The organism is Rhizobium sp. CF142, assembly GCF_000281145.1.
Taxonomy (GTDB): Bacteria; Pseudomonadota; Alphaproteobacteria; order Rhizobiales; family Rhizobiaceae; genus Rhizobium.
The window spans coordinates 1-48060 of record NZ_AJWE01000052.1 but is presented as its reverse complement, the minus strand read 5'-3'; the positions used below and the strand labels follow the sequence as shown (position 1 = coordinate 48060).

General features: G+C 61.1%; 53 protein-coding genes, 1 pseudogene and 1 riboswitch. Of the genes and pseudogenes, 25 read left to right on the top strand and 29 right to left on the bottom strand.

What is annotated here, in order from left to right; all coding sequences use genetic code 11:
- The 6 genes from PMI11_RS36450 to PMI11_RS13540 all read left to right on the top strand — a co-directional run.
- Window positions 1–132: thymidylate synthase (locus PMI11_RS36450; protein ID WP_007817827.1), on the top strand; the 132-nt coding region annotated here is incomplete at its 5' end.
- Between the two features lie 112 nt (window positions 133–244).
- On the top strand, window positions 245–766 hold the full coding sequence (locus tag PMI11_RS13560) for a dihydrofolate reductase (protein WP_007817825.1): 522 nt from the start codon (window positions 245–247) through the stop codon (window positions 764–766).
- Between the two features lie 146 nt (window positions 767–912).
- Complete coding sequence (gene hflK / locus PMI11_RS13555; RefSeq protein ID WP_007817823.1) at window positions 913–2016, top strand: FtsH protease activity modulator HflK; 1104 nt, start codon at window positions 913–915, stop codon at window positions 2014–2016.
- 3 nt (window positions 2017–2019) lie between these two features.
- Window positions 2020–2985: a protease modulator HflC gene (locus PMI11_RS13550; RefSeq protein ID WP_007817821.1), complete on the top strand. Its 966-nt coding sequence runs from the start codon at window positions 2020–2022 to the stop codon at window positions 2983–2985.
- A gap of 11 nt (window positions 2986–2996) precedes the next feature.
- Window positions 2997–3182, top strand: coding sequence for a DUF2065 domain-containing protein (locus tag PMI11_RS13545; protein WP_007817819.1), 186 nt, complete (start codon window positions 2997–2999; stop codon window positions 3180–3182).
- A gap of 103 nt (window positions 3183–3285) precedes the next feature.
- Window positions 3286–5031 (top strand): Do family serine endopeptidase, encoded by a 1746-nt coding sequence (locus PMI11_RS13540; protein ID WP_007817817.1) that lies wholly within the window; start codon window positions 3286–3288, stop codon window positions 5029–5031.
- Window positions 5032–5344: 313 nt separating this feature from the next.
- On the opposite strand, the gene serB is transcribed toward PMI11_RS13540, so the two are convergent.
- Window positions 5345–6235, bottom strand: coding sequence for a phosphoserine phosphatase SerB (serB, locus tag PMI11_RS13535; RefSeq protein WP_007817815.1), 891 nt, complete (start codon window positions 6233–6235; stop codon window positions 5345–5347).
- On the opposite strand from serB, the gene miaA reads away from it, so the two are divergent.
- Window positions 6234–7130 carry a tRNA (adenosine(37)-N6)-dimethylallyltransferase MiaA gene (gene miaA / locus PMI11_RS13530; protein ID WP_037071284.1) on the top strand — a complete coding sequence of 299 codons (897 nt, stop codon included), beginning with the start codon at window positions 6234–6236 and terminating at the stop codon, window positions 7128–7130. The genes serB and miaA overlap by 2 nt on opposite strands.
- An 81-nt stretch (window positions 7131–7211) precedes the next feature.
- Entirely contained in the window at window positions 7212–7469 is a 258-nt protein-coding gene (locus PMI11_RS13525; RefSeq protein WP_007817811.1) for a hypothetical protein, read from the top strand.
- Between the two features lie 7 nt (window positions 7470–7476).
- Here the strand turns inward: PMI11_RS13525 and PMI11_RS13520 are convergent, their stop codons facing one another.
- Window positions 7477–9507: an ATP-binding protein gene (locus PMI11_RS13520; protein WP_007817809.1), complete on the bottom strand. Its 2031-nt coding sequence runs from the start codon at window positions 9505–9507 to the stop codon at window positions 7477–7479.
- A gap of 341 nt (window positions 9508–9848) precedes the next feature.
- Between PMI11_RS13520 and PMI11_RS13515 the strand changes: the two genes are divergently transcribed.
- Complete coding sequence (locus PMI11_RS13515; RefSeq protein WP_007817808.1) at window positions 9849–11642, top strand: acetolactate synthase 3 large subunit; 1794 nt, start codon at window positions 9849–9851, stop codon at window positions 11640–11642.
- A 24-nt stretch (window positions 11643–11666) separates the two neighbouring features.
- Window positions 11667–12239, top strand: a complete 573-nt coding sequence (gene ilvN, locus PMI11_RS13510) for an acetolactate synthase small subunit (protein WP_007817806.1) — start codon at window positions 11667–11669, stop codon at window positions 12237–12239.
- 81 nt (window positions 12240–12320) lie between these two features.
- Here the strand turns inward: ilvN and PMI11_RS13505 are convergent, their stop codons facing one another.
- Both PMI11_RS13505 and PMI11_RS13500 read right to left on the bottom strand, forming a co-directional pair.
- Window positions 12321–13415, bottom strand: a complete 1095-nt coding sequence (locus PMI11_RS13505; protein ID WP_244430569.1) for a class I SAM-dependent methyltransferase — start codon at window positions 13413–13415, stop codon at window positions 12321–12323.
- A gap of 53 nt (window positions 13416–13468) precedes the next feature.
- Complete coding sequence (locus PMI11_RS13500) at window positions 13469–14314, bottom strand: aldo/keto reductase (protein WP_007817802.1); 846 nt, start codon at window positions 14312–14314, stop codon at window positions 13469–13471.
- Between the two features lie 152 nt (window positions 14315–14466).
- Here PMI11_RS13500 and PMI11_RS13495 point away from each other — a divergent pair, with 152 nt between their 5' ends.
- On the top strand, window positions 14467–15060 hold the full coding sequence (locus PMI11_RS13495) for a LysE family translocator (RefSeq protein WP_007817800.1): 594 nt from the start codon (window positions 14467–14469) through the stop codon (window positions 15058–15060).
- Here PMI11_RS13495 and PMI11_RS13490 read toward each other — a convergent pair.
- From PMI11_RS13490 to PMI11_RS13480, 3 genes are all read right to left on the bottom strand, one after another.
- Complete coding sequence (locus PMI11_RS13490; protein ID WP_007817798.1) at window positions 15052–15522, bottom strand: DUF2269 family protein; 471 nt, start codon at window positions 15520–15522, stop codon at window positions 15052–15054. The genes PMI11_RS13495 and PMI11_RS13490 overlap by 9 nt on opposite strands.
- The gene (locus PMI11_RS13485) at window positions 15522–16805 is read right to left on the bottom strand and encodes an SDR family oxidoreductase (protein WP_007817795.1); all 1284 of its coding nucleotides are present in this window, start codon (window positions 16803–16805) and stop codon (window positions 15522–15524) included. The genes PMI11_RS13490 and PMI11_RS13485 overlap by 1 nt, the downstream gene beginning before the upstream one ends.
- A gap of 100 nt (window positions 16806–16905) precedes the next feature.
- Complete coding sequence (locus PMI11_RS13480; protein WP_037071282.1) at window positions 16906–17598, bottom strand: hypothetical protein; 693 nt, start codon at window positions 17596–17598, stop codon at window positions 16906–16908.
- 255 nt (window positions 17599–17853) lie between these two features.
- Here PMI11_RS13480 and nthA point away from each other — a divergent pair, with 255 nt between their 5' ends.
- From nthA to PMI11_RS13460, 4 genes are all read left to right on the top strand, one after another.
- Window positions 17854–18528, top strand: coding sequence for a nitrile hydratase subunit alpha (nthA, locus tag PMI11_RS13475; protein WP_007817791.1), 675 nt, complete (start codon window positions 17854–17856; stop codon window positions 18526–18528).
- Window positions 18525–19184, top strand: coding sequence for a nitrile hydratase subunit beta (gene nthB / locus PMI11_RS13470; RefSeq protein WP_007817789.1), 660 nt, complete (start codon window positions 18525–18527; stop codon window positions 19182–19184). The genes nthA and nthB overlap by 4 nt, the downstream gene beginning before the upstream one ends.
- Window positions 19171–19542: a nitrile hydratase accessory protein gene (locus PMI11_RS13465; protein WP_007817787.1), complete on the top strand. Its 372-nt coding sequence runs from the start codon at window positions 19171–19173 to the stop codon at window positions 19540–19542. The genes nthB and PMI11_RS13465 overlap by 14 nt, the downstream gene beginning before the upstream one ends.
- A gap of 183 nt (window positions 19543–19725) precedes the next feature.
- Entirely contained in the window at window positions 19726–20283 is a 558-nt protein-coding gene (locus PMI11_RS13460) for a hypothetical protein (RefSeq protein ID WP_007817785.1), read from the top strand.
- Between the two features lie 30 nt (window positions 20284–20313).
- On the opposite strand, the gene PMI11_RS13455 is transcribed toward PMI11_RS13460, so the two are convergent.
- The 4 genes from PMI11_RS13455 to PMI11_RS13440 form a co-directional block, all read right to left on the bottom strand.
- Window positions 20314–21096, bottom strand: coding sequence for an anti-sigma factor family protein (locus tag PMI11_RS13455; protein ID WP_007817783.1), 783 nt, complete (start codon window positions 21094–21096; stop codon window positions 20314–20316).
- Window positions 21093–21608, bottom strand: coding sequence for an RNA polymerase sigma factor (locus PMI11_RS13450; RefSeq protein WP_007817781.1), 516 nt, complete (start codon window positions 21606–21608; stop codon window positions 21093–21095). Before PMI11_RS13450 ends, PMI11_RS13455 begins: the two co-directional genes overlap by 4 nt.
- Window positions 21609–21618: 10 nt before the next feature.
- The gene (locus PMI11_RS13445; RefSeq protein WP_007817779.1) at window positions 21619–21999 is read right to left on the bottom strand and encodes a COG4315 family predicted lipoprotein; all 381 of its coding nucleotides are present in this window, start codon (window positions 21997–21999) and stop codon (window positions 21619–21621) included.
- Window positions 22000–22089: 90 nt separating this feature from the next.
- A complete protein-coding gene (locus PMI11_RS13440; protein ID WP_007817777.1) occupies window positions 22090–23121 on the bottom strand; it encodes a sensor domain-containing diguanylate cyclase in 1032 nt (343 codons plus the stop codon).
- A 173-nt stretch (window positions 23122–23294) separates the two neighbouring features.
- A riboswitch (ZMP/ZTP riboswitch) is annotated at window positions 23295–23375 on the top strand.
- Window positions 23376–23395: 20 nt separating this feature from the next.
- Here PMI11_RS13440 and PMI11_RS13435 point away from each other — a divergent pair.
- Window positions 23396–24712: a bifunctional folylpolyglutamate synthase/dihydrofolate synthase gene (locus tag PMI11_RS13435; RefSeq protein WP_037071286.1), complete on the top strand. Its 1317-nt coding sequence runs from the start codon at window positions 23396–23398 to the stop codon at window positions 24710–24712.
- Window positions 24713–24772: 60 nt separating this feature from the next.
- Window positions 24773–25900 carry an ATP-dependent DNA helicase gene (locus tag PMI11_RS13430; RefSeq protein ID WP_007817773.1) on the top strand — a complete coding sequence of 376 codons (1128 nt, stop codon included), beginning with the start codon at window positions 24773–24775 and terminating at the stop codon, window positions 25898–25900.
- A 68-nt stretch (window positions 25901–25968) separates the two neighbouring features.
- On the opposite strand, the gene PMI11_RS13425 is transcribed toward PMI11_RS13430, so the two are convergent.
- Window positions 25969–26661, bottom strand: a complete 693-nt coding sequence (locus tag PMI11_RS13425; RefSeq protein ID WP_007817771.1) for a MerR family transcriptional regulator — start codon at window positions 26659–26661, stop codon at window positions 25969–25971.
- 447 nt (window positions 26662–27108) lie between these two features.
- On the opposite strand from PMI11_RS13425, the gene PMI11_RS13420 reads away from it, so the two are divergent.
- Window positions 27109–27861: a pyridoxine 5'-phosphate synthase gene (locus tag PMI11_RS13420; protein WP_007817769.1), complete on the top strand. Its 753-nt coding sequence runs from the start codon at window positions 27109–27111 to the stop codon at window positions 27859–27861.
- A gap of 49 nt (window positions 27862–27910) precedes the next feature.
- Here the strand turns inward: PMI11_RS13420 and PMI11_RS13415 are convergent, their stop codons facing one another.
- On the bottom strand, window positions 27911–28798 hold the full coding sequence (locus tag PMI11_RS13415) for an SDR family oxidoreductase (protein ID WP_007817767.1): 888 nt from the start codon (window positions 28796–28798) through the stop codon (window positions 27911–27913).
- A gap of 118 nt (window positions 28799–28916) precedes the next feature.
- Between PMI11_RS13415 and PMI11_RS13410 the strand changes: the two genes are divergently transcribed.
- Window positions 28917–29360: a winged helix-turn-helix transcriptional regulator gene (locus PMI11_RS13410; RefSeq protein WP_007817765.1), complete on the top strand. Its 444-nt coding sequence runs from the start codon at window positions 28917–28919 to the stop codon at window positions 29358–29360.
- Between the two features lie 41 nt (window positions 29361–29401).
- Here the strand turns inward: PMI11_RS13410 and PMI11_RS13405 are convergent, their stop codons facing one another.
- The 4 genes from PMI11_RS13405 to PMI11_RS13390 all read right to left on the bottom strand — a co-directional run bounded on the left by PMI11_RS13405 (window position 29402) and on the right by PMI11_RS13390 (window position 33088).
- Entirely contained in the window at window positions 29402–30610 is a 1209-nt protein-coding gene (locus PMI11_RS13405; RefSeq protein ID WP_007817763.1) for an MFS transporter, read from the bottom strand.
- 91 nt (window positions 30611–30701) lie between these two features.
- Window positions 30702–31325: a TetR/AcrR family transcriptional regulator gene (locus tag PMI11_RS13400; protein WP_007817761.1), complete on the bottom strand. Its 624-nt coding sequence runs from the start codon at window positions 31323–31325 to the stop codon at window positions 30702–30704.
- A 60-nt stretch (window positions 31326–31385) separates the two neighbouring features.
- The gene (locus tag PMI11_RS13395; RefSeq protein ID WP_007817760.1) at window positions 31386–32303 is read right to left on the bottom strand and encodes a bifunctional helix-turn-helix transcriptional regulator/GNAT family N-acetyltransferase; all 918 of its coding nucleotides are present in this window, start codon (window positions 32301–32303) and stop codon (window positions 31386–31388) included.
- Between the two features lie 62 nt (window positions 32304–32365).
- Window positions 32366–33088, bottom strand: coding sequence for an aspartate/glutamate racemase family protein (locus tag PMI11_RS13390; protein WP_007817758.1), 723 nt, complete (start codon window positions 33086–33088; stop codon window positions 32366–32368).
- Between the two features lie 149 nt (window positions 33089–33237).
- On the opposite strand from PMI11_RS13390, the gene PMI11_RS13385 reads away from it, so the two are divergent.
- Entirely contained in the window at window positions 33238–33702 is a 465-nt protein-coding gene (locus PMI11_RS13385; protein ID WP_007817757.1) for an Lrp/AsnC family transcriptional regulator, read from the top strand.
- A gap of 9 nt (window positions 33703–33711) precedes the next feature.
- On the opposite strand, the gene PMI11_RS13380 is transcribed toward PMI11_RS13385, so the two are convergent.
- Entirely contained in the window at window positions 33712–34686 is a 975-nt protein-coding gene (locus PMI11_RS13380) for an aminoglycoside phosphotransferase family protein (protein WP_244430568.1), read from the bottom strand.
- On the opposite strand from PMI11_RS13380, the gene PMI11_RS13375 reads away from it, so the two are divergent.
- Window positions 34675–35940 carry an NAD(P)/FAD-dependent oxidoreductase gene (locus tag PMI11_RS13375; RefSeq protein WP_007817753.1) on the top strand — a complete coding sequence of 422 codons (1266 nt, stop codon included), beginning with the start codon at window positions 34675–34677 and terminating at the stop codon, window positions 35938–35940. The two genes, PMI11_RS13380 and PMI11_RS13375, sit on opposite strands and share 12 nt — an antisense overlap.
- A gap of 56 nt (window positions 35941–35996) precedes the next feature.
- Here PMI11_RS13375 and PMI11_RS13370 read toward each other — a convergent pair whose 3' ends face one another.
- Window positions 35997–37043, bottom strand: coding sequence for an NAD(P)-dependent alcohol dehydrogenase (locus tag PMI11_RS13370; RefSeq protein WP_007817751.1), 1047 nt, complete (start codon window positions 37041–37043; stop codon window positions 35997–35999).
- Window positions 37044–37236: 193 nt separating this feature from the next.
- Between PMI11_RS13370 and PMI11_RS13365 the strand changes: the two genes are divergently transcribed.
- Complete coding sequence (locus PMI11_RS13365; protein WP_007817749.1) at window positions 37237–38145, top strand: AraC family transcriptional regulator; 909 nt, start codon at window positions 37237–37239, stop codon at window positions 38143–38145.
- A gap of 2 nt (window positions 38146–38147) precedes the next feature.
- Here the strand turns inward: PMI11_RS13365 and PMI11_RS13360 are convergent, their stop codons facing one another.
- Window positions 38148–38510 carry a DUF4087 domain-containing protein gene (locus PMI11_RS13360; RefSeq protein ID WP_007817747.1) on the bottom strand — a complete coding sequence of 121 codons (363 nt, stop codon included), beginning with the start codon at window positions 38508–38510 and terminating at the stop codon, window positions 38148–38150.
- A 32-nt stretch (window positions 38511–38542) separates the two neighbouring features.
- Window positions 38543–38983: a hypothetical protein gene (locus PMI11_RS13355; protein ID WP_007817744.1), complete on the bottom strand. Its 441-nt coding sequence runs from the start codon at window positions 38981–38983 to the stop codon at window positions 38543–38545.
- 187 nt (window positions 38984–39170) lie between these two features.
- On the opposite strand from PMI11_RS13355, the gene PMI11_RS13350 reads away from it, so the two are divergent.
- Both PMI11_RS13350 and ilvC read left to right on the top strand, forming a co-directional pair.
- Window positions 39171–39821: a TetR/AcrR family transcriptional regulator C-terminal domain-containing protein gene (locus tag PMI11_RS13350; RefSeq protein WP_007817743.1), complete on the top strand. Its 651-nt coding sequence runs from the start codon at window positions 39171–39173 to the stop codon at window positions 39819–39821.
- A gap of 47 nt (window positions 39822–39868) precedes the next feature.
- A complete protein-coding gene (ilvC, locus tag PMI11_RS13345) occupies window positions 39869–40888 on the top strand; it encodes a ketol-acid reductoisomerase (protein WP_007817741.1) in 1020 nt (339 codons plus the stop codon).
- A 51-nt stretch (window positions 40889–40939) separates the two neighbouring features.
- Here ilvC and PMI11_RS13340 read toward each other — a convergent pair whose 3' ends face one another.
- From PMI11_RS13340 to PMI11_RS13315, 6 genes and pseudogenes are all read right to left on the bottom strand, one after another.
- Window positions 40940–41527, bottom strand: a complete 588-nt coding sequence (locus PMI11_RS13340) for a class I SAM-dependent methyltransferase (protein ID WP_007817739.1) — start codon at window positions 41525–41527, stop codon at window positions 40940–40942.
- 18 nt (window positions 41528–41545) lie between these two features.
- Window positions 41546–41849: pseudogene (locus PMI11_RS36445) on the bottom strand (type II toxin-antitoxin system RelE/ParE family toxin).
- Window positions 41836–42084: a ribbon-helix-helix domain-containing protein gene (locus PMI11_RS13330; protein WP_007817735.1), complete on the bottom strand. Its 249-nt coding sequence runs from the start codon at window positions 42082–42084 to the stop codon at window positions 41836–41838. The pseudogene PMI11_RS36445 and the gene PMI11_RS13330 overlap by 14 nt, the downstream one beginning before the upstream one ends.
- Before the next feature lie 129 nt (window positions 42085–42213).
- Window positions 42214–42591 carry a type II toxin-antitoxin system VapC family toxin gene (locus PMI11_RS13325; protein WP_007817734.1) on the bottom strand — a complete coding sequence of 126 codons (378 nt, stop codon included), beginning with the start codon at window positions 42589–42591 and terminating at the stop codon, window positions 42214–42216.
- The gene (locus PMI11_RS13320; RefSeq protein ID WP_007817732.1) at window positions 42591–42800 is read right to left on the bottom strand and encodes an AbrB/MazE/SpoVT family DNA-binding domain-containing protein; all 210 of its coding nucleotides are present in this window, start codon (window positions 42798–42800) and stop codon (window positions 42591–42593) included. The genes PMI11_RS13325 and PMI11_RS13320 overlap by 1 nt, the downstream gene beginning before the upstream one ends.
- 181 nt (window positions 42801–42981) lie before the next feature.
- A complete protein-coding gene (locus PMI11_RS13315) occupies window positions 42982–44079 on the bottom strand; it encodes a branched-chain amino acid aminotransferase (protein WP_007817729.1) in 1098 nt (365 codons plus the stop codon).
- A gap of 314 nt (window positions 44080–44393) precedes the next feature.
- Between PMI11_RS13315 and PMI11_RS13310 the strand changes: the two genes are divergently transcribed.
- The gene (locus tag PMI11_RS13310) at window positions 44394–45611 is read left to right on the top strand and encodes an aminotransferase-like domain-containing protein (RefSeq protein ID WP_007817727.1); all 1218 of its coding nucleotides are present in this window, start codon (window positions 44394–44396) and stop codon (window positions 45609–45611) included.
- Between the two features lie 24 nt (window positions 45612–45635).
- Here the strand turns inward: PMI11_RS13310 and PMI11_RS13305 are convergent, their stop codons facing one another.
- Together PMI11_RS13305 and PMI11_RS13300 are read right to left on the bottom strand one after the other, a co-directional pair.
- Window positions 45636–46679, bottom strand: coding sequence for a DUF2278 family protein (locus PMI11_RS13305; protein WP_007817725.1), 1044 nt, complete (start codon window positions 46677–46679; stop codon window positions 45636–45638).
- 94 nt (window positions 46680–46773) lie between these two features.
- A complete protein-coding gene (locus PMI11_RS13300) occupies window positions 46774–47832 on the bottom strand; it encodes an aldo/keto reductase (RefSeq protein WP_007817724.1) in 1059 nt (352 codons plus the stop codon).
- Window positions 47833–48060: the final 228 nt, after the last annotated feature.

Genomic DNA, 48060 nt, shown 5'->3' with positions numbered 1-48060 from the left:
CCCCAGCCGAAGCCGCTGCCGCGCATGCTGATCAAGCGCGATGTGAAGGATATCTTCGGCTTCGTCTACGAGGATTTCGAACTCGTCGGCTACGATGCCGATGCCAATATCAAGGCGCCGATCGCCGTCTGAAGCGTGTCGCGATCTTTTAGATCGCTTGCCATGCTTTAGGTTTTTGTTTCGCATGTCGTTATAACAAAACCGCTGCACATTTTTGCGCGACATGCCTAAGCCGGGAAGGTCGATGTCCGATATCCGCAAGACCATCTTCGTTGCCGTTGCGCGCAACGGCATCATCGGCCGCGACGGCGATATGCCCTGGCGGCTTTCGACCGACCTCAAGCGCTTCAAGGCGATGACAACAGGCAAGCCTGTCGTCGTCGGCCGCAAGACATTCGAGAGTTTCGGCGGCAGGCCGCTGCCGGGACGCCAGCACGTGGTGATCTCGCGCGGTGCCGCTATCGATCTTCCGGACGTGCATATGGCCCGCTCGCTCGACGAGGCGATAGAGATGGCCGAGGAGCTTGCCCGCAAGCAGGGCGAAAACGAGATCTCCATCCTCGGCGGCGGGCAGATCTACGCGCAGGCGATGGCCTTCGTCGATCGCATGTGCGTGACGCATGTGGAAGCCGACGTGGATGGCGACACGTCCTTTCCCGAGATCGATCCCGCTATATGGGCGGCGACCGAGAGCCTCGATGTTCCCTCGGGGGAAAGGGACACCTACCCCACGCGTTTTGTCGTTTATGAACGGCGAGATGCCTGAAAAGGAACTATTTTCCAATTATATTGACCAAGTTTCTGACGCCGCGTTGAAAGCCGGTGCTGCGATACTTATAACGGTCGGATCGCATCCGCCGGCAGCCCCCACGGCGGTCGGATGTGTATGACGTAACGAACAACGAGGTTTTGATGCCCTGGAGCAATCAGAATGGCGGCGGCGGCCCTTGGGGCGGCGGCGGCGGAAATAACAATCAGGGACCATGGGGGCAGGGGCCGAACCGTCCACGCGGCGGTGGCGGCGGCAAGGGCGGTCCGCCCGATCTGGAAGACATTATCCGGCGCGGGCAGGATCAGCTGCGCGGCTTCATTCCGGGCGGTTTCAACGGCGGTGTCGTTGCGATCATCGTGGCAATCATTGCGATCTTCTGGCTTTTCCAATGCATTTACGTCGTCCAGCCGGACGAGCGCGGCGTCGAGCTGCGCTTCGGCGAGCCCAAGCAGGAGATTTCCATGCCGGGCCTGCATTTCCATTTCTGGCCGGTTGAAACCGTCGAGACGGTCAAGGTGACGGTGCAGCAGCTGAACATCGGCGCGACCACGGCTGGCTCTTCGAGCGGGCTGATGCTGTCGAGCGACAAGAGCGTCATCAACGTGCAGTTTGCCGTCTTCTATACGATCAGCGATCCGAAGGCCTATCTTTTCGGTGTCGAAAATCCGGCTGAAACGCTGCAGCAGGTTTCAGACAGCGCCATGCGCGAAGTCGTCGGCCGGCGTCCGGCACTGGATGCTTTCCGCAGCAACCGCCAGCCGATCGAGACGCAGGTCCTCAACATCGTTCAGGATACGATGAACCGCTACGGCGCGGGCATTACCGTGACCGGCGTGACGATCCAGAACGTGGCGCCGCCGCGCGAAGTCGCGGACTCCTTCGAAGAAGTGCAGCGTGCCGGCCGCGACCGCGACAGCACGATCGAGGACGCCAACCGCTATACGAACCAGAAGCTCGGTCAGGCACGAGGCGATGCAGCCCGCATCCGTGAAGACGCAGCCGCCTACAAGGATCGCGTCGTCAAGGAAGCGGAAGGCGAAGCCCAGCGCTTTACGGCCATCAACGACGAATATTCGAAGGCTCCCGATGTGACCCGCAAGCGCCTGTTCCTGGAAACGATGGAGCAGGTCCTGAAGAACTCCAAGAAGGTCGTGATCGACGAGAAGCAGGGCGTCGTACCCTACCTGCCGCTCAACGAGATCAACAGACCGGCGGCAGCAGCACCAGCACGGCAGGGAGGTTGAACCATGGTATCGAACAGACTTCCCGTAATCCTCATCGCGCTCGCGATCCTTCTCGCCATTCTTTATTCCTCGATCTTCGTCGTGAATGCGCGTGAGCAGGCTATCGTCGTGCGCTTCGGTCAGATCCAGTCGGTGAAGAGCGAGCCCGGCCTCTACTTCAAGCTGCCGTTCGGCTTCATGGATGCCGACCGCGTGCAGTTCGTGGAAAAGCGTGCGCTCAGGCTCGACCTCGACAATATCCGCGTTCAGGTTCAGGACGGCCAGACCTTCGATGTCGACGCCTTCGTGATCTACAACATCTCGGATGTGCGCCGTTTCCGCGAAACGGTCTCGGGCGACCGCGACGCTGCGGAAGCACGGCTGCGTGCGCAGCTCGATTCCTCGCTTCGCCGCGTCTACGGTCTGCGTGACTACAATGCGGCGCTTTCGGAAGAGCGCGTGGCAATGATGCTCGAAATCCGCGACGATCTGCGTACCGATGCCGAAAATCTCGGCCTGCATATCGATGACGTCCGCATCCGCCGGACGGACCTTTCGCCGGAAGTGGCTCCGAATACCTACAACGCCATGCGCTCCGAGCGTCTGGCCGAAGCCGAGCGCATCCGCGCCGAGGGTAATGAAGAGGGCCAGCGCCGCCGGGCGGTCGCCGACCGTCAGGTCGTCGAGATCACTGCCGATGCGCAGCGCGATTCGGAAATCCTGCGTGGTCAGGGTGATGCGGAGCGCAACCGTATCTTTGCCGACTCCTTCGGCAAGGATCCGGCCTTCTTCGAGTTCTACCGCTCGATGGCCGCCTATTCCGCTGCACTTTCCTCGCAGGATACGACGCTGGTGCTTTCGCCGACCTCGCAGTTCTTCCGCTACTTCGAGAATGCGAACGGCAACCCGCCTGCTGCACCGGGCCAGACCGGTGGCCTCGTGCCACCTGCGACTGTCCAGCCGGCCGCTCCGGCACAGCCGGTGAACTGACGACAGACTGAATGCAGGACTTCCTCATCGGACTTGCATTCTTCCTTATCATCGAGGGGCTGGTCTACGCACTGGCCCCTCGTTTTCTTATCGAGATGGCAAAGCTGCTTCCCACCGTTCCGGAGCGGCAACTCAGAGTCTTCGGGCTTGCCGCGATAGCCCTCGGCGTCGGCTGTGTCTGGCTTTTGCGAGGTTAGATCACATTCGCACGGGGATTTCGCGAAAAGGTGATTTCGCCCTCCATCATTCCGCCTTATGCTGGTGCTGTATGTGCGCCTTTACCCCAGACGAGGAAGCTTGATGGCCCCCACGACTCGCTCGCCCTTCAGACGAACGCTCGCGCTGCTGGCCGGCACCGCCCTTCTGGCAAATGTCGGCGCAAGCGGTGTTGCGCATGCGCAAACCGCTCCCGCACCAGCGACACCTGAACAGGCAGCACCGGCCCCCGCGGCCTCTCAACCGGCGCCGGTTTCTCCGGCTGCAGTGGCGCCCGCCGCTCCGCCGGTGCAGATGACGGCTCCGGGCAATGGACCGGCTTCGGTCGCCGATCTCGCCGAGGGACTGCTCGATGCCGTGGTCAATATTTCGACCTCGCAGAATGTGAAGGATGACGAGGGCGCAGGCCCGGCGCCGCGCGCGCCCGACGGCTCGCCCTTCCAGGAATTCTTCAACGATTTCTTCAACAAGCAGCAGGGCAATCGCGGCCCCAATCACAATGTCAGCTCGCTTGGCTCCGGCTTCGTTATCGATCCCTCGGGCTATATCGTCACCAACAACCACGTGATCGAGGGCGCCGACGACATCGAGATCAATTTCGCCAATGGCTCCAAGCTGAAGGCCAAGCTGATTGGTACGGACACCAAGACCGATCTTTCGGTGTTGAAGGTCGAGCCGAAACAGCCGCTGAAATCCGTCAAGTTCGGCGATTCCAGCGTCATGCGCATCGGCGACTGGGTGATGGCAATCGGCAACCCGTTCGGCTTCGGCGGATCGGTGACGGTCGGCATCATTTCGGGCCGCGGCCGCAACATCAATGCCGGCCCCTATGACAATTTCATCCAGACGGATGCGGCAATCAACAAGGGCAATTCGGGCGGTCCGCTCTTCAACATGAAGGGCGAAGTGATCGGCATCAATACGGCGATTATCTCTCCGTCGGGCGGCTCGATCGGCATCGGTTTCTCAGTGCCGTCGGAGCTTGCCTCCGGCGTTGTCGACCAGCTTCGCGAATATGGCGAGACGCGCCGTGGCTGGCTCGGTGTGCGCATCCAGCCCGTCACCGACGAAGTGGCCGACAGCCTAGGCCTCGATACCGCCAAGGGTGCGCTGGTCGCTGGCGTCATCAAGGGCGGGCCGGTCGATGACGGCTCGATCAAGGCCGGCGACGTCATCCTGAAATTCGACGGCAAGGTCGTCAGCGAGATGCGCGACCTGCCGCGCGTGGTGGCCGAAAGCCCTGTCGGCAAAGAGGTCGACGTGGTGGTGTTGCGTGACGGCAAGGAGCAGACCGTCAAGGTAACGCTCGGTCGTCTCGAGGATAGCGACCAGGCCGCCGCCAACGACAATTCGACGGATGACGGTGTCATCAATCCCGATCCCGGCGAAAACAACGATATGGACGAACCGGATCAAGGCGGCGATCAGGGGCAAGCCGCACCTGACGGCCAGGATCCGCAGCAACAAGGCCAAGGACAAGGACAAAGCCAGAGCCAGGGCCAGGATCAGGCAACGCCCGGTCAGGCTGCTCCGAAGCACGTGCTCGGTCTTTCGCTCTCGCTGCTCAGCCCCGAGGCCCGCAAGGCCTTTGGCATTGCCGAAAGCGTCGATGGTGTCGTCGTGACCGAGGTTGCGCCGGGTTCGGCCGCTGCCGAAAAGGGGCTAAAGCCCGGCGACGTGATCGTCGAAGTGGCGCAGGAATTCATGAAGTCGCCGGATGCGGTTGCCACCAAGGTGCAGACGCTGAAGCAGGAAGGCCGGCGCAACGCGCAGATGATGGTCGCTGCAGCGAATGGCGACCTGCGGTTTGTTGCAGTGCCGATGGAGTGAGGGCTGTCGGTTGGCGGAGGATGCCGTGACTAGGGTAGTTGATTAGTCGCGGCGGCCGCCCAGTTCTTCCTCATCCCTGTGCCCTCGTGCAAGCACAAGGGATGTCACAGGGATCCAGCCTGCCCAAGTCCTTGGGCAGGAAAGACTTTCTCCATTTGCGGAGAATACGAGTCATTCACCGCGCGGACGCTCGGTGGCTGGATTCCTGTGACGAGCACAGGAATGAGGGTGGGGAGGGGCGCTTGCCGCCCCAAGACGCGAAAGGAGCGGTTATGACGCTCCTTTTTCAGTTTTCAGCCACGCCTCGTGCGGTTCATGCAGTCACAAAATCCGTCTTCCGGTAGCCCTGGATATAGAGCAGCGCCGTCAGGTCGCCATGGTTGATCTGCATGTCGGCTTCGGCAGCGACAGCCGGTTTGGCGTGGAGGGCGACGCCGGAGCCGGCCAGATGCAGCATGCCGAGATCGTTGGCGCCGTCGCCGACGGCAATGGCTTCTTCGGGGGAAATGCCAAGGCGGGTGGCGATGTCGTTGAGGGCATCGACCTTGGCCTGCTTGCCGAGAATGGGTTCTGCGACGTGGCCGGAGAGGAGGCCGCCTTCCTCAAGCAGGAGATTGGCCCGGTTTTCGTCGAAGCCGAGGGCGGCGGCGATGCGGCTGGTGAAGACCGTGAAACCGCCGGAGACGAGGGCGGTGTAATAGCCTTTCGACTTCATGGTAGCGATCAGTTCAGGGCCGCCCGGGGTCAGCGTGATGCGCTTGGCGATCACTTCGTCGACGACCGATATCGGCAGGCCCTTCAGGAGCGCGACGCGTTCGCGCAATGCCGGCTCGAAGGCGATCTCGCCGTTCATGGCGCGGGCGGTGATGGCGGCGACCTTTTCCTTCAGGCCGACTTCGGCGGCGAGTTCGTCGATACATTCCTGGCCGATCATGGTCGAATCCATATCGGCGATCAGCAGTCTCTTGCGGCGGGTTTCCTGTTCCTGGATGACGAGATCGATCGGGCTGCTGGCGATGACGGCGAGCAGATTGGCCTCGGCGGCTTGGCCGTCAGAGCCGTCTGCGAGCACGATATCGCAGGCAATACCATCCGCCAGCCAGTAGAGCCCGGACGCCTTGATGGCGTCGGCGGCGCGCTCGGCGATCGCAGGCGAAAGAACGGGGTTTGACGGATTGGCAACAAGCGTGGCAACGAGGGCCATGATGGAAAACCTTCTGAGCGCTGTGAATGCGATCCTGATAACCGGGCCGACTGCAAGCGGCAAGTCCGCGCTCGCAGTGGAATTGGCCAAAGAGCATGGCGGCGTGGTGATCAATGCCGACAGCATGCAGGTCTATGACACGCTGCGGGTGCTGACGGCACGACCCTCCGAAGAGGATATGGATGGTGTGCCGCATCATCTCTACGGCCATGTGCCGGCCGCGCAGGCCTATTCGACCGGTTCCTGGCTGCGGGACGTGACGGCGCTTCTGCCGCGCATGCACGCCGAAGGAAAACTGCCGGTCTTCGTCGGCGGCACGGGGCTTTATTTCAAGGCGTTGACGGGCGGGTTGTCGGAAATGCCCGTCACTCCCGAGGAGATAAGGCAGCGGCTGCGCGCACGGCTTCTGGAGGAGGGTCCGGAGGGCCTGTATGCAGAGCTTGCGAAGGTTGATCCCGCCATGGCCGAAAGCCTGAACATACAAGACGGGCAGAGGATCGTGCGGGCGCTTGAGGTTATCGAGGCGACGGGCCAGTCGATCGCAGAATTTCAGGGGCAGGCGGGGCCTGTCGTCGTCGATCCCGACACGGCGCGCAAGATCGTCGTGCTGCCGGATCGCGCCGTGCTGCACCAGCGTATCAACGGACGTTTCGAGAAAATGCTGGAGCAGGGAGCGGAAGATGAGGTGAGGGCGCTACTCGCGCTTGATCTTCCCCCTGAAATGCCTGTCATGAAGGCGATTGGCGTATCGCAGATCGCCGCGATGCTGCGTGGCGAGATGAGCCGTGCCGAGGTGATCGAGCGCGGGGCGGCCGCGACGCGGCAATATGCCAAGCGGCAGATGACCTGGTTTCGTAACCAGATGGATGAAAGCTGGGAGCGGCTTTCGCCTTAGCGCCAAAGCGACACATGCTTCACGCCCGCAAACGGCTAGAATGATCTTCGAATCATGACCAATGGAGCTATGGGGGCCGGCATGAACAATTTTCTCGCCAAGACGCTTTCTTCGATCAACGCCTTGATCGCTATCGTCATCCTTGCCTTTTCCACGCTTTCGGGTGCGACGGCTGCTGCGGCGCAGGGCGGATCGGGCATGTTCATCGTCGGAGCAATTTTGGGCGCCATCGGCGGCATCGTGGTTGCGGCGCTGATCTGCGGCACCATCGCCTTCCTGGCACTGATCGAGCGGCATCTCTCCGAAATCGCAGCGGCAACGCGCCAGCCGCGTTCGTGAGCAGCGCTCAGTCCTTGTCGTAAAGGCTGCTCAGCGGCTTCTTCAGGATGCTTTCGCGCAGCGACATTCCGCCCTCGCGGCGCGGCGGTGACGTCTGTTCGCCGAAGGCCGGCCTCGGCTGCTCGTCGCGGCGCATTTCGCGCCGCAGCGCTTCCAGGCGTGCGTCGATGGAGGTCTGCGGCGAGAGCTGCGGGGGCTCAGGATGCGGCGCGCGGCTTTGTGGCAGCAGTCCGGGGCGATAGGGTTCGAGCGGCGCCTGTGCTGCTGATGGAGCAGCATAGGACTGGTCGGCGGCTTCGTCTTCGAAATCCTCTTCCGGCTCGTAATCCGCTATCGCTGCACTGTAGCTCTGCTGGAAGGTGGAGATATCGGGGCCTGATGTGATTGCCCGCATGCGGGTGACGATGCGGCGCAGGTCGACGGTGTCAGGATCTTCCTCGGCATGTTTGCTGGTGGCGCTATGGGCCTTCGGCAGCAGGGTTTCGTCGACGCGCAAGAAGCGCATGCGCATCGGCACGCGGATCGCCTCACCGAAGGCGATCGCTTCGCCATTGCCGATCGAGGAGATGAAGCTCGTCGTCGAGATCGAGGAGTTGGGGATTGCCGAGCGGATGATTTCCTGGTCGCGGTCGTTGGCAAGGCGCATGGCAAAGAGCGTCGAGCACTGCGACAGGATCGTCTGGTCGAGTTCGCCGGGGCGTTGGGTGATGATGCCGAGAGAGACGCCGTATTTGCGGCCTTCCTTGGCGATGCGGGCGATGGCCTGGCGCGTCGGGACAAAGCCGAGGTTCGGGTCTGAGGGTATATAGCGGTGCGCCTCTTCGCAGACGACCAGCATGTGAATGGCGCCTTCGCTCCAGAGCGCGATTTCGAAGGCCATGCGGCAGAGTACCGAGGCTACGGAGTTAACGACCTCGGAGGGGATGCCGGCAAGCTGGAACGTGCAGATCGGCCTGTTGTCGCCGGGGATGCGGAAGATCTGCGCGATAGTCTCGGTGATCGTGTCGCTGATCGTGTTGCTGGAGAACATGAAGTGATAGCGCGGATCGTTGATCGCAGCGATGATGCGCATCTTCAAGGAGCGCAGGAAGGGCTTTTCGGCGCGGCCTTCCAGCCTGCCGATGCGCTCGTCGATGAGGGCCAAGAGGTCGGCGATACGGTAGGGCACCGGTGTGTCGGCGGTGATCGAGCTCTTTTCCGTCTGGCGGCGCACCAGCGAACTGTCGCTGCCGCGAAAGGCGCGTTTGGCCTCCGGCAGGATGTCGCGCAGCATGTCGAGCTCTTCGGGTACCGGCGGACGGCCGCGGAAGACAACTTCGGCGAATTCCTCGAGCCGCATCAGCCAGAAGGGCAGGTCGAGCGTATCGGTATCGATGGTGACGGCGTGTTTCGGGAAGGCGGCGGCAAATTCGTTGTGCGGATCGAGGATCAGCACTCGCAGCTTCGGATCGGCCTCGATCGCCTTATGCAGAAGCAGCGAGACGGCGGTCGATTTGCCGACACCGGTCGAGCCGACCACGGCGAAGTGCTTCGACAGCATCGAGGGGACATGGATCGCCGCGTCGATGCTTTCATCCTGTGTCAGGTTTCCGATGACGGCGGTGGCGCCCTTGCCGGCATCATAGATGCGCATCAGGTCTGCGGCGCGGATGCGGTGGGCGATGGCACCGAGATAGGGATATTGGGAAATGCCGGTCGAAAATTCCTCGCGGCCGTCTTCATCGACGCGGACTTCGCCGAGCAGTTCCGTCTCGATCCGGAAGATATTGTCCTGACCTTCGCCCCAGCCCTGGCTGCCGGTATTCATGGAAAAGACGAGGGCGACGACGCGATTGCGCCCGACGCTGATCGAAATCAGCCGGCCGACAGACCACAATTCGGTGAGATCGGTGCCGCCGGCTTCCGCCACGGCGGCGATGGTAGCGCGCGATCCGCTGCATGCAACGACACGCCCGAGAAATCGATTCCCTGGCGCAAGGCTGTCGCGGCGCTCCTGTTCGCCTGCTTTGCCTGTCGTCATCATGTCGTTGTTGAGCAAAGGGTTACTCCCTGCATTAAAGGGCAGGATAGAATCGATCCTTTAATAAATCCTTCAGCCCCAGAATTGGACGGCCCATTGACGGTTTGCGCAGTCGACCGGCTGCGGACTTTTTATTGCGGAATGCGTTGACGCTGCGAAATTTTCTGTCTATCACTTCCGCCCATGACAATTTCGAACGTTCTTATCGTGGTGGGAAAGCGCATGGGCAGGATGGTGTAACCATCCGGCGATAGCCACCCATGCGCAAGACGAAGGCTCCTCAGGGGCCTTTTTTTATGCCCGAAATCAGGGCTTCCGGCCACAAACCTCAGATCTCCAGCATCAAACGGAACAGACACATGGCGAGCACGGACAATCAAGCGGCAGACAACAGGATGACGGGAGCGGAAATCGTTCTCCGCGCGCTGAAGGACAATGGTGTCGAGCACATTTTCGGCTATCCCGGCGGTGCCGTTCTGCCGATCTATGACGAGATCTTCCAGCAGGAGGATATCAAGCACATCCTCGTGCGCCACGAGCAGGGCGCCGGCCATGCGGCCGAAGGTTACGCCCGCTCCACCGGCAAGGTCGGCGTCATGCTGGTCACGTCAGGCCCCGGTGCCACCAATGCCGTCACGCCGCTGCAGGATGCGCTGATGGATTCCATTCCGCTCGTCTGCCTCTCCGGCCAGGTTCCGACGCCGCTGATCGGTTCGGACGCCTTCCAGGAATGCGATACGGTTGGCATCACGCGCCCCTGCACCAAGCACAACTGGCTGGTCAAGGATGTCAACGAGCTCGCCGCCGTCATCCATGAGGCCTTCCGTATTGCCCAGTCGGGCCGTCCGGGTCCCGTTGTCGTCGACATCCCGAAGGACGTGCAGTTTGCCACCGGCACCTACACGCCGCCGGCCGATCATGCCATCCAGAAGAGCTACCAGCCGAAGATCCAGGGTGACCTGAACCAGATCCAGGCGGCGATCGAGCTGATGGCCAACGCCCGCAAGCCGGTCTTCTATACGGGCGGCGGTGTCATCAATTCCGGCCCGGAAGCCTCCCGCATACTGCGCGAGCTGGTCGAATTGACAGATTTCCCGATCACCTCGACGCTGATGGGCCTCGGCGCCTATCCGGCTTCCGGCAAGAACTGGCTGAAGATGCTCGGCATGCACGGCTCCTATGAGGCCAACATGGCGATGCATGATTGCGATGTCATGGTCTGCATCGGTGCCCGCTTCGACGACCGTATTACCGGTCGTCTGAACGCCTTCTCGCCGAATTCCAAGAAGATCCATATCGATATCGATCCGTCTTCGATCAACAAGAACGTACGTGTCGATGTCGGCATCCGTGGCGATGTCGGCAATATTCTGGAAGACATGATCCGCCTGTGGCGGGCACTGCCGAAGAAGCCGGAAAAGAACCGTCTCGATGCCTGGTGGGGCGATATTGCCCGCTGGCGCGCCCGCAACTCCTTCGCCTATACGATGAGCAAGGACGTGATCATGCCGCAATATGCGCTGGAACGTCTCTTTGCCCTGACCAAGGATCGTGACACCTATATCACGACGGAAGTCGGCCAGCACCAGATGTGGGCAGCCCAGTTCTTCGGCTTCGAGCAGCCGAACCGCTGGATGACTTCGGGTGGTCTCGGCACGATGGGTTACGGCCTGCCGGCGGCACTCGGCGTGCAGATCGCCCATCCGGAAAGCCTCGTCATCGACATTGCCGGCGATGCCTCGATCCAGATGTGCATCCAGGAAATGTCGGCGGCGATCCAGCACAATGCGCCGATCAAGATCTTCATCATGAACAACCAGTACATGGGCATGGTGCGCCAGTGGCAACAGTTGCTGCACGGCAACCGCCTGTCCAACTCCTATACGGAAGCTATGCCTGACTTCGTGAAGCTCGCAGAAGCCTATGGCGCCGTTGGCCTGCGTTGCGAGAAGCCTGATGATCTCGATGCGACCATCCAGGAGATGATCGACGTCAAGAAGCCGGTCATCTTCGATTGCCGCGTTGCCAATCTCGCCAATTGCTTCCCGATGATCCCCTCGGGCAAGGCACATAATGAAATGCTGCTGCCTGACGAAGCCACGGACGAAGCGGTCGCCAACGCGATCGACGCCAAGGGCCGTCAGCTAGTATAACGATAAAGTAGGAAACCCAGGATCATGAACGCACACCTTCAACCCACCGGCTCTGCCTACTTCATCTCTCCGGAAACGGCAGCCGTCGAGAGCCATACGCTCTCCGTGCTGGTCGATAACGAACCGGGCGTTCTCGCCCGCGTCATCGGCCTGTTTTCCGGCCGTGGTTACAACATCGAAAGCCTGACGGTTTCGGAAACGGAGCATGCGGCGCATCTGTCGCGTATCACCATCGTCACCCGCGGCACGCCGCACGTGCTGGAGCAGATCAAGGCGCAGCTCGAACGCATCGTGCCTGTCCATCGCGTGGTGGACCTGACGGTGCGCGCCCGCGAACTCGGCCAGGACCGGCCGATCGAGCGGGAAGTGGCGCTGCTGAAGGTGATTGGCAATGGCGAGACCCGCGCCGAAACGCTGCGCCTTGCCGATGCTTTCCACGCCAAGGTGGTGGATGCGACGATCGATCACTTCATCCTGGAGATCACCGGTAAGTCCTCCAAGATCGACCAGTTCATCGCGATCATGAAACCGCTCGGCCTCATCGAAGTCTGCCGTACCGGCATTGCCGCGATGAACCGTGGCGCGCAGGGCATGTAAGATTACAGCCCGGGCATGTAAAAATTACAGCCCGGGCAGGTGATACACTGCTCGGGCACGTTCATCGACGCGACAATGGATTCACCGATCTTTCTTCGATAATACCACCGCCGCCATGTAAGGTTCGTGAGGTCTCGGATCTTCCTTCAAGCGCTGCTCAAATCGAGCAAACAGCTCATCGACAAACGTGGTCGGTTCGAGGGCGCGTGGCGTGACGCTGGCGATCGTCGGGCCACTCCATGCCCGCGTCATGTTCGCATGATGTTTGGCGAACGCCACTCTGTCGCCGCTGCTATCGAATTCCGGCCAGAACGGATCACTGACTTTCACGAGGTCGAGGTGTTCCAGCACCAATTCAGCGAAATATCCGGATTGCCTGAAAGGAGCCTGAATATCCTCCAGGGATCGAAGGCCGATTGGTATCGTAATTTGCTCCTGCTCTCGTTGCGACAGCAGGCCGTCTTTTCTCATGTCTCCGATTGCCGACCATAGTTCGCCGAGCAGCCATTCCCAGCCAGTGTCGGCTTCGGCGCGCGCCGTGAACCCGGCCACGAGTTTCGCGCCTGGTCGCATCTCTCGTGACCGTTGCGTCAGAAAGCATTCCCAATCGCGCGCTTGTTGCGCTGCGACTGCAGCGGCGACAGCCGGTAATCTGCTCATTCCCGCGAGAATATGATCCGGTGCATCGATTTCGTTGGTGCTCATCCACTGCAACGCCCAGGTCGACCAGCCAAGATGCACTCGGCCAGGTGGAAGCAACGACGCGAAATATGATTTGCCGATCGCCAGAGGGAAAACATCGGCGGTTCCCGTCATGTAGCTGTCGGGCTCTGCAATCAGGGCTTCGAACAGAGACGAGAAATCGTTGGACGGAAGGTCGGTGTGGATGACTTCGATGGGAAGGGGCGCCCCCGCATTCAAACGCAAAAGCTCAATCGCCTTTCGCATGGGGATCATCGAATTTCGGCCCTGGGAACAGCCATAGTCGACGATGGTCACAGGACTTTCGCGAATGTCCACTGTCCGGCATGCAGCTTCCCATAGGGAAAGCAGAGCTGCGATACCGGTGGCCTGCATTGCGGAATGGCGGTTGTAGAAACCGCCCCCTTGCATAGCCGCTAAATCACTTTGCGTTGAACCACCTGGCATGGGATTGCCTCGCTTGGTGTTGCCCAAAATTATCAGGCTTTCCCCGGCATGGCGAGCCAAATCCCCTGCGCTGCGGGGGATTAGAGCATCTCCAGCGGCGTTTTCTTTGCCGGCGGCGGGAAGGCGGCGTCGAGGGCTTCCCAGTCCTCGTCGGTGATGTCGAGGGAGACGCAGTCGCGGTTTTCGCGGGCGCGCTCGATATTCGAAGTCTTCGGGATGACGAAGACGCCGTCGCGTTCGAGCAGAAAGGCGAGCGCCAGCTGCGCCGGTGTCGCCTGATAGGCCTTGGCGATATGGATGAGATCGGGATGGTGCAGGATGCGGCCCTGTTCGATCGGCGAATAGGCCATGATCGGAATGTTGCGGCTCTGGCACCAGGGCAGGAGATCATACTCGATGCCGCGGCGGGCGAGATTGTAGAGCACCTGATTGGCGGCGACGTTCCGACCATCGGGAACGGAAAGCAGCTCCTGCATGTCGTCGGTATCGAAGTTGGAGACGCCCCAGGCGCGGATCTTGCCTGATGCTTTCAGCGTCTCGAAGGCTTCGACGGTTTCAGCGAGCGGATAATTGCCGCGCCAGTGCAGGAGATAGAGGTCGATGCGGTCGGTGCCGAGGCGTTCGAGGCTGCCTTCGCAGGCGGTGATCGTGCCGGTGCGGCTGGCATTCCAGGGATAGACCTTGCTGACGATGAAGGTCTCGTCGCGGCGGCCCTTGATCGCCTGTCCAACGATTTCTTCGGCGCCGCCGTCGCCATACATTTCGGCGGTATCGATCATCGTCATGCCGAGATCGAGGCCGGCCTTGAGGCTTGCGATCTCTTCCTTCGCATGGCCGGCATCCTCGCCCATGCCCCAGGTGCCCTGGCCGAGCGCCGGCACTTCGGTGCCATTGGGGAAGGTGATGGTGGGGATCGGATCGTCCATGACAGTTCTCGTCCTTTTAGAGATTGGCAGACTATCAGGTAATCCTGTCACCATGACAATCATGTTATGGTGACAGAGGTTTAGGGCAGTTATGCTGACCTAATTCCAATACGCCGCCACATCATCGACACGTGCGGCCCGGGGAGGGTTTCATGCCGCTGGATACGTTTTTGGCCCTGCTGCTTTTTGCCTTCACGACCTCGATCACGCCTGGGCCGAACAATATGATGCTGTTTGCCTCGGGCGTGAATTTCGGCTTCCGTCGCACCATCCCGCATATGTTCGGCATCGGGGCGGGTTTCCTGTCGCTGCTGCTTGGCGTTGGCCTGGGGCTCGGGGCGTTGCTGCACACGGTGCCGGCGGTCTATATCGCGCTGAAGTTTGCGGGCGGGGCCTATCTCGTCTGGATCGCCTGGAAGATAGCGACATCGCGGTCGCTGAGCGAAGGCAAGAGTGCCGTGAAGCCGATGTCTTTTCTCGGCGCTGCGGCCTTTCAGTGGGTCAATCCGAAGGCCTGGGTGATGGCGGTCACGGCGATGGCGACCTATACGAATCCGGAGCTTTATCTGATCAGCGTGCTGCTTGTCGGCCTTGCGTTTGCGGCAGTCAATGTGCCCTCCGTTTCCACCTGGGCGGGCTTCGGCTCGGCGCTTCGGGAGTGGCTTTCCGATCCGGTGCGGCTGAAATGGTTCAACATCACCATGGCGGTGCTGCTCGTGCTCAGCCTCTGGCCGATGCTAAAATAGTGTCGGCTTTGATAGCATCAACAAGAGAATGCCTGTTACCGCGAAGAAGGCCGGAAAGCCGAAGGCGAACCAGACACGGTAGAGGCTGAAATAGGCCGGCGGCAGGGCAGTGCCCGCGTTTGCTGCGGCTCTGGCCAGATTGCGCAGCCGGATCTGGATCCAGACGACCGGCAGCCAGAAGATGCCGGTCACGACATAAAGCACCAGCGACAGCGCAATCCAGCTTTCCGTCAGATCCCAGCCGATGATGCGGGCAAGAAGATAGCCTGTCACCGGCTGGAGGATGGCGGCCGTGGCCGTAAAGACCGTATCTGCGATCACGACGGTGCCGGCGACATGGGCGATCAGGACCGGGTTACGGGTGCGATGAGCCATCACCATGAAGAAGGCGATGCCGGCCCCGGTGCCGAAGAGCACAGTTGCGCCGACAACATGGGCGAGAAGCAGCAGCTGTACGAGCATCAGCGTTCGTCCAGGATGGCGAGTGCTGCAAGCGTCAGCAGCAGCAACGGCAGCACCTTGACGAGCGGCCCAAGCGGATCGAGCCAGAGCGCCGGCTCCAGGACGGTGCCACCTGCGAGATAAGCCAGCGAGACGGCGATCATGCCGAGAAGGGCGCGGCGGGCGAACGGACGCAAGAGGACTGCGGCGCCGAGCGCGATATCGATCAGGCAGGTGAGGACCGTCACCGTGACCGCAGCACCTGCGGGCAGGAAGGGCAGAAAGTGGGCGCTTGCCTGCGCGGGGGCCAAAAGCGGGATAAGGCCGGACAGCAGCCAGAAGAGCGATAGGCCGGCAATGACCGGCGCCTTCAGGAGATAGAGGCGGGCAAACCATAGGTCCTGAACGCCGGAGGGATGGGCGGTAAGCGTCTCCGCAGCCGAGAGTGTCGGCAGACCCGAGGGCGTGGGGCGGTCCATGCGCACACCTTCGGACATGACGGTCATGGCGGTAGAGCGTAGCGGCGAGCGCCAGCCGAGATGGCCGGTAATATCGGCAAGCCATGAGACCGGCCTTGCGATTGCCGGCGGGATGGAGATGACAGGCGCATCCGGCAGGCCGAGCCAGGCGCGATTCAGTTTGACGAGGCTTGCGAGCGTGTGCCGTTCCTCAGCGGCGAGTTCGATATCGCTGCCGGAGGGGAGTGCGCCCGAGATCGCGGCCGAGACGGCAGAGGCGACATCTTCGGCGGCGACGGTCTCGACCGGGCTGTCGGCATGGATGAGCGGCAGGGCAAGCGGGAAGGATGCAAGCGCGCGCAGAAGCGCGGTGCCGCCATGGGCGTTGCGACCGAGCACGAGGGATGGGCGCAGGATCACGTAAGGCAGGCCGGATGCCGCAAGCGCGATATCGGCAGCGCGCTTGGTGGCGAGGAAGGGCAGGCTGCTGCCGGCGCCGTCCGTTCGGGCGGAGATCTGGACGATGAGTGTCACGCCAGCCGACCGCGCCGCTTGCTGGAGCGCGATCATTGCGCGTTGCTGGGTGGCTGCGAGATTGTCTGAAAGACCGTCCTGGAGGGCGCCGGCACTGTTGACGACGACGTGCTGGCCTTCCAGCACGGAGGCCCAGTCGGCCACATTGGTCATCTTCTCCAGATCGGCCCTGATCCAGCGGATAGCGGGCTGGCGAACCCATGCCCGGTCGGGATTGCGGGCAAGCCCGGTCACTGTGTAGCCGTCCGCAAGCAAGCGTGCTGCGATCGCCGAGCCGATGAAGCCTGTGGCACCGAGAATCAGGATGTTCATAATGAGAGACTACCGAAAAACGGCATATCGAGCAGTGGGCGGCCGTGTAAAAGCCCGCGTATCGCTCGCAAGAAACTGCCTCGCTTTCATGCCGGATAGCTCAAGCGATAAGGCGGGGATCGAGTTTCGCCATGGGAATAGCGCATTCGGTGACGATCCGCGCCGCCAGGGACGGGTCGAGCGGCGGCCTGACGTGGAAGAAGGCAAGTTCCACCGCCAGGCCGATCGCGAAAGGTCGCCTGCTGAGGGGTACGCGATTTCGATCGAGAGCATCGGCCAATTTCGGCCACAGGCGGCGAACGTAGGCGAGGGGCGTCTCGCCTGGACGGTTCTCATCCGTCAATCGCGGTATTCCGAACTGCGGATGTCCGATGGTTGAGACGACGTAACGAAGCGTTTCCATCGCCATCTCTTGCGAGATCAGAGCACCGGACCTTCTTGCCGCGCCGTATGTCAGGTTGAGCAGGGAATCATGGCTTTCCAGAAGGAAGGCGTTCGGCAGATTGCCGGTATAATAGCGGGAGCCGTCCTCGGCTTCCATGGCGATGAGATCAGCGTCGTCGCTAAGCTCCCCGGCGGACGCAATATCAAAGGCGGTGAGAACGCAGGAAAAACCGCCAACCGATCCCAAGGCTCCAAACAGATCGATCGACTGAACATGGCCGTCCGTCGCCATTTCCTGAATCACGTGGTCGAGCAGGGCGCGTGCAACCAGCCCCGGGCTCTGCACGGTATCTTCGGTCTCACGCCGGCGCGGATCGGCAGAGGCCGAGCTGTCGGCAAGGCTCTCCATCTCCTCTTGCGGAGGGGCGGACGGGGGCGCGGGTGGCCTGGTGCTGCGGCCGAATGTCGGAACTTTCATGTGTGCGATGTTGAGATGAAGCCGTTAACGTTTGGTTAGGATCACGGCGAAAAATAAGGAGTTGCTTAATTAGCCCTCCGTTTTGTCCTTGCCGATGGCATTCATTGGGGCACTTCTTGGCGAGAAATACGCTTGGCGGTCCTCCGATCGGCGCATAAGATCGAGCGCTCTACCCTGGAGAGCGCCATGCGGCACAGAGACGACCACGCAGATCATGACCACGATCACCATGATCATCACCACGACAACCATTATTCGGACATGCAGGCGCGTGTGAAAGCGCTGGAAACGCTGCTGACGGAGAAGGGGCTGATCGATCCGGCGGCGATTGATGTGATTGTCGAGACCTATGAGACAAAGGTCGGGCCGCGCAATGGTGCGCGTGTCGTTGCGAAAGCCTGGAGCGATCCCGACTTTGCCGAATGGCTGAAGCGGGATGCGACGGCGGCGGTTGCGAGCCTCGGTTACACCGGCCGGCAGGGCGAGCATATGCGCGCTGTCTTCAATACATCAGACACGCATAACCTCATCGTCTGCACGCTCTGCTCCTGCTATCCGTGGTCGGTGCTCGGCCTCCCGCCGGTCTGGTACAAGGCTCCCGCCTATCGCTCACGCGCCGTCATCGATCCGCGCGGCGTGCTGGCAGAATTCGGGGTGATGCTGCCCGAGAGCAAGAAGGTCCGCGTCTGGGATTCGACGGCGGAGCTGCGTTATCTCGTCATCCCCGAACGGCCTGAGGGAACCGAAGGCATGGACGAGGAGGCGCTTGCCGATCTTGTCAGCCGCGATGCGATGATCGGCACCGCAATTGCGGGCAGCCCGAAAATTTCGGGTGCCGGCAACCCGGAGGTCACCCCATGAACGGCCCACACGACCTCGGCGGGCAGATGGGCTTCGGGCCCGTCGCGCCCGAAGTGAATGAGCCCTATTTCCATGCCGAATGGGAGAAGCGGGCGCTCGGCATCACGCTCTCCTGCGGTGCCTTCGGCGCCTGGACGATCGATGAAAGCCGGCATGCACGGGAAAACATTCCGCCGGCCGATTATCTTGCGGCGAGCTACTACGAAGTCTGGATCCGCGGCATCGACATGTTGCTCGAGCGCCACGGCTTTGCGAGCCGCGAGGAACTGCTGTCGGGCCAGAAGCTGCAGGACGGCACGGTGCCGAAGCGAGTGCTGAAGGTGGATATGGTGGCAGGCGTGCTCGCCAAGGGCGCACCTTGCGACCGGCCGGTCGAGACGGCGCCGCTCTTTGTCGTCGGCGAGACGGTGAAGACCAGGAATTTCAACCCGGCCACCCATACGCGACTGCCGCGGTATGCGCGCGCCAAGACGGGCGTGGTCGAGGCAGTGCAGGGCTCCTTTGTCTTTCCCGACGACAATGCGCATGGCAAGGGCGAGAACCCGCAATGGATCTATACCGTCGTTTTCGATGGGGCAGAGATCTGGGGCGAGGGTGCCGATCCGTCACTGACAGTATCGATCGATGCATGGGAGAGCTATCTTGAGCGTGTGTGAGACACCCTCGCAGTTGGCGCAATCGCCCGGCCTGCCAAAGTCACCCGAGGGTGATCCCGTCTTTCCTGAGCCCTGGGCGGCGGAAGCCTTCGCCATGACCGTGCATCTGCATGAGAAGGGGCTGTTTGCCTGGAGCGAATGGGCGGAAACCCTGTCGAAGGAGTTGCATAGGCCGGGTCGGGCTGAGGATGGCAGCGATTATTTCGACTGCTGGGTGGCGGCTCTTTCCGATCTGCTCGTCAGCCGCGGTATGGCGGATGCTTCCGCCATTCTCGACCTGCAGAAGAGTTGGCAGCGGGCGGCGGAAGCGACACCGCATGGCAAGCCGATCGAGCTTGCCAACGATCCCCAGCGCTGAGATCACGGCCTGACGCTGTCGATCGGATTTATCGACAGGTACACGCTCAAGTTTTATATTTATGCAAGGAATCACAGCGATCATGCCATCGCAAACCCAGCTGATTCCCGCTCAGGCATGACGCCCGGTCAAACCTGCACATTGCGCCCATGATGGTCGAGCACATGCGCACGAGGACCATGCATGACTTCGATCTCATCGACCAATGAAGCCGCCTTGCTGATCCTGCAGCAGAGCGTTTCCCCCATTCAATTCACCGACGCCAAGAAGACGGATGGCGACAATCTGGTTGTGATTGCCAACGACCAGCCGGTCAAGCAGGCATCGGGCATGAGCCCGCAGCCGACTGCGGCCCAGTCCAAGATCTCGGAATCCCTGTTCAGCGTGAACGACCGAAGCGTTACCCAGATGAAGCTCGATCTGATCGACCGCGCAGGCGCTGCACTCGGTGTGAAAAAGAGCAACTATACATCGATGGACGAATTCGTCGCCGCGACGAAAAAGGCTTTTTTGGATCTGAGGAGCAAGCCGGACGGGGCGCAGGCCATTGCCAAGATCGAGCGCGATCTCGGCTTGGATAAGCTCGGCATCACACTGGAAGACCTGCTCGACAGCGCCGACGATCCCGACAAGAACGACAAGGTCACGCAGGCCCTGAAGAAGCAGCTCATCGAGGATGGCGAGTGCAGTTCTACCCTGAAACAGGACGAGAGCGGCCGCTACCAGCTCGTGTCGGCCTGAGGGGACGGATTTTGGATTGCAGGTCCCGTTTTATGACGGGAACTGCCTATAACATTCCTCTGCCACCTTGCGCAGCATGTCGCGGGAGATTTCGCCCGTGACCGCATAGCCGAGTTCGCCGTCGATCCAGTAGAAGGTCTCGACATCCTTGGCGGACGCGAAGCGGAAGCTGGTCGTCCTGTTTTCCTTGTTGCGGCCGACGATGACGGTCAGCCGTTCGCCACGCTGATCCTCATACATGAACATGGCGCCCGGCCTGTTATCGACAGGCAGCAGGCGGCCGCCGACGAGGTGGAAGCCGAGGGATTTGAGATCCGGCACCTTGAGATCGGGGATTGCCAGGCGCTTGCCGAGCCAGGTTGCGAGATGCGCTTCCTCATTGGCAAAGACTTCGACCGGGTGGCGTACTTCGCTCGCATAGACGAGGAAGGCGGTCTCGGCCTGTTTCGGCAGGGTTTCGGATTCGGCGAGCTGCAGCAGCGGGCGTTCGAAGAACGGCGGGATGAAACGATCGCTGACCGCGCCAAGCGCGAAGAGCATGACGGCGGCAGCGGCAAGGGCAGAGCGTGTCTTCCAGGGGGAGGCAGTGTCAGCCGGTGCCACCATTCGGAGATCGGTGTCGCGGCTCTTCTCATAGCCTGAAAACAGGGACTTGATGCCGGTATTCTGCGCCTGCCAGCCGGCGACCATGGCGGCCTCTTCGGGGTTCTCGGCGAGGTAGGCTTCCACGCGGGTGCGGGCGGCCTCCGGCAATTGCCCGTCGGCAAAGGCGTGCAGGTCCGCTTCGGTAACGGTGGGGTTGGTCTCGTTCATTTCGGTCTCCGAAGCGTAATCACGTTATCGGCTTTCATATGCTCGCTCATGCGCTGGCGTGCGCGCGACAGGCGCGACATGACGGTGCCGATCGGGATCTCCAGCATGGTTGCCACTTCATGATAACTGTAGCCTTCGATGACGACGAGCATCAGGACGGCGCGGTAGTCTTCCGACAGGCTGTCGAGGGCCTGCTCCAGCCGCAGGCGCTCCAGCGGATCGGCTTGCGCCTCCGGAAGGGCGAGTTCTTCGGCGGCATCGAGCTCGACTAGCCGGTCGCGCGGGCTTGCGCGGCGGGTGTTGCGGTAAAGGTTGGTCATCGTCGTCAGAACCCAGCCGCGCAGGTTTATGCCGCGCCACTGGCCGCGCCGGGCCAGAACCTTTTCCACACAATCCTGAAGCAGATCCTCGCCCTCGGCATCCGAGCGGGTGAGGCTGCGGGAATAGCGGCGGAGCGAGGGAAGGAGGGCCAGGATCTGGCCCTCGAACGTATCGGGTGGGGGCGTCTTCACGCTGGCCTCATCAAGGCTTGGCGAGATCCCAGGAACCGCCGACGCCATCGCCGGTGATATCGCCGGACTTGGTGTCCTTCACAAAGTAATAGAGCGGCATACCGTCCTTGGCCCACTGCTTCTTTCCATCCTTGCGTTCGACGAGCGAGTATGCACCTTCGGCCTTGGCGCCGCTAGGAGCGAGGAAGGGCGGCCAGTTGGTGGCGCATTTGTCGTAGCAGCTCGAGACGCCCTTTTCGTCCTTCTTAAAGGTGTAGAGGGTCATGCCCTTTTCGCCGGCAAGAACCTTGCCCTTGGTCGACTCGACGGTGGTGACGGCGGGGGCGGCGAAGGCTGCAGTGGCGGTGGCAGCAACGACTGCCAGCACGGACAGGAATTTCACGGACTTCATGGTCTCTCTCCTCGGGTTAGGCACGCACCTTGCGTTACCGGAGATGAGACACGGAAGGTGTCCGTTTTATTCCCGTTTGTTTTTCAAACGTCAGTTCGGATTGAAAACCACATAGCAGTCCCGTCCCGCAGCCTTGGCGCTATAGAGGGCGCCATCGACGTTGCGCAGCAGTTCGCGGCGGCGGCGGCCGCCTTGCGGGGCGAGCGCGGCACCGATGCTCAGGCGGGCGCGGATGATGTTGCCCTCAATGGTGAAGGGGCTACGGAAGGCCGAGAGCAGGCGCTCGGAGACGGAGACCAGCGCTTCGGTGTTTGGCGGGTTCGGTACGAAGACCGCAAATTCGTCGCCGCCCATGCGCACGACGATGTCGCCGGAGCGGATGACCGAACGGATGCGATTTGCCGCCTCCCGCAGCACCTCGTCACCAATATGGTGGCCGAGCGTATCGTTGATCGATTTGAAGCCGTCCATGTCGAGATAGAGGGCGCCAAAGGTGTGGCCGGAGGCAAGGGCTGATTCCAGCGCGCGGTCGACAATGGCATCGAGTGCGGCGCGGTTGAGGAAACCGGTCAGCGGATCGGTCATGGCCGCAGTGCGCAGACTGCTTTCGGCAAGGCCCATGACGAAATTCGCCTTCTGCAGCCGCAGAAGCGCGCTCGCGACACGGGCGAAACGGCGAAGATTGGAGGCCTCTTTTTCGGTGAAGAGGCGCGGCTTCTGATCGAGAATGCAGAAGGCGCCGATGACCAGGTCGTTTTCCAGTTCCAGCGGCGCGCCGGCATAAAAACGGAAATGCGGCGGGCCCGTCACATAGGGCGCGGCATTGAGCTCCGCATCCTGTTCCAGATCGGGAACGACAACCATGTCGTTGGCAAAGACGACACGGGTGCAGAAGGAAAGGTCGCGCGGGCATTCCGAAAGCTGCAAGCCCGCTTCGCCGGCAATGCGCAGCCAGTCCTCGTCGACGATGTTGACGGCGGCATAGGGCATTGCGAATGCATTCTTGGCGAGCTCGGCAAGTGCTGCAAGCTCCGGCGTCGGGCTGCTGCTGATGGCACTCAGCGAGCGCACGGCAAGCAGTCTCTGCGGTTCGTTGACTGGAATTCGGACAGTCTGTCCCATTCGAATCTCCGCCTCTTTGTCACAGACAGGAACTAAAGTGGCGTTCTTGCCAATCTCCGCAAGAGCTAAAATTCACCAGCGTTAACTGGCAGTTGCCGCAGGCGGCGTCGCGGCGGAGCCGTGCTGATGACGCTTGCGAGGCTAGGCAGGGCAACGGAAAGGTTCTAGTGTCGGCCCGCCTGCGTGACTGGCGAGACAGATGGAGAACCATCGGGAAGCGCAGGTTTCCGATGCCGCTCGCCTGGGCACCAAAATAAATCCTGTAACGTGTGCCATGCCCATGCAGATAGAAAATCCCCGCCTTATCGAAGCCCTTTCGCAACTTGATCAGCTTACAAACTGGGAACAGCGTCCGCGCGGTGAAATGCGCGTCGGACTGGAGCCGATCCTCGATCTCTCCGCCCGTCTCGGCGATCCGCACCGCGCCTTCCGCTCGATCCATGTGGCGGGTACCAAGGGCAAGAGTTCGACTTCGGCGCTGCTGGAAGCAAGCTTGCGCCATGCCGGCATTTCCGTCGGGCGTTATGCCTCGCCGCATGTGGAGCATATTTCCGAGCGCATCAGCGTGAACGGCTGGCCGGTCGAGGAGGGCGTGCTCGCCGAGGCGCTGTTCCTGGCGCTCGATGCGCTGCGAGCCGCAAGGGCGGAAGCGACTGCGGCCGAGACCGCGACATGGTTCGACATGCTGACAGTGGCGGCATTTCTGATCTTTCGGGATGCCGGCATCGCGTGGGCCGTGGTCGAGACCGGCCTCGGCGGGCGGCTGGATTCGACCAATATCGTCAATAGCGACGTTTCCATCATCACCAACATCGGCCTCGAACATACGGAAATCCTCGGCAAGACGCGGGCGGCCATCGCCTTCGAAAAGGCCGGTATCATCAAGCCGCATTCGACCGTCGTGACGCCGCTTGAAGCGGATGATGAAGCGGGTGCCGTTATCGCCAGGCGCGCAGTGGAGATCAAGGCGCGGCTTACCCGGCCGGATCTGTCCAAGGCATCGACAATCGCTTCCCGCAATGTCGCCGTTGCCGGGGCGGCGCTCGATGTGCTCGGCGAGCTTGGTGTGACGGCTCGCGAGGGCGAGGCTGTGGGCGCGTGGCTGATCGACGCGCAAGCCGAGCGAGATTCGCATCTGCCGGGACGGCTGGAGCGCTTCGTCGTGCCCGCTGAGGGCAAGGCTGTGGCCGTCATGCTCGACGGGGCGCATGTACCCTTCAATCTCGAAGCGGTGCTCGACGATCTCTCCGGCATGGAAGGATTTTCCGGACCGGGCATCGCGGTCGTTGCGATTGCGGCGGACAAGGATGCGGCAGGGCTTCTCGACGTGATGAAGCGCTACGGCGTTTCGCCGATCTTCACCTCGGTTTCAAACCGCTTCCGATCGCCCGCCGAATTGCAGATGCTTGCCGGCGCGATCGGCCTTGCGAGCGAGGTGATCGAAGATCCGCAGGCAGCTTATGAGAGGGCGCTGGAACGGGCGGCTGAAGTGGATGCCTGGGTGATCCTGACCGGATCGCTCTATCTTGCCGGGCTCTTGCGCCAGCATGTGATGGAGCAGGAGATGAAGTCGCTGAGCGGGCGCCGCTAATGTCGTCTCAAGGGGAATTTCGCCTTGCCTATGCGAGGCGAATCCTGCCAAGTCGCTTCCATGCAATTCGCCCCTCAACAGGATGAAGCCCTGAAGGCCGTTTCGAACTGGCTGAAGGAGGGCAGGTCTCCGCTCTTCCGGCTGTTCGGTTATGCCGGAACGGGCAAGACGACGCTTGCCAAGCATTTTGCCGAGCATGTGGATGGCGACGTACTGTTTGCCGCCTTCACCGGCAAGGCGGCGCAGGTGTTGCGCTCGCGCGGGGCGTCGAATGCCAAGACCATTCATTCGCTGATCTACCGGCCGCGCGGCGAGGAAGAGGTGGAGGACGAGGAAACCGGCAAGACCTCGATCGCGCCGATGTTTTCCATCAACCGCCAGAGCCCGGTCGCCAAGGCGGCACTGATCATCGTCGACGAATGCTCGATGGTGGACGAAGCGCTCGGCAAGGACCTGATGAGCTTCGGCACGCCGATCCTCGTGCTTGGCGATCCCGGCCAGCTGCCGCCGGTCACGGGCGGCGGCTTCTTCACCAATCAGGAGCCGGATTATTTGTTGACCGATATCCACCGGCAGGCGCGCGACAATCCGATCATCAAGCTCGCCATGCAGGTGCGTGAGGGCAACGAGATCATGTATGGCGACTACGGCAAGGCGCAGGTGATCTCGAAGAACGAGGTGACGCAGCCGCTCGTCATGGATGCCGACCAGGTGCTTGTCGGCACAAACAAGACGCGGCGGCGCTATAACCAGCGCCTGCGGGAACTCAAGGGTTTTACGACCGAACATCCGCAGACCGGCGACAAGCTGGTCTGCCTGCGCAACGACCCGGCAAAGGGCTTGCTCAACGGCTCGCTCTGGCAGGTCATGACCTCATCCAAGGAGACGACGAAGCCCGGCATCAACCTGCTGGTCCGCCCCGAAGATGACGATATGGATCGTGGGGCTGCGAAGATCAAGCTTCTGAAGCAAGCCTTCGAGAATGTGGAAGGCGAGATCCCCTGGAATACACGCAAGCGCTATGACGAGTTCGACTACGGCTATGCGCTGACGGTGCACAAGGCGCAGGGTTCGCAGTGGAACAATGTCGTATTGTTCGACGAAAGCTGGGCCTTTCGCGATACGCGCGAGCGCTGGCTTTACACCGCGATTACGCGCGCAGCAGAGACGCTGACAATCGTTCGCTAAGATTGGCGTCCGCTGGAAACTGGCGTTTGTGCTCCTGCAGGGATGCGGTGGCGGCCGCTGCCAAGTGATCAGGCCTGCACGATGCCGAGGAGAACCGCCTTGGCGATCGCCTGAAAGCGGTTGTTGGCTTGGAATTTCATGATGATGTCGGCTTCCAGCGCGCGCGTTTCCTCATGCCTGAGGTCGAGGGCGCGGGCGATGCGCTGCGTCGAATATCCTTCAGCCATCAGCTCCAGGCATTGGCGCTCCTGATCGGTCAGGCTTGCCGGATCCCTGTTGTCGTTGATCGGCGGCAGGTCGAGGCTGCTGTCGTAATCGAGAAGGTCGCTTACCTGCTGCAGCTGCCGGTGCAAAGTCGACATTTCGGCCGTCAGCTCTCGCTTGCGTTGGGAGAGGGCCTCGCGGAAGATCGACTCGGCCTCTTCCTGGGAGGCCGCGCTGCGCAACACGTCCATCAATTCCTGGATGACGGCGATCGGCATGCCGGTTTCGCGGCAGACGGTGATGACCGCCATGCGCATGACATCATCCTGATCGTAAACGCGCATCAGGCCGATGCGGTTTGCGGAAATCAGGCCCTTCTCTTCGTAGAAATGCAGTGTCCTGTGCGTGACGCCGAATGCGTTCGCCATGTCGGCGATCGGAACGGGACCTTGTGGGATATCCGGCGGCAAAGCGGCCGAAGGCAGGAACCGGTATTTCGACCGGGCCTCCGAAGCGATACCGGCGGCAGCAAACAAACGTTTGGAACCGTCTGGCATGAACCCTCCTGGGGCAGATAGTTGCACCTCATGCGGCTTTGCCAGTTGCTTCCGGAGCGCGGCGAGCGGGGTTTTCCTCTAGCGTTCTTATCGTTGGAAGAAGCAGTACTCGGCGTACTTACTCGTTACGTGGCGCCCACTTTATGCTCGGACGGGTTCTTTTGTAAGTGCTAAAAATAACCGTTTTTAAATGGGATAGCAATGTTGCGGCATCTCAATCCGCCTCTTGCTTGGTATGTGGTAAAATAAAACCACACGGTTCGTCGTCGCTGACGAATGATCTTCGAAGGGAACGGGAATTACTGTTTTCGGTACGCCCCTGACGTCGATCGTCATGGTGCGCGCGACTATCAAGGACAGGCATGAATGCATGTGCGAATCTCATTGGCGTTCGCGGACGGCTTGCCTTAAAAGCAGGACCAGTCGCCATCCCAGACGGATATTGCCATGCCCGCCAAACTCTCCGTGAACCTCAATGCCATCGCCATGCTGCGCAACCGGCGCGATCTGCCCTGGCCAAGCGTGGAAGGGCTCGGTCGCATCGCGCTTGCCGCTGGTGCCTCAGGGCTGACCGTGCATCCGCGGCCGGACCAGCGGCATATCCGCTTTTCCGATCTGCCCGTGATCCGCAATCTGATCGACGATGAGTTTCCGGAAGCCGAATTCAATATCGAGGGCTATCCGACCGAGGAATTCCTGGAGCTTTGTGCCAAGGCCCAGCCGGAGCAGGTGACGCTGGTGCCTGATGATCCCTCGCAGGCGACCTCCGATCACGGCTGGGATTTCCGCAAGCATCAGGCGTTCCTCACCGATGTCGTGGCGCGGCTGAAGAAGATGGGATTCCGTGTTTCGCTGTTTGCTGACGGCGATGGCGACGCGGAGGCGGTGAAGGCTGCGAAAGCGACGGGCGCCGACCGGATCGAGCTTTACACCGGCCCCTATGGCGGCTGCTACGATGCGCCTGAAAGGGCGGGGCCGATCCTCGAAGGGCTTGGCAAGACGGCGGATGCCGCGCTGGCGCTCGGCCTTGCCGTCAATGGCGGCCATGACCTGACGGTGGAAAATCTTCCCGCTCTCGTAAAGCGCATTCCGGCTCTCGCCGAGGTTTCGATCGGTCACGGGCTGACGGCCGATGCGCTGGAATATGGCATGGCGGAAACGGTACGCCGCTTCTGCCGGGCCTGCGGCCAGAAAATCTGACAAAAAGGGCCCGCCCTTGGTGAATGCAAGGGCGGGCCTTTAGGCCGGCTCAGGCGGTGAGAGCGGCCTTGTTGGCGACGAAGTAGTCCTTCAGCGACTGCGGCTCTCTGCCGGTCAGTTTTGTGAAATCGTCGGTGACGATGTCGAACTTGCCGGCGCGGATATTGGCGTCGGCCGAAACCAGCATGTCGGCGACGAAGCCCGGCAGGCCGGCACCACGGATGCCCTGGCCGAGCTGTTCGTCGGTGACACCAATGACTTCCAGCGGCTTGCCGGTGGCTTCGGTGGCGATTGCGGCGATTTCCTTTGAAGTCAGCGACTGCTTGCCGGTCAGCGTGTAGGTGGCGCTGGCGGAGACGCCTGATGCGAGGACCGAAGCGATGGCGAGCGCGCAGTCATCACGCGAAATGGTGGCAATCTTGCCGTCGCCTGCCGAGGTGAACCATTTTCCAGCCTGCAGATTGTGCGGCATGCTGTGCATGTAGTTGTCGTGATACCAGGCGTCACGCACGATCGTGTAGGGGATGCCGCTTTCCTTGATGGTGTTTTCGGTGCCGAGGTGGTCCGGCGCGAAGGTGACGAGCGAATCATCAGGGGCGGGCATCGAGGTGTAGGTGATGTGCTTCACCTTGGCCTTCACGGCAGCGGCGACGGCAGCCTTATGCTGGATCAGGCGCTTGCCGGGCGTGTCGAGGGCGTCCGTGCTGATGATGAGCAGGCGGTCGACGCCGGCAAAGGCAGCTTCGAGGCTGGCGGCATCATCGAAATCCGCCTTGCGGGTAACGACACCTTTGGCGGCGAGGGTGGCGAGCTTTTCCGGGCTGCGGGTCGCGGCGATGATGCTGGCCGGGGCGACCTTGTAGCTTTCGATCAGGTGATGGACGACAAGCTGGCCGAGCTGGCCTGCAGCGCCGGTGACGAGAATGGTTTCGCTCATAGTATCCTCTAGTGGTTGACAGGTAGTCTCAAAAAGAGAGTAGCACTAGAATAGGAATTGACCCGGGACTGTAAAGAAGGCAGTTTTTCGGGAGTTCGTTACCAAAAGGGAACCATCTATGGCCGGAACAGTCGTCAGTCTGAAAGCCAGAGAGCGCCAATCAAAAGGACCGGCCGATGGGCCGGGAGGTGCGCGGCGCGAGATCGATCTTGCCAGCCTGGATTTCACCAATTGCCCGGTTCGAGATGTGTTGCAGCAGATCGGTGGCAAATGGTCGACGCTCATTCTCGAAGCGCTTGCCAAGCAGCCCTATCGTTTCGGCGAGTTGCGCCGGATGATCCCCGATATTTCCCAACGCATGCTGACCCAGTCGCTGCGCGACCTGCAGCGGGATGGCTATATCGAACGGGAGGTTTTTCCGACGAAGCCGCCGAGTGTGGAGTACCGGATGACCGAACTTGGGCGGTCGCTCTATACGGCGCTGTCGCAGTTGTTGAACTGGGCGGAGGCGAACCATGATGAGGTTCGCGCCGCGCGGCTGCGTTTCGACACAGAAGAATGAGAGGGCGGATCAGGCGGACGAGCCGCCCGATCCTGACTTGATTACTTCTCGCGGCCTTCCGTCAGGAAGAACAGGAAGGCGAGTGCCGGGAAGCAGAAGCCGATCCAGGCAGCCATCGTCCAGCCGCCGGTTGCGTAAGCCCAGCCACCAAGTGCGGAGCCGATGGCGCCGCCGGTGAAGAAGGTCGCCATGAACAGGCCGTTCAGACGGCCGCGATGTTCCGGGCTCAACCCATAGATCGCTCGCTGGCCGCAGACGAGGTTGGTCGTCACACCGAAATCCAGGAGGATCGCCGCAGCTGTCAGCAGAACCAGTGCCGTCAGCGAGCCGTCGGTTGCGAAATGGCTGATGAGGAATGAGCCCATGCCAAGCAGCATGGCAAGCGTGGAGGCGACCTTGGTCATGCCGCGGTCGGCCAGGCGGCCGGCGATCGGCGAGGCGATGGCGCCGGCGGCACCAGCGAGCGCAAAAAGGGCGATGCCGCTCTGCGATATGCCGAAAGCGGGGCTTGCAAGCAGCAACGGCGCTGTCGTCCAGAACAGGCTGAAGGCGCCGAACATGCCGGCCTGATAGAGGGCGCGGCGCTGCAGCACGCGCGAGTTCACTGCCAGATGACCCATGGAGGCCAGCAGCTCACCATAACGCAGCTTCGTGTGGGGGACGCGGACCGGCAGGTTGGCGCGTAATACGATGCCGAGTGCGATCATGACGGCGGCGGTGACGTAATAGACCATATGCCAGGACGAGGCTTCCGCGACGAGGCTCGCAAAGGGGCGGGCGAGCATGATGCCACAGAGCAGGCCGCTCATGACATTGCCGACGACCTGGCCGCGTGTCGCATCCGGCGCCATGCTGGCGGCGAAGGGAACGAGGACCTGTGCTGCGACCGAGGCGAGGCCGATACAGAGCGATGCCGTCAGGAACATGCCTGGCGTGGAGGAAAAGGCCGCGCCGATGAGGGCAAGTGCAGAGCCGACAGTCAGCGTCAGGATGAGACGGCGATTTTCAAACAGGTCGGCAAGCGGCACCAGGAGCAGCAGGCCGAGGCCGTAGCCGATCTGCGTCAGCGTGACGATCAAGCCGGTTGCGGCAGGCGAGAAGCCGAGATCGGCGCTGATCAGGCCCGCCAGCGGCTGGCCGTAATAGAGGTTGGCGGCGACGAAACCGCAGGAAGCTGCAAAAAGGAAGGTTAGCCAGGGGGATAGGGCGCGGGGCATGGCCGCATCCGGCGTGGTGGCTGAAACGCTCATCAGAAACTCCAATAGGCAATGATTGGGAGGATTGAATGCAATTTAATCGTCTGCCGCCACCCGATCCTTGAACGGATGCCGGTTTGGGTCGTCAAGTCACGAGCCGCATCGCGGCCTCTGCCGCAGCCATCATCTCTTTCTCGCCGCGTCCCGTCCTCCCGATGACGCGCAGGCCCTTGGTCAGGCAGAGAAAGGTGAGGGCCGTGGCATCAGCATCCACGGTTGGCGGAATGGTGCCATCGGCATGGCCGATGCGGATAAGATCGGCCATCAGCTTTTCGTCAGCGGAAAAGGCCGCGGCCACATGCTCCGCAGCTTCCTCGTCGAGCAGCGAAATGTCGTTTGCGCCGCCGACGACGAGACAGCCCTTGAGGCCAGCTTCGCCATGGGAAAGCTCGGCGTAATACATGACCATCTCGAAGACCTTTTCGCGGCCGGTCTTTACGGATGCGATTTTCGTCTCCAGCCGGCCGCGGCCGAGCTGACGATAGCGCTTGAAGGCGGCAAGGAAGATGCCGCGCTTGTCCTTGAAAGCCTTGTAGATGCTGCCTGAGGCAAGGCCCATGGCTTCGGTCAGTTCGCTGATGGAGGCGGCGTGATAGCCGCGCTCGGAGAAGACGCGCAGCGCAGCATCGAGGGCTGCGTCCATATCGAACTCGCGCGGGCGGCCGCGGCTGCGGGTTTTCGGGTCAGATGTCAGGGTGTCAACGGTCATGCCGACTAATTAGGGAATGGCCATTTCCAAATCAAGTAAAATTTCTGCGACGCAGCAAAATCAGAGATCGAGCACCCAGGTCTGGCCATTGGCCTCAGGACCGAACATGCGGTGTTTCTCCTCGGAGACAAGCCGGAAACCGGCCTTTTGATAGATGGCGCGGGCGGTGTGGAGGAAGTCGTTGGTCCAGAGCGAGATCTGCCGGTATCGCTTACGGCGCGAGAAGGCGATGCACTCATCGACAAGCCGTTTGCCGAGGCCGAGACCGCGCGCGGCCTTGTCGACGTAGAGCAGGCGGAGCTTCGCAATGCCGTCGCCGCCATTGGTGATCAGCACGGAGCCGAGATTGATGCCGCCGCGCTCGGCGATCCAGCAATATTCCATCTCGGGGTCGAAATTGGCGAGGAATTTTCCGGCGACATCGGCGACCAGCCCTTCGAAGCGCAGATCCCAGCCATATTCCTCGGCATAAAAGCGTCCCTGGCTCTGGACAATCCAGCCGATATCGCCGGCGCGATGCGGACGGATGATGGCGGCAGCCGGTTTTGCCTGCGGGTCGAGGATCGCGCGGATCGTCCGCATGGCGGCAACGGCCGCCTGCGGCTCGCCATCGGCAAGCGTGCCGAAGCGGGCGGCGATCTGGGCATTCGAGCGGCGGCCAAGCTCCTCGAACTGGGTGCGTCCCTTGCCGGTGACAGTAAGGATCTGGCTGCGCTGGTCGGCGGGATCGGGCGTCGCCTCGACGAAGTCTTCTTCGCGGAAGCGTTTGAGAATGCGGCTGAGATAGGCGGGGTCGAGCTGCAGGTCGCGGGCGAGAGCGCCGGCATTGACGCCATCATGGGCGCCGATCTCGAAGAGCACGCGCGCATCCGTCAGCGTGAAGGGCGTGTCGAGATAGGCCTTGTTCAGCAGGCCGAGGAAGTTCGTGTAGAAGCGATTGAATTCGCGGGCGGATTCGATGAGGGAAAGGTCGGTCATGGCAGGGTCTCCTGATGGAAACCCTGCTGCTTTTATTTGACTGAGTCAACTAAATTGAAGGCTCAGGCTGCGTCTTCTTCTTCGTTTGCGATTTCTCCCTCGAGCGCGAAATCGACGGCGGCGCGGGCATGGATTGCCGTCGTGTCGAATCCAGCAAGGGGAAGGTGATCCGGGTTGAGGATCAGGCAGATTTCCGTGCAGCCGAGGATGATGCTGTCGGCACCATTGGCGCGGGCGCGTTCGATCACCGCCATCAGCTTCTGGCGAGAACTGTCGAGCACCTTGCCGGCGCAGAGCTCGTTGAAGATGATGTCGTGGACGGTGGTGCGGTCGGCGGCTTCGGGCACCATGATGTCGAGGCCGAGGCCCTTCATGCGGTCGGTATAGAAGCCGTGCTCCATCGTGTAGCGCGTGGCAAGCAGCAGCGGGCGCTTACAGCCGGCTTCGTGGATCGTCTTGGCGGTCTCGTCGATGATATGGATCAGCGGCACGGAGATGTGCGAAGAGACCTCGGGTGCGATCAGATGCATGGTGTTGGTGCAGATCAGCACGCAATGGGCGCCGGCAATCTGCAGGCGCAGTGCGATATCGCCGAGGCGCGAGGCAGCCATATCCCAGGCGCCGGCCTTCTGCAGGGCAACGATCTCCTCGAAATTCACCGAATGCAAAGTGAGCTCGGCAGAGGCCAGGCCGCCCAGGCGCTCGCGCACCATTTCGTTGATGAGACGGTAATAGACCGCAGAACTTTCGAAGCTCATGCCGCCGATCAGGCCGATGTTTTTCATGGATTCTCGCTCCCTATGGTGTTTTCGAATACGGGAATGATGCAGCATATCAGGCGCGATGTGTTTGCATTGTTTGTGCTTTTGCATCGATATGTGCTAAGGTTTTGCGGAATTTCTCAGTTTCTTGCAAAATTTCAGCGCGGGCCATCATGATTGACGATCGCGACAGGCGGATTCTCGATATCCTGCAGGACGATGCAGGCATCTCCGTGACCGACCTTGCAGAGCGCGTGGCTCTGTCGGTCTCGGCCTGTTCGCGGCGCATCCAGCGGCTGGAGGAGAGCGGCTACATCGCGCGTCGCATCGTCGTGCTGGATCGCGAGCGGATGGGTGTGCCCACCACGCTCTTTGCGCTCATCAAAACGGCGCATCATTCCGACGAATGGACGGAGGCCTTCCGCCGCGCGATCAGCGATATCCCCGAGATCGTCGAAGCGCACCGGCTGACCGGCAATTACGATTACATTCTGAAGATCGTGCTGCCGCGCGTCGAACATTACGATGTCATCTACAAGCGAATCGTGCGGCGGATCGAGCTTTTTGATGTGTCGGCATCGATCTCCATGGAGCTTTTGAAGAGCGGTACGGCGATACCCGTTAGCTACGCCAATTGAGCGAGCGACCTAGAGCAAGGCCGCTTCCAACGCTGATCGGTTGCGGAGCATCCAGGATGCGCTCCTTGTGCGCCACGCTATAGCCCATAGGGGTTCTGGGTCTTTTGTCTCCGGCGTGACGCGAGCCTCTTTCGCCTGCTCGGCAGCATCGTAAACAGCAAATGTGAGCAGTTTGTCAAAAAAGCCATCTCGCTGCGCTTTCGAAAAGCCATAACCGTCGAGCAAATAGCGAACCTGCCGTGCTCTCGCTCTCGCCGAGCCAAGGTTCATTCTTTCCGCTATATCGTCATCGAAAAGCTGGGCGTTCAACCAGCAGGCTTGCGCCAGTTCGATGTCTATTCCGACCGGTCCGGCAACCTCCCAATCGATTAGGGCGATTGGCGAGTTGGAGCGAGAGACAATGTTCCAAGAGCCGGTGTCGCAGTGACCAATGACACGCGGACCGGTTCCGAGTTCGCGGCCAAACCACCCGCGCCAGATCGTATTGTCTGGAACCTTGAACGAAGACGTCGCCTCGTGGAGTTGCCGGAGCATATTTCCGAGACGCGGCATGGCCTCATCACTCCAGGGCCCCGGATGGACAAACTCTCCCTCGATAAACGAGACGGTTTCGCGACCCCGCTCGTCAAACCCCGTGCCGACGACACGGGGACATGCGGCGAAGCCCACCTGGGCAAGATGTCTCAGCAGCGAAATAGTGGTCGGGGACCAGGGGCCGCTCTGGCGATAAACGACACAGTCCTGCCGAGACACTTCGGTGCGCCCGCCGCCAGTTAAAATGATTTCCTCGTCCATGCCCGGAATGTATGCGTAAAACGGTTTTGATGACAATGAGGATGGCACGGGCGTGAAGGGCCTATCTGCAACGAACAAAGCCGATCGGGATGCAGGGGAGATATGCCGAAACAGCGGTTGAATACTTCCGGCGAAAGGCGACATTTGCCGCAGCAGAATGACAAAAAGGGGTAGGTCATGAGCGAACATCACGTCGTCGTTGTCGGCGGCGGTTTCGGCGGGCTGCAGCTCGTCAATGGATTGAAGGGCGCGGGCGCGAAGATCACGCTCATAGACCGGCGCAACCACCATCTCTTCCAGCCTCTGCTTTATCAGGTGGCAACAACCATCCTATCCACTTCAGAGATCGCCTGGCCGATCCGCCATCTCTATGCCGACCGGCCCGAGGTGACCACGCTGCTCGGCGAGGTCAACGGCGTCGATCCCAAGGCAAAGAGCGTCTCTTTACGCAGCGGCATGGTGCTGAATTACGATACGCTGGTGCTGGCGACTGGTGCTACCCACGCTTATTTCGGCCACGACGAATGGGAGCCTGTCGCTCCGGGCCTGAAGACGCTGGAGGATGCGACGACGATCCGCCGTCGTGTGCTGCTCGCCTTCGAGCGGGCGGAAGTGGAAAGCGATCCGGCGGTGCGCGACGCGTTTTTGACCTTCTCCATCGTCGGGGCTGGCCCGACGGGCTGCGAGCTTGCCGGCATCATTGCCGAGTTGGCGCATTTCACGCTGCCCAAGGAATTCCGCAACATCGATACGCGCAAGACCCGCGTCGTGCTGATCGAGGCAGGGCCGCGTGTGCTGCCGGCCTTTGCCGAGGATCTCTCGGCCTATGCGCAAAAGGCACTGGAGAAGCTCGGCGTCGAGGTGCTGACGGGAACGCCGGTGACGCAATGCACGGCTGATGGCGTGACCGTCGGCGAAAATTTCATTCCGAGCCGCACCATCGTCTGGGCCGCCGGCGTGCAGGCCTCGCATGCGGCGCGCTGGCTGGGCGTGCCGGCCGACCGGGCGGGGCGCACCATCGTCGAAAAGGACCTGACGGCGCCGGGCCTGCCCGATGTCTTCGTGATTGGCGATACGGCTTCTGTGATGCGTGAGGATGGCAAACCGGTGCCGGGCATTGCGCCGGCGGCCAAGCAGCAGGGCGGCTATGTCGCGAAGGTCATCCGCGCGCGGCTATCCGGCAAGCCGGCGCCGGGACCGTTCAAATATTGGCATCAGGGAAGTCTGGCGACGATCGGCAAGAGCGCGGCGATCATCGATTTCGGCCGTTTCAAGCTCAAGGGCTGGCTTGCCTGGTGGATTTGGGGCCTTGCCCACATCTACTTCCTGATCGGCACGCGCTCGCGCTTCACCGTCGCCTGGAACTGGTTCTGGATCTATATGACCGGCCAGCACAGCGCCCGTCTGATCACCCAGCGCGAGACCATGCGCGACGACGGGTAGAAGCGAACAGACGATAAAGAAAAAGGGCGGCTCCGGGAGCCGCCCTTTCTGTTTCATCAGGCTGCCAGCGAGGCGATGTCGATGACGAAGCGGTAGCGGACGTCGCTCTTCAGGACGCGCTCATAGGCTTCGTTGACCTGCTGGATGTTGATCTTCTCGATCTCGGAAACGATGTTGTGCTCGCCACAGAAGTCGAGCATTTCCTGGGTTTCCTTGATCGAGCCGATCATCGAGCCGGAAATGCTCTTGCGGCCGGGGACCAGCGAGAAGGCGTGAACCGGGATCGGGTTTTCGGGAACGCCGACCACCACGAAGGCGCCATCCACCTTCACGAGGCCGAGATAGGCGTTCCAGTCGATCTCGGCGCTGACGGTGCAGATGACGAGGTCGAAGGCGCCGGCGAGCTTCTTGAAGGTCTCCGGGTCATTGGTGGCGTAATATTCCTTGGCGCCGAGCTTCAGGCCGTCTTCCTTCTTGGAGAGGCTTTGCGAGAGTACGGTGATATCGGCACCCATGGCGGCACCGAGCTTGACGCCCATATGGCCGAGGCCGCCCATGCCGACGATTGCGACCTTCTTGCCGGGGCCGGCTTTCCAGTGGCGCAGCGGCGAATAGAGCGTGATGCCGGCGCAGAGAAGCGGCGCGGAGGCATCAAGCGGAAGGTTGTCCGGGATGGACATGACATAGCCTTCCTTGACGACGATCGAGTCGGAATAACCGCCCTGGGTACGTGTCTTGCCGTCGGCTTCGAAATCATTGTAGGTGCCGCTGAGACCCGGCATGTACTGTTCACGGTCGAGGTCGCGTTCGGCGCAGCCGATGCAGGAATCGACGAAGCAGCCGACGCCGACGCGGTCGCCGACCTTGAACTTGGTCACGGCGGAACCGACGGCGGTCACGATGCCGGCGATCTCATGGCCCGGCACGATCGGGTAGACGGCGTTCTTCCATTCGTTGCGGACGGTGTGGATGTCCGAATGGCAGATGCCGGCGAACTTGATGTCGATGACGACGTCATCAGCGTTCGGCTTGCGGCGTTCGAAGGTGAAAGGGGTCAGCGGCTTGGAAGCGTCAGTCGCGGCGTAGCCTCTTGCAATAGGCATGGGAACCTTCCTTTTCGATTTGGGAGGAGTGGGGGTGGGCGGACTATTGCCCGGAACCATGCTGCGGCGTTAGAGCGATACTCTCAGCTTTTTGCACGATCCTGCAAAAGTGAGCCGGACATCTGTTTGCGAAATGGAAAAGGCGCTTTAGATAAAGGTGGTATCGCTGGCGTCAGACAGAAAGAGTTGCCGCATGACATTGCCCTTCAATCCCTATCAGGAAATCGTCGACATCGCGATGCGCTTTGCGCCCGGTGATGGCGAGTTCCGCACGTCGATCGGCAATCTCCACATCAGCCGCCGCTCCAATCCCAGCGATCCGCTGCACAGCAGCTACAAGCCATGTTTTGCCTTCGTGCTGCAGGGCGCCAAGAGCCTTCGCCTCGGCAATGAGTTCATCAGCTATGGAACCGGGGATTATCTGCTGACCTCGCTCGATCTGCCGGTCGCCTGGCGTATCGCCGAGGCCAGCCCCGAGGTGCCGCATCTTTGTCTCGGGCTCGCGATCGACTCCGAAAAGCTGCTGGAGCTTTTGAGCCGCATCGATATTCCGCGCCCGGCCGCCCATACCGACGGGCAGCGTGGCATGGCCGTCAACGTTGCGCCGCCGGAACTTCTTGACGCTGCCGTGCGCCTGCTGCGCTTGCTCGATCGTCCAGACGACATTCCGGCCATGGCGCCACTGATCGAGCAGGAAATCCTCTACCGGATACTGACCGGCCCCGATGGTGAACGGCTGATCAACATCGCCACGGCCGACAGCCACAGCAACAGGATCGCGCGGGCCGTCGCCTGGCTGAAGGAGAATTTTGCCCGGCCGCTGCGCATCGAGGAACTGGCCGATCATGTCAGCATGAGCGCGTCTTCGTTCCACCATCACTTCAAGTCGGTGACGGCGATGACGCCGATGCAGTATCAGAAGCAGCTTCGCCTGCACGAGGCGCGCCGGCTGATGCTGGTGGAGCGGCTCGATGCGGGGACTGCCGGCCATCAGGTCGGTTATCAGAGCCCGTCGCAGTTCAGCCGTGAGTATAGCCGTCTCTATGGCGCGTCACCGGCGCGCGATGTCGATGGCGCGCGCGATGCGATTGCCGCGGAATAAGGTCAGCCCGGGAATTTCAGCGCCTTGTCATTCTGGCACTTGGCGAGCTTTAGCTGGCGGAAAGAGAGGATGCGCGTGATATGTTCCTCGCCATCGGTCTCGACGCTCATGCAGGCGCAGGCATAACCGTAATTGCCGTTGCTCTTCACATAATCATGCTCTGAAATATCGGGAATGAGATCCATGCCTTCGGGCTCGTCATCGCGTCCCTGCGTCATGATCGTCCAGGTGTTTTCGGCATCCTCCAGCCACCAGTTGCCCGGCGTCGGGTTCTGGAGCCAGCCGCAGCGGGTCTCGGCGGCGAGGGCAGAGGACGTCATCGCGAGAAGTGCTGCCGCGGCAGAGGCGATTGAAATTGTCTTCATGGCGTTGCCGCTCCGGTCGCTTGTTTATGAGGTCAGTTGTTGATGGCGGTGATCGCCCAGTGGCTGTTCTCGCAGGCATCATCTTCGCAGATCGCCGCCATCCAGACGGCGCCATCCGCCAGCATCACGCCATCGCTGTTGACGAACAGGTCGGCATATTGCTGGTGGCCGACCGCACGGCGCGTTTCCGGCGTGACGAGATCGTCGAAATTGTCGATAAAATCCCGCTCGTTCAGCACATCGTAGGTTTCGCCATTGGCCTGCACCGTCAAGGGATAGTCGGCGAGGGAAGCGATCGTTTCGGCATCGTCGCCGCGCATGGCTTCGACGAGGTTGCGCAGTGGTGCATCCAGGCCGGCGGCGTCTCCGTGCAGCTTTTCGATGCGCTGGTAGACATCGCTTGCCGGATCGGCAAGCGCAGGAGATTGCGCGGCGAGCAGCAACAATAGGGCAACGTTGGACGGAAGGCGCATCGACGTCTCCAGCGGCAGGTTCCGCGGGAAGGTAGTTGATTCCCCTGTCGTCGTTCTGTCCAATTCTGGTGGTTTGTTTTTTCCTGCAGGCGTAAAATTTCGCTATCTCCATCTTGACGGTGGCAAGGCTTTGCCGCATAAACGCCGCGAACCGTACCGTACGGTACGTAAATGGGGAGTTGAAACCGTGTCAGTCGATGTCGCAGAGCCGAGCGAGTTTTCGCCACGCCAGAACGCTGTTCTGGAGCAGGCGCTGCAGCTTCTCGTCGACGGAGGCGAGAAGGCGCTGACGACATCGGGTGTGGCGCGCGCTGCCAACTGCTCCAAGGAAAGCCTCTACAAGTGGTTCGGCGACCGTGACGGTCTGCTCTCGGCCATGATCGCCTATCAGGCGAGCAAGGTACGCACCTTCGAGCGCAGCGGCGAGCGGCTGACCTATACGAGCCTGCACGACCATCTCGTCATCTTCGCCCGCGATCTTCTCGAAGTTCTGGCCGGCGACGTGTCGCTGGCGCTGAACCGGCTGGCGATCGGCCAGTCGCATCGCGACGGTTCCAAGCTCGGCAAGCTGCTCTTGGAGCGCGGCCGCCGGCAGATCGACCGCCGCGCCATGGCGCTGATCGATGCGGGAAAAAGGGCAGGGCTGCTGCGTTTTCATGATGCCGACGAAGCCTATCATACGCTTTATGGCCTCATCGTTTCCGATCTGCATGTGCGCATGCTGCTCGGCGAACCGGGGCTCAAGGATACCGCGCGCCAGGCGGAGAAGGCGGTCACCGCTTTCCTGCGCCTGTACGGCACGGAGAAAGTTCTGGCGGAGATGCCGATCCTCGGCTGAACCGCTTTTTGACAGTCAACAAGACAAGCAAAAGGGAAGGAATTTCAATGCGCGTCTATTACGATCGTGATGCCGATCTCAACCTCATCAAGTCGAAGAAGGTCGCCGTCATCGGCTATGGTTCGCAGGGTCGCGCGCATGCGCTGAACCTCAAGGATTCCGGCGCCCAGAACGTCGTCATCGCGCTCAAGGCCGGTTCGCCGACCGTCAAGAAGGCCGAAGCCGACGGCTTCAAGGTCATGACGGTTGCCGAAGCTGCCGCCTGGGCCGACCTGATGATGATGGCAACCCCGGACGAACTGCAGGCCGACATCTACAAGGCCGACATCGCCGGCAATATCCGCGACGGCGCTGCTATCGCCTTCGCACATGGCCTCAACGTTCACTTCGGCCTCATCGAGCCGAAGGCGACCGTCGACGTTGTCATGATCGCCCCGAAGGGCCCGGGCCACACGGTTCGCGGCGAATACCAGAAGGGCGGCGGCGTTCCCTGCCTCGTTGCCGTTCACCAGAACGCTTCCGGCAATGCGCTTGAACTCGCTCTCTCCTACGCCTGTGGCGTCGGCGGCGGCCGTTCGGGCATCATCGAAACCAACTTCCGCGAAGAGTGCGAAACCGACCTCTTCGGCGAACAGGTCGTTCTCTGCGGCGGTCTCGTCGAGCTCATCCGCGCTGGCTTCGAAACACTGACCGAAGCTGGTTACGCTCCGGAAATGGCCTATTTCGAGTGCCTGCACGAAGTGAAGCTGATCGTCGACCTGATCTACGAAGGCGGCATCGCCAACATGAACTACTCGATCTCCAACACGGCCGAGTGGGGCGAATATGTCTCCGGTCCGCGCATCATCACTGCCGAGACGAAGGCCGAGATGAAGCGGGTCCTCAAGGACATCCAGACCGGCAAGTTCACATCCGACTGGATGCAGGAATACCGCGCCGGCGGCGCTCGCTTCAAGGGCATCCGCCGCCTGAACGACAGCCACCAGATCGAGGAAGTCGGCACGAAGCTCCGCGCCATGATGCCCTGGATCGGCAAGAACAAGCTGGTTGACAAGTCGGTCAACTAAGCTGTTCTGAGATTGTGATTATGAGAGGCTGGGGCGAGAGCTCCGGCCTTTTCATTTAAGGGCGGTAAGATACAGCCAGCGGGTCGGCTTGTTGTCATAACCACCGCCGTCCGCTTCATTGATCGCGATGTCTCTCCAGCCGTCAGCCACGAGCAATTCCTGCAGCCATTCCCTTGAAGGGTAGTTGTAGTACCGCCCAAAATCGTCATAGCCTTCGGCAGTGCCGGCCTTGAAGCTTGCGTGGAAGATGCCGTCTTCCTTCAGGGCGTTGCGGATGAGGGCGAGGATGCCGGGAAGGTCGACGCGGGGCACATGCAGGAGGCTCGCCTCGGCCCAGACGCCGTCGAATTCTTCGCGTGCGGCAAGCTCCTCGAAACGCATGATTTTCACCGGCCTGCCGTTCAGTTTCTCTGCCTGTCGGGCAAGCTCAGCCGAGCCATCGGTCGGTGTCACGTCGAAGCCTTTGGACAGCATATAGGCGCAGTCCTGTCCACCACCGCAGCCGAGTTCGAGAATGCGTGCCTTTTCGGGGAGGGCGGAGAGGAAGGCGTCCAGTCTCGTCGTTGGTGGTTTGCGATCACGGGTGGCGTAGGTTTCGGCGTTGGCGTCGTAGAAGGCAAACGTGTCGTACTGGGGCATCAGCGGTGCCAATCTCTATTATTGGTCGGATTGCAGATGTTTTTCGGGGAGCTGGTCGGCCCCGATGATGTCGATGATGAGTACGCCTTCGGTCGTCACGCGGTAGAAGGCAACATGTCGCCTGTGAAGAAGGCGGCGAAGGCCGGCGCCGAGTTCGCCGCAGTCTCTTCCCATGAAGGGTGTGTCTGCGAGAAGCTCGAAAATCCTGTGCAGGTCGAGCAGATAGGCATCGGCCTGAGCTTCGCCGAAATTCAGATAGGTATATTCGTAAATGCCGGAAAGCTTGGCGTCCTGCGGTTTGGGTAAGCCTATATGCGGCCACGCAGCTTTGCCTTCGCTTCGCCCAGGATGTCCGGAATTCGCCGATCGCTCGGGCCGCTTTGCTCCGCCTTTTTCAGCATGTCCTGCAGTTCTGCATCATCGAGCTTGTGATTTTCCTGATCTCGAAGGACGAGATCGTGCAGGAATGCGCTGGCATCGCTGTACTTGCCGCTCGTGACACGGGCGGCAATGTAATCCGCCAGACTGTCCGGAAGCGAAATCGTCATTTTCGTCATTGAATCGGTACCGTCAGGGAGTTCCAGTTTCAGTTATCTTAGGAATGAGACTAGCATCTCTCAAGCCTTGATAGAAGCAAGTCCAGATCGCAGCAATTCTGTTCAGCATCCTCGTCGTCGAAGAAACGGTCACGGATTCTTTTCAAGATAAACGACGCGGTCTAAGTTCTTGAAATGCGCGTCGAGCGTCAGAACCTCGGCGTCGTGCAGTTCGGCCGTCGCGTAGATTATCGCATCGGCAAGCGCCAGCTTCCGTTTCGCAGAGACTTCGGCGGCACGGCGGGCAAGGGCTGTGTCGAGAGGGGCTACGATGCAGGTGGCGGTATAGGCGAAAAAGGAATCGACTGCTTCTTCACCGCGTTCGCGCTCAAGCCATTTGGCGAGTTCGAGCTGGACGATGGTGGGGACTATGCATTCGGTTCGCCCAGGCATCTCGCCTTGCAGGCGATCTGCGGCAGGGCCTTGGGTCAGCCATTCGATCCAGGCCGAGCTATCGACGACGCGCATCAGAACCGGTCTTTCCTGTCGCGGTAATCGCTCGGGTCGGCGCCTTTGGCCATGCCCTTGAGGTCGGCGAGTTCGGGGACAGGGATAAGAAGGACGCCTTTGCCCTTCGGGATGAAGACAAATTCCTGGCCGGCGGACCAGTGTTGTTGGTCGCGCACTTCCTTTGGAATGGAGATCTGGAATTTTGCGGAGAGGGTCGCAGTTGCCATTCTTACCTTTCCTTGATTGATCGATAGATAGTAAGAATTCGACCGGCGTCGGTCAATGGTGAACCATTTTTCGCGTCAAGGGGCTGGCTCGGGACATGAAAAAACCGGGCGATGCGCCCGGTTTCTATGTTGCCGCGATATTTCTCGGCGGAAGCGTCAGCCGAGTACCCGAAAGCTCAGATCACAGAACGCGGCGCGTCCAGCCGCGCTCGTCGTTGGTGACGCCCTTCTGCAGGCCAACGAGCTGCTGGCGCAGTTCTGATGTCAGCTTGCCGGTCTGTCCGTCACCGACCAGAAACTCGCCGCCGGCGTGCCGAACCAGGCCGATGCCGGCGAGCACCGCGGCCGTGCCGCAGGCGAAGGCTTCGACGAGCTTGCCGCTTGCGGCGTCGGCCTGCCATTCCTCGAAGGAGTAGGGACGTTCCTCGACGCGCAAGCCCTTTTCCTTGGCGAGTACGATGACCGAGGCGCGGGTGATGCCGGGCAGGATCGTGCCGCCAAGGGGCGGGGTCACGACCGATCCATCATTCATGACGAAGAAGACGTTCATGCCGCCGAGTTCTTCGACCCAGCGATGTTCGGCCGCATCGAGGAAGACGACCTGGTCGCAATCCTTCTTCGCTGCTTCAGCCTGCGCCACAAGGCTGGCTGCATAGTTGCCGCCGCATTTTGCGGCACCGGTGCCGCCGGCGGCTGCGCGGGTGTAGGTGGTTTCGACCCAGAGCGAGACTGCCTTCGCGCCGCCCTTGAAATAGGCGCCGACCGGGGAGGCGATGATGCAGAAGATATATTCCTGCGCCGGGCGAACGCCGAGGAATGCTTCATTGGCGAACATGAAGGGGCGAAGGTAGAGGCTGGCGTCGCCGGAGGGGATCCAGTTCTTGTCGACGCGGACCAGTTCTTCGACCGCCTTCAGGAAGAGTTCTTCCGGCACGGCGGGCATTGCCATGCGGGCTGCCGACTGGGCGAAGCGGCGGGCATTCTCTTCCGGCCGGAAGAGCAGGATGCGGCCGTCCTCCGCCTTATAGGCTTTCATGCCTTCGAAGATCTCCTGAGCGTAATGGAGGACGGCGCTTGCAGGGTCGAGCTCCAGCGGGCGGCGCGGGGTCACCTTTGCATCGTGCCAGCCCTTATCGGCAGTCCATCGCGCCAGGACCATATGATCGGTGAAGACCTTGCCGAAGCCGGGCGTTTCCAGTGCCCGGATGCGGTCGGCGTCGGAGACGGGAGACTTGTGGAATTCGATTTTGATTTCAGGAGAGGTCGACGTCGCAGTCATTGCTGGCACCTTGATAGTCCATTGAATAATGGGCGGCACACTACTGCCGCCGGGTCGGTTTTGGAAAGGTCTGAATCGGCCGGTTTCTGCTTTTGATCAAAGGAATAATCGCGCGATGTGGCGAACATTCACGCAACGAGGCAGGCCATTCGGTTCGGTTGCGCGAAATCTCGAACGGCAGCCCAATCGGCACCGAGCTCTGGAATACAGGACTTCCAAACTTGTCACAGTGACAAGAAAATAGGTCAGTATTGTTGACATAAATTCCGCTGCATGGTGAGCTGCTGATATTATAAAAAATACGAGGAAACCCCATGCTGAACTGGGACAATATGTTTGCGACGCGCTCCACAAGGATGCGCGCTTCGGAAATCCGCGAGCTTCTGAAACTTCTCGACCGGCCGGATATCATCTCCTTCGCCGGCGGCATTCCTGACCCGGCGCTGTTTCCGGACAAGGAGTTCAAGCAGGCCTATGCTGACATTTTCGACAGCTCGGCCGTCAATTCAGCGCTGCAATATTCCGTTTCCGAAGGCTACAAGCCGCTGCGCGAATGGCTCATCAAGCAGATGGCGGGCCTCGGCATTTCCTGTGCGCTCGACAATGTCTTCATCGTTTCCGGTTCGCAGCAGGGCCTCGATTATCTCGGCAAGCTGTTCCTGTCGCCCAACGACACCGCGCTCGTCACCTGGCCGACCTATCTCGGCGCTTTGCAGGCTTTCAACGCTTACGAGCCGTCCTACGACCAGTTGACGCCCGGCGGCAACCGCACGCCGGATTCTTACCGCGAGGCTGCAGCGCAGAAGGGCGGTAAGGTGAAATTCGCCTATCTCTCGGCCGATTTCTCCAATCCGACCGGCGAGACTGTCGACCGCGATGGCCGCGAGAAGGTTCTGAAACTTGCCGAAGAGCTCGACATCGCCGTCATCGAGGACGCCGCTTACCAGTCTCTGCGCTATGACGGTGATCCGATCCCGCCTATCCTGGCGCTGGAGATTGCCGAGAAGGGCCATATCAACGATACGCGCACGATCTATTGCGGCAGCTTCTCCAAGACGCTGGCGCCGGGCCTACGCGTCGGCTTCATCGTTGCCAACGCGCCCGTCATCCGCAAGCTGGTGCTGATGAAGCAGGCGGCCGACCTGCATTCTTCGACGATCAACCAGATGGCGATTTCGGAAGTGGCTGAGCGTGGCTTCGATGCGCAGGTCGCCAAGGTCAGGGCGGTCTACAGCCAGCGCCGCAACTCCATGCTGGCCGCACTCGAAAAGTATATGCCTGCAGGCACGAGCTGGACGAAGCCGGAAGGCGGCATGTTCATCTGGGTGACGCTGCCAGAGGGTATGGATGGCGCCAAGCTGCTTACCAAGTCGCTGGAAGGCGCCAAGGTCGCCTTCGTTCCGGGCCAGGCCTTCTTTGCCGATGGTTCGGGTGCCAATACGTTCCGCGTCAGCTTCTCCTGCGCCAACGACCAGATGATCGATGAGGGCATCAGCCGTCTCGGCAGGCTGATCGCCAGCGAGATCGGCTGATGTGACTTCAGGTTTGGGCGGCGATCAGAAGATCGTCGTCCAGCCTTCGTTTGCGGTTTCGCTCTTGCCGTAACCGACACGGTCGGCGACCGCGCCATCGGCATTGATGAGGATGATATCGCCGCCCTTGTTGGCGAGCTGCAGGCCGCCATTCTTAGGATCGAGCGTGATGGTGCGGAATTCGCCCGAGGCGAGCGAGCCCGTCAGTTTCTGCCGGCGGCCTTCGCCATCTTCCAGCGACCAGCCTTCGATCGACATCGCCACATCCGAGCGGTTGATGAGCGTCACTGTCTCGTCCTCGGTGCCGTCAGGGCGGTTCACCGGATTGATCATGGCGGCGACGATGCGCAGCGAGGAAGCAACGATCGGCTGCGGGCGGCGGGTGCCTTGGCCGCGACCCTGGCCGCCCCTGTTGTCGCCGACGGGGTGGCCGGTATTGGCATCCGTATTCCAATTCTGCGACTGGAAGCCGAGGAAGATCGCCGCCCAGTGATCCTCATCCGAAAAATGGATGAGCAGGGCGCCGTCCTGATTGGGCGCATTGGTAGCGCGGAAGCTGCCGCTGTCGCCCTGGTTCATGTGGATGTCGTGGATGCCGTTGCCGGGCTCGAAGCCGAAATATTCATCCGGCTTGTTGTTTTCCGGTCCCCAGGCTTCGCCGAAGGCGTAGAAGTGGATGGATTTGTCGGCGATGCCTTCCTGCACGATGGGTTCGATGAAATCGCGCAGGTCGTTCTTCGGGCCGTCGAGCTGGAAGGGCGCGACATTCATATCCTCGCGCTCGATCATGCCGCCACGCACGTAGTCGATCGCCAGATCCTGCCGGTCGCCGCGGATATCCGTCAGGCCTATCGGCAGGGCGGCGAGCTCTGCCGTCAGTGTCTCATGCTGGAAATCCATGACATTGGCGTAGAGCAAGTCATGCGGTGATTCCTTCGAGCGCACGTTCATGGCAATGCGATAGCTGACGCCGCCGGCCTCGATGCGGATTTCGAAATGCGGATCGTTGTCGTCGTCAAGGGCGAGCGCCGAAGCTGTACCCTTCAGCACCTTGTAATTCCGGAGCATGGTGAACCTCGTGGTGGGGCGGGGGTTCACGATAGCATAGCGGAAATGCATCTTTTGTGACGCTAATTTTCCGCCATGCAACGCTTTGGAGAGTTTACTTCTTCACATGCGGGGCGAAGAGTTCCATGTCAGCTTCGCTGAGACGCTCATTGGCGGTGTTGAGCTGGTGCCAGTAGGGATAGATGACCGGCGGCACGCTGACATCGTCGAGGCGCTTGCGCTCGTCGGCGGTCAATTTCAGGTCCGCGGCGGCGAGGTTATCCTTGAACTGGGCTTCGGTGCGCCCGCCGATGATCACTGACGTGACCGCCTTGCGGCCGATCAGCCAGGCGAGTGCGACCTGCGCTGCGGACACGCCACGTTCCTGACCGATCGCCACCAGCGTCTCGACGATATTCCAGAGGCGGTTTTCGTCGCGGATCGGCGGTTCGGTCCAGCCGGCGAACTGGCGGGTGCCTTCGGGGGCGGCGGCATTGCGGCGATGTTTGCCCGAGAGAAGGCCGCCGGCGAGCGGGCTCCAGACGAGCACGCCGAGGCCCTGGTCGATCGAGATCGGCAGCAGCTCATACTCGGCGTCGCGGGCTTCCAGCGTGTAGTGAATCTGCTGGCTGACGAAGCGCTGGTACTTGTGTTCATTGGCAACGCCGAGCGCCTTCATGATATGCCAGCCGGAATAGTTCGAGCAGCCGACATAACGCACCTTTCCCTGCTTGATCAGGGTGTCGAGCGCTTCCATTGTCTCTTCGAGCGGCGTTTCACCATCCCATTCATGGACCTGGTAGAGGTCGATGACGTCGGTCTTCATGCGCTTGAGGCTTGCCTCGCATTCGCGGATCAGGTGGTAGCGCGACAGGCCGCAATCGTTCGGGCCATCGCCCATGCCGAAGCGGGCTTTGGTGGCGAGCAGCACTCCATCAGGGCGCTTGCCGCCGAGCACTTCGCCGATGATGCGCTCGGATTCGCCATTGGAATAGACGTTGGCGGTATCGATCAGGTTGACTCCGGCATCGAGGCAGATATCGACCATGCGGCGGGCCTCCTGCACGCCGAGATCGCCGACCGTCTTGGCCCAGCCGACGCCGCCGAAGGTCATCGTGCCCATAGTCACGGTGGAAACTTTAAGGCCGGAACGGCCGAGCAAACGATATTCCATTGAAATTCCTCCTCATGAAAATGGGCTGATTGACGTACCGCAGCAAAGCTCGCCGTCAAACGGCAAGGTGTTCACGCCTGCGTGAGCTTACGCCTGCGGCTATTCCCGCGCGAGGATAATCAGCCGGTCCGTTTCCGCAAAGGCATAGAGGTCGGATTTTCTCGGGTTGACGATGACGCCGCCGAGATTGCGGCGGTCGTGTTGGCCGTCGACCTGCCGGCGGTAGCC

Excerpts from the sequence above, each read along its gene's own strand:
- PMI11_RS13445 (WP_007817779.1), bottom strand. The coding sequence starts at position 21,999 with ATGAAGTCCGTGAAATTCCTGTCCGTGCTGGCAGTCGTTGCTGCCACC.
- ilvN (WP_007817806.1), top strand. The coding sequence starts at position 11,667 with ATGAACGCACACCTTCAACCCACCGGCTCTGCCTACTTCATCTCTCCG.
- PMI11_RS13405 (WP_007817763.1), bottom strand. The coding sequence starts at position 30,610 with ATGAGCGTTTCAGCCACCACGCCGGATGCGGCCATGCCCCGCGCCCTA.
- nthA (WP_007817791.1), top strand. The coding sequence starts at position 17,854 with ATGCGGCACAGAGACGACCACGCAGATCATGACCACGATCACCATGAT.
- PMI11_RS13485 (WP_007817795.1), bottom strand. The coding sequence starts at position 16,805 with ATGAACATCCTGATTCTCGGTGCCACAGGCTTCATCGGCTCGGCGATC.
- PMI11_RS13310 (WP_007817727.1), top strand. The coding sequence starts at position 44,394 with ATGCTGAACTGGGACAATATGTTTGCGACGCGCTCCACAAGGATGCGC.
- PMI11_RS13385 (WP_007817757.1), top strand. The coding sequence starts at position 33,238 with ATGATTGACGATCGCGACAGGCGGATTCTCGATATCCTGCAGGACGAT.
- PMI11_RS13560 (WP_007817825.1), top strand. The coding sequence starts at position 245 with ATGTCCGATATCCGCAAGACCATCTTCGTTGCCGTTGCGCGCAACGGC.
- PMI11_RS13360 (WP_007817747.1), bottom strand. The coding sequence starts at position 38,510 with ATGAAGACAATTTCAATCGCCTCTGCCGCGGCAGCACTTCTCGCGATG.
- PMI11_RS13320 (WP_007817732.1), bottom strand. The coding sequence starts at position 42,800 with ATGGCAACTGCGACCCTCTCCGCAAAATTCCAGATCTCCATTCCAAAG.
- PMI11_RS13425 (WP_007817771.1), bottom strand. The coding sequence starts at position 26,661 with ATGCCAGACGGTTCCAAACGTTTGTTTGCTGCCGCCGGTATCGCTTCG.
- PMI11_RS13495 (WP_007817800.1), top strand. The coding sequence starts at position 14,467 with ATGCCGCTGGATACGTTTTTGGCCCTGCTGCTTTTTGCCTTCACGACC.
- PMI11_RS13420 (WP_007817769.1), top strand. The coding sequence starts at position 27,109 with ATGCCCGCCAAACTCTCCGTGAACCTCAATGCCATCGCCATGCTGCGC.
- PMI11_RS13490 (WP_007817798.1), bottom strand. The coding sequence starts at position 15,522 with ATGCTCGTACAGCTGCTGCTTCTCGCCCATGTTGTCGGCGCAACTGTG.
- PMI11_RS13550 (WP_007817821.1), top strand. The coding sequence starts at position 2,020 with ATGGTATCGAACAGACTTCCCGTAATCCTCATCGCGCTCGCGATCCTT.
- hflK (WP_007817823.1), top strand. The coding sequence starts at position 913 with ATGCCCTGGAGCAATCAGAATGGCGGCGGCGGCCCTTGGGGCGGCGGC.
- ilvC (WP_007817741.1), top strand. The coding sequence starts at position 39,869 with ATGCGCGTCTATTACGATCGTGATGCCGATCTCAACCTCATCAAGTCG.
- PMI11_RS13525 (WP_007817811.1), top strand. The coding sequence starts at position 7,212 with ATGAACAATTTTCTCGCCAAGACGCTTTCTTCGATCAACGCCTTGATC.
- PMI11_RS13515 (WP_007817808.1), top strand. The coding sequence starts at position 9,849 with ATGGCGAGCACGGACAATCAAGCGGCAGACAACAGGATGACGGGAGCG.
- PMI11_RS13415 (WP_007817767.1), bottom strand. The coding sequence starts at position 28,798 with ATGAGCGAAACCATTCTCGTCACCGGCGCTGCAGGCCAGCTCGGCCAG.
- PMI11_RS13340 (WP_007817739.1), bottom strand. The coding sequence starts at position 41,527 with ATGCCCCAGTACGACACGTTTGCCTTCTACGACGCCAACGCCGAAACC.
- serB (WP_007817815.1), bottom strand. The coding sequence starts at position 6,235 with ATGGCCCTCGTTGCCACGCTTGTTGCCAATCCGTCAAACCCCGTTCTT.
- miaA (WP_037071284.1), top strand. The coding sequence starts at position 6,234 with ATGATGGAAAACCTTCTGAGCGCTGTGAATGCGATCCTGATAACCGGG.
- PMI11_RS13395 (WP_007817760.1), bottom strand. The coding sequence starts at position 32,303 with ATGACCGACCTTTCCCTCATCGAATCCGCCCGCGAATTCAATCGCTTC.
- PMI11_RS13460 (WP_007817785.1), top strand. The coding sequence starts at position 19,726 with ATGACTTCGATCTCATCGACCAATGAAGCCGCCTTGCTGATCCTGCAG.
- PMI11_RS13440 (WP_007817777.1), bottom strand. The coding sequence starts at position 23,121 with ATGGGACAGACTGTCCGAATTCCAGTCAACGAACCGCAGAGACTGCTT.
- PMI11_RS13370 (WP_007817751.1), bottom strand. The coding sequence starts at position 37,043 with ATGCCTATTGCAAGAGGCTACGCCGCGACTGACGCTTCCAAGCCGCTG.
- PMI11_RS13305 (WP_007817725.1), bottom strand. The coding sequence starts at position 46,679 with ATGCTCCGGAATTACAAGGTGCTGAAGGGTACAGCTTCGGCGCTCGCC.
- PMI11_RS13540 (WP_007817817.1), top strand. The coding sequence starts at position 3,286 with ATGGCCCCCACGACTCGCTCGCCCTTCAGACGAACGCTCGCGCTGCTG.
- PMI11_RS13545 (WP_007817819.1), top strand. The coding sequence starts at position 2,997 with ATGCAGGACTTCCTCATCGGACTTGCATTCTTCCTTATCATCGAGGGG.
- PMI11_RS13455 (WP_007817783.1), bottom strand. The coding sequence starts at position 21,096 with ATGAACGAGACCAACCCCACCGTTACCGAAGCGGACCTGCACGCCTTT.
- PMI11_RS13300 (WP_007817724.1), bottom strand. The coding sequence starts at position 47,832 with ATGGAATATCGTTTGCTCGGCCGTTCCGGCCTTAAAGTTTCCACCGTG.
- PMI11_RS13410 (WP_007817765.1), top strand. The coding sequence starts at position 28,917 with ATGGCCGGAACAGTCGTCAGTCTGAAAGCCAGAGAGCGCCAATCAAAA.
- PMI11_RS13355 (WP_007817744.1), bottom strand. The coding sequence starts at position 38,983 with ATGCGCCTTCCGTCCAACGTTGCCCTATTGTTGCTGCTCGCCGCGCAA.
- PMI11_RS13375 (WP_007817753.1), top strand. The coding sequence starts at position 34,675 with ATGAGCGAACATCACGTCGTCGTTGTCGGCGGCGGTTTCGGCGGGCTG.
- PMI11_RS13435 (WP_037071286.1), top strand. The coding sequence starts at position 23,396 with ATGCCCATGCAGATAGAAAATCCCCGCCTTATCGAAGCCCTTTCGCAA.
- PMI11_RS13315 (WP_007817729.1), bottom strand. The coding sequence starts at position 44,079 with ATGACTGCGACGTCGACCTCTCCTGAAATCAAAATCGAATTCCACAAG.
- PMI11_RS13400 (WP_007817761.1), bottom strand. The coding sequence starts at position 31,325 with ATGACCGTTGACACCCTGACATCTGACCCGAAAACCCGCAGCCGCGGC.
- PMI11_RS13325 (WP_007817734.1), bottom strand. The coding sequence starts at position 42,591 with ATGCGCGTCGTCGATAGCTCGGCCTGGATCGAATGGCTGACCCAAGGC.
- PMI11_RS13365 (WP_007817749.1), top strand. The coding sequence starts at position 37,237 with ATGACATTGCCCTTCAATCCCTATCAGGAAATCGTCGACATCGCGATG.
- PMI11_RS13500 (WP_007817802.1), bottom strand. The coding sequence starts at position 14,314 with ATGGACGATCCGATCCCCACCATCACCTTCCCCAATGGCACCGAAGTG.
- nthB (WP_007817789.1), top strand. The coding sequence starts at position 18,525 with ATGAACGGCCCACACGACCTCGGCGGGCAGATGGGCTTCGGGCCCGTC.
- PMI11_RS13380 (WP_244430568.1), bottom strand. The coding sequence starts at position 34,686 with ATGTTCGCTCATGACCTACCCCTTTTTGTCATTCTGCTGCGGCAAATG.
- PMI11_RS13430 (WP_007817773.1), top strand. The coding sequence starts at position 24,773 with ATGCAATTCGCCCCTCAACAGGATGAAGCCCTGAAGGCCGTTTCGAAC.
- PMI11_RS13390 (WP_007817758.1), bottom strand. The coding sequence starts at position 33,088 with ATGAAAAACATCGGCCTGATCGGCGGCATGAGCTTCGAAAGTTCTGCG.
- PMI11_RS13480 (WP_037071282.1), bottom strand. The coding sequence starts at position 17,598 with ATGGAGAGCCTTGCCGACAGCTCGGCCTCTGCCGATCCGCGCCGGCGT.
- PMI11_RS13330 (WP_007817735.1), bottom strand. The coding sequence starts at position 42,084 with ATGACGAAAATGACGATTTCGCTTCCGGACAGTCTGGCGGATTACATT.